This window comes from Vibrio sp. R11-SG3-ISO9 (assembly GCF_059834255.1).
Genome location: NZ_JCBDGU010000038.1, coordinates 1 through 57,671, shown reverse-complemented (window position 1 = coordinate 57,671; position 57,671 = coordinate 1). Strand labels below are relative to the sequence as shown.

Annotated in this window: 43 protein-coding genes and 1 riboswitch (1 of these 44 running past the window's edge); of the genes, 25 read left to right on the top strand and 18 right to left on the bottom strand. The window is 44.5% G+C overall.

All coding sequences use genetic code 11. From position 1 onward, the window contains the following. The 4 genes from cmoB to AC6R05_RS11870 all read left to right on the top strand — a co-directional run. Positions 1-956, top strand: the 3' portion of a protein-coding gene (gene cmoB, locus AC6R05_RS11885) for a tRNA 5-methoxyuridine(34)/uridine 5-oxyacetic acid(34) synthase CmoB (protein ID WP_032549422.1). 16 nt of this gene lie to the left of the window's left edge; the window shows 956 of its 972 coding nt (coding positions 17-972); its start codon lies off the left edge, out of view; its stop codon occupies positions 954-956. Positions 957-1,187: 231 nt separating this feature from the next. Beyond that, positions 1,188-1,925 (top strand): ATP-dependent zinc protease family protein, encoded by a 738-nt coding sequence (locus AC6R05_RS11880; protein WP_150871840.1) that lies wholly within the window; start codon positions 1,188-1,190, stop codon positions 1,923-1,925. Positions 1,926-1,942: 17 nt separating this feature from the next. Continuing rightward, the gene (locus tag AC6R05_RS11875) at positions 1,943-3,448 is read left to right on the top strand and encodes an inactive transglutaminase family protein (RefSeq protein WP_032549424.1); all 1,506 of its coding nucleotides are present in this window, start codon (positions 1,943-1,945) and stop codon (positions 3,446-3,448) included. Between the two features lie 3 nt (positions 3,449-3,451). Further along, positions 3,452-4,417: an alpha-L-glutamate ligase-like protein gene (locus tag AC6R05_RS11870; RefSeq protein WP_500647468.1), complete on the top strand. Its 966-nt coding sequence runs from the start codon at positions 3,452-3,454 to the stop codon at positions 4,415-4,417. A 110-nt stretch (positions 4,418-4,527) separates the two neighbouring features. Here AC6R05_RS11870 and fdhF read toward each other — a convergent pair whose 3' ends face one another. The 5 genes from fdhF to cmoM all read right to left on the bottom strand — a co-directional run bounded on the left by fdhF (position 4,528) and on the right by cmoM (position 16,445). Beyond that, positions 4,528-8,754, bottom strand: a complete 4,227-nt coding sequence (fdhF, locus tag AC6R05_RS11865) for a formate dehydrogenase subunit alpha (RefSeq protein ID WP_500647467.1) — start codon at positions 8,752-8,754, stop codon at positions 4,528-4,530. A 238-nt stretch (positions 8,755-8,992) separates the two neighbouring features. Then, positions 8,993-13,447: a chromosome partition protein MukB gene (gene mukB, locus AC6R05_RS11860; RefSeq protein WP_500647466.1), complete on the bottom strand. Its 4,455-nt coding sequence runs from the start codon at positions 13,445-13,447 to the stop codon at positions 8,993-8,995. Continuing rightward, complete coding sequence (mukE, locus tag AC6R05_RS11855) at positions 13,444-14,208, bottom strand: chromosome partition protein MukE (protein WP_032549429.1); 765 nt, start codon at positions 14,206-14,208, stop codon at positions 13,444-13,446. Before mukE ends, mukB begins: the two co-directional genes overlap by 4 nt. Next, positions 14,189-15,526 (bottom strand): chromosome partition protein MukF, encoded by a 1,338-nt coding sequence (gene mukF, locus AC6R05_RS11850; protein ID WP_500647465.1) that lies wholly within the window; start codon positions 15,524-15,526, stop codon positions 14,189-14,191. Before mukF ends, mukE begins: the two co-directional genes overlap by 20 nt. A 136-nt stretch (positions 15,527-15,662) precedes the next feature. Beyond that, positions 15,663-16,445 (bottom strand): tRNA uridine 5-oxyacetic acid(34) methyltransferase CmoM, encoded by a 783-nt coding sequence (gene cmoM / locus AC6R05_RS11845; protein WP_500647523.1) that lies wholly within the window; start codon positions 16,443-16,445, stop codon positions 15,663-15,665. A 115-nt stretch (positions 16,446-16,560) separates the two neighbouring features. Between cmoM and elyC the strand changes: the two genes are divergently transcribed. Beyond that, positions 16,561-17,439, top strand: coding sequence for an envelope biogenesis factor ElyC (gene elyC, locus AC6R05_RS11840; RefSeq protein WP_500647464.1), 879 nt, complete (start codon positions 16,561-16,563; stop codon positions 17,437-17,439). Between the two features lie 130 nt (positions 17,440-17,569). Here the strand turns inward: elyC and torR are convergent, their stop codons facing one another. Next, positions 17,570-18,283 carry a two-component system response regulator TorR gene (gene torR, locus AC6R05_RS11835; protein ID WP_500647463.1) on the bottom strand — a complete coding sequence of 238 codons (714 nt, stop codon included), beginning with the start codon at positions 18,281-18,283 and terminating at the stop codon, positions 17,570-17,572. 256 nt (positions 18,284-18,539) lie between these two features. Between torR and torD the strand changes: the two genes are divergently transcribed. From torD to AC6R05_RS11810, 5 genes are all read left to right on the top strand, one after another. Continuing rightward, a complete protein-coding gene (gene torD / locus AC6R05_RS11830) occupies positions 18,540-19,187 on the top strand; it encodes a molecular chaperone TorD (RefSeq protein WP_500647462.1) in 648 nt (215 codons plus the stop codon). Between the two features lie 321 nt (positions 19,188-19,508). Next, entirely contained in the window at positions 19,509-20,513 is a 1,005-nt protein-coding gene (purR, locus tag AC6R05_RS11825) for an HTH-type transcriptional repressor PurR (RefSeq protein ID WP_032549435.1), read from the top strand. Positions 20,514-20,684: 171 nt separating this feature from the next. Next, positions 20,685-20,769: riboswitch (cyclic di-GMP riboswitch) on the top strand. 128 nt (positions 20,770-20,897) lie between these two features. Next, a complete protein-coding gene (locus AC6R05_RS11820; RefSeq protein ID WP_032549436.1) occupies positions 20,898-21,488 on the top strand; it encodes a TfoX/Sxy family DNA transformation protein in 591 nt (196 codons plus the stop codon). A 124-nt stretch (positions 21,489-21,612) separates the two neighbouring features. Continuing rightward, positions 21,613-22,293 carry a TVP38/TMEM64 family protein gene (locus AC6R05_RS11815; protein ID WP_150871818.1) on the top strand — a complete coding sequence of 227 codons (681 nt, stop codon included), beginning with the start codon at positions 21,613-21,615 and terminating at the stop codon, positions 22,291-22,293. A 13-nt stretch (positions 22,294-22,306) separates the two neighbouring features. Beyond that, positions 22,307-22,627, top strand: coding sequence for a putative signal transducing protein (locus AC6R05_RS11810; RefSeq protein WP_032549439.1), 321 nt, complete (start codon positions 22,307-22,309; stop codon positions 22,625-22,627). A 100-nt stretch (positions 22,628-22,727) separates the two neighbouring features. On the opposite strand, the gene AC6R05_RS11805 is transcribed toward AC6R05_RS11810, so the two are convergent. From AC6R05_RS11805 to topA, 4 genes are all read right to left on the bottom strand, one after another. Then, positions 22,728-23,525, bottom strand: a complete 798-nt coding sequence (locus AC6R05_RS11805; RefSeq protein WP_032549440.1) for an alpha/beta fold hydrolase — start codon at positions 23,523-23,525, stop codon at positions 22,728-22,730. A gap of 256 nt (positions 23,526-23,781) precedes the next feature. Further along, a complete protein-coding gene (gene glgA, locus AC6R05_RS11800; protein ID WP_500647461.1) occupies positions 23,782-25,236 on the bottom strand; it encodes a glycogen synthase GlgA in 1,455 nt (484 codons plus the stop codon). Beyond that, positions 25,226-26,455 carry a glucose-1-phosphate adenylyltransferase gene (gene glgC / locus AC6R05_RS11795; RefSeq protein WP_084181813.1) on the bottom strand — a complete coding sequence of 410 codons (1,230 nt, stop codon included), beginning with the start codon at positions 26,453-26,455 and terminating at the stop codon, positions 25,226-25,228. Before glgC ends, glgA begins: the two co-directional genes overlap by 11 nt. Before the next feature lie 516 nt (positions 26,456-26,971). Beyond that, on the bottom strand, positions 26,972-29,602 hold the full coding sequence (topA, locus tag AC6R05_RS11790) for a type I DNA topoisomerase (RefSeq protein ID WP_152468460.1): 2,631 nt from the start codon (positions 29,600-29,602) through the stop codon (positions 26,972-26,974). Between the two features lie 437 nt (positions 29,603-30,039). Here topA and AC6R05_RS11785 point away from each other — a divergent pair, with 437 nt between their 5' ends. After that, a complete protein-coding gene (locus AC6R05_RS11785) occupies positions 30,040-30,285 on the top strand; it encodes a YciN family protein (protein ID WP_150871813.1) in 246 nt (81 codons plus the stop codon). Between the two features lie 156 nt (positions 30,286-30,441). Here the strand turns inward: AC6R05_RS11785 and aroA are convergent, their stop codons facing one another. Both aroA and AC6R05_RS11775 read right to left on the bottom strand, forming a co-directional pair. Then, the gene (aroA, locus tag AC6R05_RS11780) at positions 30,442-31,722 is read right to left on the bottom strand and encodes a 3-phosphoshikimate 1-carboxyvinyltransferase (protein ID WP_500647460.1); all 1,281 of its coding nucleotides are present in this window, start codon (positions 31,720-31,722) and stop codon (positions 30,442-30,444) included. Between the two features lie 163 nt (positions 31,723-31,885). Further along, the gene (locus AC6R05_RS11775; protein ID WP_500647459.1) at positions 31,886-32,341 is read right to left on the bottom strand and encodes an outer membrane lipoprotein; all 456 of its coding nucleotides are present in this window, start codon (positions 32,339-32,341) and stop codon (positions 31,886-31,888) included. Between the two features lie 50 nt (positions 32,342-32,391). Here AC6R05_RS11775 and aat point away from each other — a divergent pair, with 50 nt between their 5' ends. The 3 genes from aat (at position 32,392) to infA (ending at position 34,101) form a co-directional block, all read left to right on the top strand. Continuing rightward, positions 32,392-33,105, top strand: coding sequence for a leucyl/phenylalanyl-tRNA--protein transferase (aat, locus tag AC6R05_RS11770; RefSeq protein WP_285464166.1), 714 nt, complete (start codon positions 32,392-32,394; stop codon positions 33,103-33,105). Continuing rightward, positions 33,102-33,800, top strand: a complete 699-nt coding sequence (locus AC6R05_RS11765) for an arginyltransferase (RefSeq protein WP_500647458.1) — start codon at positions 33,102-33,104, stop codon at positions 33,798-33,800. Before aat ends, AC6R05_RS11765 begins: the two co-directional genes overlap by 4 nt. Before the next feature lie 82 nt (positions 33,801-33,882). After that, positions 33,883-34,101 carry a translation initiation factor IF-1 gene (gene infA, locus AC6R05_RS11760; RefSeq protein WP_001040192.1) on the top strand — a complete coding sequence of 73 codons (219 nt, stop codon included), beginning with the start codon at positions 33,883-33,885 and terminating at the stop codon, positions 34,099-34,101. 216 nt (positions 34,102-34,317) lie between these two features. On the opposite strand, the gene clpA is transcribed toward infA, so the two are convergent. Beyond that, positions 34,318-36,588 carry an ATP-dependent Clp protease ATP-binding subunit ClpA gene (gene clpA, locus AC6R05_RS11755; protein WP_032549454.1) on the bottom strand — a complete coding sequence of 757 codons (2,271 nt, stop codon included), beginning with the start codon at positions 36,586-36,588 and terminating at the stop codon, positions 34,318-34,320. A 42-nt stretch (positions 36,589-36,630) separates the two neighbouring features. Further along, positions 36,631-36,951 carry an ATP-dependent Clp protease adapter ClpS gene (gene clpS / locus AC6R05_RS11750; protein WP_032549455.1) on the bottom strand — a complete coding sequence of 107 codons (321 nt, stop codon included), beginning with the start codon at positions 36,949-36,951 and terminating at the stop codon, positions 36,631-36,633. Between the two features lie 545 nt (positions 36,952-37,496). Between clpS and cspD the strand changes: the two genes are divergently transcribed. Then, positions 37,497-37,718: a cold shock domain-containing protein CspD gene (gene cspD, locus AC6R05_RS11745; protein ID WP_032549456.1), complete on the top strand. Its 222-nt coding sequence runs from the start codon at positions 37,497-37,499 to the stop codon at positions 37,716-37,718. Between the two features lie 124 nt (positions 37,719-37,842). Here the strand turns inward: cspD and AC6R05_RS11740 are convergent, their stop codons facing one another. After that, positions 37,843-40,068 (bottom strand): NADP-dependent isocitrate dehydrogenase, encoded by a 2,226-nt coding sequence (locus AC6R05_RS11740; protein WP_500647457.1) that lies wholly within the window; start codon positions 40,066-40,068, stop codon positions 37,843-37,845. Between the two features lie 317 nt (positions 40,069-40,385). Between AC6R05_RS11740 and AC6R05_RS11735 the strand changes: the two genes are divergently transcribed. Then, positions 40,386-41,123, top strand: coding sequence for a pseudouridine synthase (locus AC6R05_RS11735; RefSeq protein WP_500647456.1), 738 nt, complete (start codon positions 40,386-40,388; stop codon positions 41,121-41,123). 70 nt (positions 41,124-41,193) lie between these two features. Here the strand turns inward: AC6R05_RS11735 and AC6R05_RS11730 are convergent, their stop codons facing one another. Both AC6R05_RS11730 and AC6R05_RS11725 read right to left on the bottom strand, forming a co-directional pair. Further along, on the bottom strand, positions 41,194-41,826 hold the full coding sequence (locus AC6R05_RS11730) for a DUF2057 family protein (protein WP_500647455.1): 633 nt from the start codon (positions 41,824-41,826) through the stop codon (positions 41,194-41,196). A gap of 192 nt (positions 41,827-42,018) precedes the next feature. Next, positions 42,019-43,014 carry a porin gene (locus tag AC6R05_RS11725; RefSeq protein ID WP_500647454.1) on the bottom strand — a complete coding sequence of 332 codons (996 nt, stop codon included), beginning with the start codon at positions 43,012-43,014 and terminating at the stop codon, positions 42,019-42,021. A gap of 514 nt (positions 43,015-43,528) precedes the next feature. Here AC6R05_RS11725 and dinG point away from each other — a divergent pair. The 5 genes from dinG (at position 43,529) to AC6R05_RS11700 (ending at position 48,370) form a co-directional block, all read left to right on the top strand. Then, positions 43,529-45,604, top strand: a complete 2,076-nt coding sequence (dinG, locus tag AC6R05_RS11720) for an ATP-dependent DNA helicase DinG (RefSeq protein WP_500647453.1) — start codon at positions 43,529-43,531, stop codon at positions 45,602-45,604. Between the two features lie 106 nt (positions 45,605-45,710). Further along, complete coding sequence (locus AC6R05_RS11715) at positions 45,711-46,490, top strand: sulfite exporter TauE/SafE family protein (protein ID WP_032549462.1); 780 nt, start codon at positions 45,711-45,713, stop codon at positions 46,488-46,490. A gap of 16 nt (positions 46,491-46,506) precedes the next feature. Next, entirely contained in the window at positions 46,507-47,055 is a 549-nt protein-coding gene (locus tag AC6R05_RS11710; RefSeq protein WP_500647452.1) for a primosomal replication protein, read from the top strand. Further along, positions 47,045-47,215 (top strand): pleiotropic regulatory protein RsmS, encoded by a 171-nt coding sequence (gene rsmS / locus AC6R05_RS11705; RefSeq protein ID WP_032549465.1) that lies wholly within the window; start codon positions 47,045-47,047, stop codon positions 47,213-47,215. The genes AC6R05_RS11710 and rsmS overlap by 11 nt, the downstream gene beginning before the upstream one ends. 21 nt (positions 47,216-47,236) lie before the next feature. After that, positions 47,237-48,370 (top strand): ribosomal protein uL16 3-hydroxylase, encoded by a 1,134-nt coding sequence (locus tag AC6R05_RS11700; protein ID WP_500647451.1) that lies wholly within the window; start codon positions 47,237-47,239, stop codon positions 48,368-48,370. A gap of 73 nt (positions 48,371-48,443) precedes the next feature. Here the strand turns inward: AC6R05_RS11700 and AC6R05_RS11695 are convergent, their stop codons facing one another. Then, complete coding sequence (locus tag AC6R05_RS11695; RefSeq protein ID WP_500647450.1) at positions 48,444-50,561, bottom strand: methyl-accepting chemotaxis protein; 2,118 nt, start codon at positions 50,559-50,561, stop codon at positions 48,444-48,446. Positions 50,562-51,114: 553 nt separating this feature from the next. On the opposite strand from AC6R05_RS11695, the gene emrD reads away from it, so the two are divergent. The 4 genes from emrD to AC6R05_RS11675 all read left to right on the top strand — a co-directional run bounded on the left by emrD (position 51,115) and on the right by AC6R05_RS11675 (position 57,561). After that, complete coding sequence (gene emrD / locus AC6R05_RS11690; protein WP_500647449.1) at positions 51,115-52,320, top strand: multidrug efflux MFS transporter EmrD; 1,206 nt, start codon at positions 51,115-51,117, stop codon at positions 52,318-52,320. Positions 52,321-52,669: 349 nt separating this feature from the next. After that, positions 52,670-54,760, top strand: coding sequence for a S9 family peptidase (locus AC6R05_RS11685; protein ID WP_500647522.1), 2,091 nt, complete (start codon positions 52,670-52,672; stop codon positions 54,758-54,760). Between the two features lie 161 nt (positions 54,761-54,921). Continuing rightward, on the top strand, positions 54,922-55,728 hold the full coding sequence (gene xthA, locus AC6R05_RS11680) for an exodeoxyribonuclease III (RefSeq protein WP_152468446.1): 807 nt from the start codon (positions 54,922-54,924) through the stop codon (positions 55,726-55,728). A 147-nt stretch (positions 55,729-55,875) separates the two neighbouring features. Continuing rightward, the gene (locus tag AC6R05_RS11675) at positions 55,876-57,561 is read left to right on the top strand and encodes a type I secretion system permease/ATPase (RefSeq protein ID WP_500647448.1); all 1,686 of its coding nucleotides are present in this window, start codon (positions 55,876-55,878) and stop codon (positions 57,559-57,561) included. The last annotated feature ends 110 nt before the right edge of the window (positions 57,562-57,671 follow it).

The following is a 57,671-nucleotide window of genomic DNA, read 5'->3' as shown; positions in this document are numbered from 1 at the left end:
ATTTTTACCAACTCATTGCTCAAGATACGCGTCTGCAACCTTGGCTAAATATTCTTCCTCAACAGTTAACGGATTGGCAAAATGCAGAGCACGGAGACTTCGACCGCTGGCTGCGTGCTTTAAACAAGATCCCACAAGGTGCACCGGATCAAGTTGACCTAAAGAACTCTGTTACGCTGACTAACGACACACCATTTCACGACGGTGAGTTGAAGAAACTAGAAAACCTGCTGAAAACGTTCCACCCATGGCGCAAAGGTCCGTACACGGTTCACGGTATTCATATTGATACTGAGTGGCGCAGCGACTGGAAATGGGACCGTGTTCTTCCACACATCACACCATTGAAAAACCGCAGCGTACTTGATGTTGGTTGCGGCAACGGCTACCACATGTGGCGTATGTTGGGTGAAGGTGCTCGACTGACTGTCGGTATCGACCCTTCTCACCTGTTCTTAATTCAGTTCGAAGCAATTCGTAAACTTATGGGCGGCGACCAGCGTGCCCACCTATTACCACTCGGCATCGAGCAACTACCAAAACTGGAAGCGTTCGACACGGTATTTAGCATGGGTGTGCTCTACCACCGCCGCTCTCCACTTGATCATCTAATCCAACTTAAAGATCAGTTGGTTTCTGGTGGTGAGCTAGTGCTAGAAACTTTGGTTATCGAAGGTGATGAAAACGCGGTACTTGTGCCAGTAGACCGCTATGCACAAATGCGTAACGTGTACTTCTTCCCATCGGCTCGCGCTCTAAAACGCTGGCTAGAGCAAGTGGGTTTTAAAGACGTACGTATTGTCGATGAAAACGTAACAACAGTTGGTGAGCAACGCACTACCGAGTGGATGACGCACAACTCACTACCTGATTACTTGGATCCAAATGACCCAAGTAAAACAGTTGAAGGGCATCCAGCACCACGCCGTGCCGTTTTAGTTGCAACTAAGCCTTAAGCGTTGAAAAACCAAAGACGCTGACAAGCATTTGACGAAAGAAGACTCGAAATTGGATAAAATCCGCAGAGTGCTCAATGAATGAGCTATTTCGTCGAATGATAATTGGCTGTAGGCAAACATAGCCTGTCAATATGACCAGACGCTAACATTAGGATGCTTCACGCATCCTTTTTTGTGGGCTAAACTATTCAATAGTCTGAACTATTTTCTAATTTCAAAGGTTTTTATATGTTTAAGCGATTATCGCCTATTCTGGCGGTTGGTTTGCTCTCTGGCTGTACTCTCACTAACGGTGCGGCTTATCATCAAGAAACTCTGGATGCTATCGCTAAATCAGAGACAAACATCGCAAATAAAGTTCAAAACTTAGAGCTTCAACTGAGCAATCAAAGTGACTACATCGAGAGTCTAGAAGAAGAAATCATTGCGTTATCCAATGAAGTTGAAGTTCACCTAACTACTCTAGAAAAACAACAGGTCGAAGAGATCGAAGAGGAAGAAGTGATTGTCACTCGAGTCCCAGTTGTTTCAAACGAGCAACCAACCATTCTCGGTGCCATTGAAAAAGTTACGATTGAGTCAATCAAGCAGAAGTTTGATGCTCGCGTAGATACAGGTGCTACAACTTCGTCGTTGAATGCAGTAGATATCAAAGAATTTGAGCGCAATGGCAAGAACTGGGTGAAGTTTCACCTAGCTGATAAATCGCAACCAGCAGAAGATCAAAAGTGGATTGAAGCACCCGTTGTACGCTACGTGAAGATTCGCCAATCGACCAGCGACGAGACAGAACGTAGAGCTGTGATCGAATTATGGGTGAAAGTTGGAAAAATCCATGAAAAAGCGCAATTTACATTGGCGGATCGCTCTCAAATGAGTCACCCTGTATTACTAGGGCGTGAATTTATCAAAGACATCGCTCTAGTGGATGTAAGTAAAAAGTACGTACAAACGGAAGATAAATAACAATAGTAGGGTAAGCTATGACGTCAAGAATCCCATTTTATATTTCGATCGTGCTACTCATCGTAGCCGGCATTGCATTGAGTGTGTTCAGACACACGACCTACGGCGTGCCATGGACGCCAGGGGAAACCCGACAAGTGTGGGACGTTGAGGCTCGAATCGAGTTCAACGCCATGGACCAAGAAGCGAAAGTATCGCTAGCGGCTCCACACACGCAATCAAACTACACACTCATCGGTGAATCCGCTTCCTCACCAGGCTATGGTATCTCTTACGTGACGACCGACACTGGTCGTCGAGCTGAGTGGTCTATCCGTCACGCTAGCGGCGCACAGACAATTTACTACAAAACTCAATTCTTAGTTGACCCTCAAGCGCAAGTTAATGCCGTACCACCAGAAGGTGAAGTGGCAACGCCAAGCTTTGACGGCCCTGAAGAAGCAGCAGCGAAAGCCCTTATCGACCGCGCAACTCAGCGCTCTGCAGACAACCTCACTTTCACTCGTGAGCTTGTTAAAACACTTAACGATCCAGACAGCCAAAACTCAGCGCTTATCCTCAACAACATGGATAAAGTGGAAGCAGCACACAAGTTACTTTCTTTTGCTGGAATCCACTCAAAGGTTGTTGGTGTTATCGAGTTAGAAGATGGCCGTCGTCGCCAATCTATCCAACATATGATTCAGATTTGGGACAAAAACCAATGGGTGCTTTTCTCTCCAGAATCTAGCCAACAACAAGTTCAGCCAAACCTACTGATCTGGGATGAATCAAACGTTTCACTACTAGACGTTGTCGGCGGTCAAAACAGTAAAGTTCACTTCTCAATGATTGCTCAAGAGGTGACTCCAACTGAAGCGACAAACAGCAAGATTTCAGCTGACCAACTACTGAACCTTTCGATCCACAGCTTGCCACTTGAAGAACAAGCGATGTTTAAGACCATCATGCTGATTCCAATTGGTGCGCTTATTGTTGTGTTCTTGCGTGTTATCGTCGGCTTGAAGACATCAGGTACCTTCATGCCTGTTCTGATTGCTGTAGCGTTCGTACAGACACAGCTGGTGACAGGTATTGTCGGTTTCCTACTTATCGTTGGTACGGGTCTAGTAATTCGTAGCTATCTATCTAAACTTAACTTACTGCTGGTCGCACGGATATCCGCGGTAATTATCACCGTAATCATGATTATTTCTATCTTTACGGTTGTGGCGTTCAAGGTTGGCTTAACTGAAGGTCTATCGATTACGTTCTTCCCAATGATCATCCTTTCTTGGACTATCGAACGTATGTCTATCCTTTGGGAAGAAGAAGGTGCAAAAGAGGTTGTGCTACAAGGTGGTGGCTCGCTACTGACTGCTGTTCTTGTTTACTTGGCAATGACCAACCCATTCATTCAGCACTTAACGTTTAACTTTATTGGTCTACAACTTATTGTCCTAGGCGGCATCTTACTACTAGGTACTTACACAGGTTACCGCTTAACTGAGCTACGTCGCTTTAAACCGCTAGCGGAGGATTAAGTTATGTTTGAACAGTTTACATCGCCGTTTAAGTTGAAAGACAAAGGCATCATGGGGATGAACAAGCGTAACCATAGTTATATTGGTCGCTATAATGATCGCTCCAAATACCCTTTGGTAGATGACAAGCTAAAAACCAAAATCATCGCTGAACAAGCGGGTGCTACCGTACCTAAACTGATTGGTGTGATTGGTCACCAAGCGGAAGTGAAGACTATCCACAAGATGGTTCAAGACTGGCCAGGTTTTGTAATCAAACCAGCACAAGGCAGTGGTGGTAAAGGTATCTTAGTTATCACCTCTCACAAAGACGGCGTTTATACCAAACCATCCGGTTCGACGATTGGTAAAGAGGACGTTGAACGCCACATCAGTAACGCACTTGCGGGTCTATTCTCGTTGGGTGGTAAAAACGATGTGGCGGTGGTTGAGAACTTAATTAAGTTCGACAGCTGCTTTGACGGCTTCAGTTACGAAGGGGTGCCTGACGTACGTATCATCGTATTCAAAGGCTACCCTGTAATGGCAATGATGCGTCTATCAACATCGGCTTCCGATGGTAAAGCTAACCTTCACCAAGGTGCGGTAGGCGTGGGTATTGATATTGCCACTGGTAAAGCTGTACGAGCCGTGCAATTTGACCAACCCGTCACCCATCACCCAGATACAGGTAAAGAGCTTGCCCTACTACAGGTACCTCACTGGGAAAAGTTGCTGACTCTGGCATCGAGTGCTTGGGAAATGACAGGCCTTGGTTACATGGGTACTGACATGGTACTTGATGAGGAAGAAGGCCCAATGGTGCTTGAGTTGAACGCTCGTCCAGGGCTGGCGATTCAGATTGCTAACGGGGCTGGGTTGCTGCCACGTCTTCATCACATCGAAAACTTGGGCACACCAGGTGAGTACCCGAAACCTGCTGAGCGTGTTGCGTATGCTGCTAAGCAGTTTGGTGTACACGTCGAATAAGAGCAGCAGTCAAAAGCAACAACAACATTAGTGCTATCAAATAAAACGAAAGCCGCATAGTCTAACTATGCGGCTTTTTTGTGTTCTGTACTTTTAGGTACTTTCAAACATCACACGTGAACACTCTGCTCGGTGAATACGGGTTCGACCTTAACAGCTGCGACTTTAAATTCAGGGATCTTCGCATGTGGGTCTGTTGCTGTTGTCGTTAGACGATTCACCGGAGACTCCACAAAGTGGAACGGAATAAACACTACACCTTTCTGCATACGCTTAGTAACAAATGCAGCGATCTCAATTTCGCCACGACGTGTTGATACTTTCAGCATTTGACCATTGTTAATATTAAGCACCTCAGCATCATACACACTGATCATAGCTCTAGGCCCCGCCAAATTGTCCAACCCTTTCGTTTTACGAGTCATAGTCCCAGTATGGAATTGCTCAAGGATACGTCCTGTAGTCAGTACTAAAGGATACTCTTCGTCCGGCAGCTCTGCAGCGTATCTAAATGGAATCGCCTCCATCTGCCCTCTCCCCCGCGTAAACTGAGTTTGGTGCATAATACGAGTACCGTCAGGGTTGTTTTTGTTACTTGGCCACTGAATGCCGTTTATCGTAATGTTCTCCCAACGCAACCCGCCATATTGTGGCGTTACACGAGCAATCTCATTGGTAATATCAGCTACTGACTGATAATTCCAATCGCTTCCCATAGCATTAGCCAGCATTTGAATGATTGCCCAATCCTCTTTCGCTTCACCCGGCGGTTTTACCGCAGGATTGATACGCTGCACACGACGCTCCGTGTTGGTGAAATGCCCAGACTTTTCAGCAAATGAGCATGATGGCAGGACAACATCCGCGTATTGAGCTGTTTCAGTCAGGAAGATATCTTGCACCACCAGAAAATCGAGCGCCTCAAGCCCCTCAATCACATGGGCTTGGTTTGGATCACTCAGCACTGGGTTTTCCCCCATCACGTACAGTCCACGGACTTCACGATTACACGCGCCATCAATGATTTCAGTGAGTGTTAAACCGCTCTCAGCAGGCAATTCAGCAATATCCCATTCCATCTCAAATTTCTTACGAACGAGTGGATTATAGACCTTTTGATAACCCGGAAGATTGTTTGGTAATGCGCCCATGTCGCACGCACCCTGAACATTCGATTGACCACGTAGTGGGTTAATGCCACCACCTTCAATGCCGATGTTCCCGCACAACAGTTGCAGGTTAGCGATAGAGCGTACGTTATCGTGTCCAGTGGTGTGCTGAGTGATACCCATTGAGTAATAGACGGCTGTGCGCTCAGCTGTGCCTATCAATCGCGCCATGGCGAAGATGTCTTCTGCTTTGACACCCGTGACCAGTTCCACTTTGTCGAGCGAATAACTCGGTGACATAACCTCTTGCAGCAAGGTATCAAAACCATCGACGCGTTCGTCAATATACTCTTGATCGTACCAACCATGCTTTATGATCTGCTGCATCACACCGTTAAGCAGCATCACGTCAGTCCCTGGTCGATGAGCTAGATAAAGTTCGGCATGGTCGGCGATATCGATGCGCTTAGGATCAGCAACAATCAATCGTGCACCGCCATGTCGCACGGCCTGCTTAATGTGAGAACCAATGATCGGGTGTGCCGATGTGGTATCCGAGCCGATAATAAAGATAACATCGGAGTGTTTGATACTCGGAATATCATTAGTCATCGCACCGCTGCCCAGTGACGCCTCAAGCCCGGTGACTGTGGAGGCGTGGCAAAGGCGTGCACAATGATCGACGTTGTTTGTCCCCAGCTCTCGACGGATGAATTTTTGAAAAGCGTAATTGTCCTCATTAGTGGTTTTTGCTGAAGAGAAGCCCGCTAGCGCCTGACTGCCAACACCTTTCTTAATAGCGGAAAACTTATCGGCAACCAAACGAATAGCTTCCTCCCAGCTAGCAGGTTGTAGCCAACCATCTCTACGAATCAAAGGTGTTGTAAGTCGCTCGTCACTACCGACGAAATCAAACCCGAAACGACCTTTAACACACAACATGCCTTCATTGACTGGCGAGCTAGCGCCTTCCACATAACAAATCTTATTCACCGATTCGTCAACATGCATAGTGAGCTTGCAACCCACACCACAATAGGTGCAGATAGTATCGACTTTCTTCAGGTTATCCGTCCTGCCTTGTTGCTTGTAGCGAGCATCCACCATTGCTCCCGTCGGGCACGCTTGGACACAAGCGCCACACTGAACGCAATTAGAGTCGCCCATTAGCGTCTGATTCGGACCAAAATTCGGTCTAAGTTCAGGCCTAGAGCTTGGCTTCCCATTTTGTGCACACATGAAGCTTAAGACACCATGAACATTCTGCTCTCTACACGCTTGAATGCACTGACCACAGCTGATACATCGATTGGCATCAAAGACGATGAACTCTGAACTCGCATCCACTTCAAACTTATGTCGTGGTTGCTGGCTACTATTCCCTTGCTTAGCTTTTACTGCTTGCCAGACCGCATCATCCGTAACATCGACCTTATAATCATTGAATATTTGCACAGCTTGGTATTCTGTCGCGTAGTCTCGCAGGTCACACTGAGTGTTCGCTTGGCAACCACACTCTAGACAACGTTGCGCTTCTTCAATCGCATCAGCGTTGGTGAAACCGAGTTCAACTTCATCGAAGCTTTGTTCACGCTGCTCTGCGCTTAGCTCAGGCATAATCTTTCGGGCGACACTTTGAATCGCTTGATATTGTTGCCGTTCAACTGCTTTTAATTGCTTCTCTTTGCGTGAATTGAAAGGCTTCACTGGTAACTGTGTCATAGTGCCGCTAAAGAAACGGTCTATCGCCTGAGCAACAATACGACCATCTCCAACAGCCTCAACCGCTGTTGCTGGTCCACGTCTAAAATCGCCGATACTGAAGATATTGCCTACCCCTGTGTGCATGGTATCTGGGTTGGCATCAGCAGTATTCCAACGAGTGAGTGGAATTTCTAAAGACTCATCGGTCATGAAGCTCAAGTCTGGCTTTTGGGATACCGCTGCAATCACAGTGTCGAATACTTCTGTGAAAAACTCTCCAGTTGCTTTCGGGCTTCGTCGTCCTGAAGCATCTGGTGCCCCCAGTTCCATTCGCTCTAAACGAATCGCTTTAACGCGACCATTGTCGTCTGCAATATTTTCCGCAGGGTTGGTCAGAAAGTGGAATTTAACGCCCTCGTGTTCAGCTTCTTCGATTTCGTAATCTTCGGCTGGCATCTCGTCTCGAGTCCGACGATAAATCAGTGTTGTCTCAGCCCCTGCTCTGACCGCCGTTCTAGCACAGTCTATCGCGGTGTTACCGCCACCGATGACCGCTACTTTTTTGCCTGTTGTATATTGTTGATCAGTGACGTAATCCTTCAGATAGTCGACACCGAGGTAACAACCCTCTAAATCGCTACCCGCATAATTCATCTCTACTGCACTGGAAGCCCCAACGGCTAAACAAACCGCATCAAAGTCTTGCGATAGACTCGACAGCGAAAAGTCTTCACCAAGCTTCTTATCGCATTCAATCACCATTCCGTTACGGCACATCAACTCAATTTCTTTGTCTAGAATTGACTTTGGTAGACGATACTCAGGAATACCATAACGCAACCAGCCACCAGCTTTAGGCATCGACTCATAGACAACAACTTGATAGCCTTCATTCGCCAAATAGTAGCCAGCCGTCAACCCACCCGGCCCACCTCCCACAATCGCGACCCGCTTTCCATTGTCCGGTTTCTTAGGTGGCGTGTAGCTTTCTTGCGCTTCTAAATCGATATCCGCAGCGTGGCGCTTTAACTGACGTATCGCAATTGAGTCGTCAACTAAGTTGCGGCGACATTCAGTTTCACAGAAAGCTGGGCATACGCGGCCAATCGACAATGGCATAGGTAAGGTTTGTTTGATGACCTCTATCGCCTTCAATGAGTCGTTTTGTGCGATGTGATGCAGGTAGGATTGGATGTCAACGCCAGCGGGACAAGCCGTCTGACAAGGTGCTTCACAATCGGCATAATGATCAGACATGATTCGATTTAGTGCGCGATGGCGATGTTGACTGATTTGCTCAGATTGCGTGTTAACGGTTAAACCTTGGTAGACGTCCAGTTCACAGGCTCGTTGCATTCCTCCACTTTCAACCTCAACAACGCATAGGTCACAAGGTATCTTTTCTCCAGAGCGGTTCAATCCACACAGCGATGGAATATCAACACCACATGTATTCGCAGCCTCGAGCACAGTTTGCCCCTGCTCGACAATGCGGTGTTTACCGTCAATCACAATCTGAATCATAGTGAACCTTCCTTACACAGCATCTAAATGAACAATTAAGTAATACAATATTATTAATATTCCATCGTGGTTACTATTACCATACATTATTTGTGGTTTTGTGCGTGTGACCGCAAACTCGTTCCATTGACATTAACCATAAAGTATGAAGGGATTTAATGAGGACTGTTTCGGACACAAAAAAAGCCCCTTCGAAAAGGGGCTTAGTTATCTATTGTTTGCTATTCACTCGCGCTTGTTACGCTTCTTCAATCAGTTCTTGAACTGGTGACTCTGTTCTGTTTTGAGCAAAGCCGCGCAATCCTACAACGTGTACGTGTTCGTGATCTTTAAATACCTTACGAACCAGTTTGTAGGTTGTGCCCTTTTCTGGACTGATATTCTCCGGCGCTGCAATTAGAAGTTGCATGCCAAGACGGTCACACAGCTCAAACAGAGTAGAGATAGACTTCGCATCCAGACGCGCTGCCTCATCCAAGAACAGCAGGCGACATGGAACGATGTCTTTGCTGCGCAGGCGACGTGACTCTTCTTCCCAGCTTTGAACAACCATCAATAGGATAGATTGACCAGTACCAATCGCCTCACCTGTTGATAGCGCACCTGACTCAGCTTGTAGCCAACCATCTGAACCACGGTTTACCTCAACGCTTAGCTCTAGGTAGTTACGATAGTCAAGCAGCTCTTCACCTAGTACCTGTGGTGAGCGTTGGCCCATATCGATATGTGGGTTCACGCGCTGGAACAGCTTCGCCATTGCTTCAGAGAAGGTAAAGCGAGAGCTTTCAAACAGATCTTTGTGCTGCTCCTGTTGAGAAGCAAGACCAGTCAGCAAGATCTCATGACTCTCACGGATCTTCACATTCAAGCGCACGCCCTTAACCTGACCAAAGTAGATGTTCGATAGACCTTGGTTAAGCATTCGAATTCGGTTCTGCTCACGCTGAATCGTCTTCTTAATGATGCTTGCTACCGACTCAGAGCTGATCGCTAGGCGGTTTTCACGTTGTGTTAGCTCTTCCGTCAGTCGCGCAAGCTCCACTTCCATCTCTTCGATCGCTTCTACTGGATCATCAGTATGGATAATGTCTTGACGGATACGCTCACGTAGGTGTTGGTACACAGCGATGTAGAATAGAACCTTACGCTCTGGGTGCGCATTGTCTTCCGACAGACGCAGTGCATCACGCAGATCATCGTTATCGGCAACAGCTAAACGCAGTGCACCCAAAGATTTATCCGACATAGAACGCAGTTCACCAGCCGATAGGTAAGCCAGTTCACGCTTGTGTAGACGACGCTCAACGTCGTTTTCACGAGCCAAACGAAGTACTGAACACCAACCCGCTTTTGCTGCAACCACAAAAGTACGCAGCTCAACGTACTCTTTCTGTACCTTCTTCAGACGCTTAGCCAGAGACTTCATCTCAAGCTCAGTTGAAGTGATGGTACGCTCGTATTCGCTCTTACGGCTACGTGACGTATGCAAACGCTCTTGCAGTTCATCACGACGACGAACAGCGCGCTCTTGAGCACCTTCGTCGGCATTCACACCGTACTCTTGAAGTTCTTGTTTGAACTCTTGAACCGTTTCTAGTTTCGCTTGGTGTGAGCTCTTCAGAGCCGCCAATACTTGGTTGTATTGGTTCATTTGCTCACGAGCTTGCTTCAAGCCATCACGACCTTTAGCACGTGCTTGTTCAGCTTGAACCAGTTTCGCTTTTAGCTGCTCGCTCAATTCGCTGCTCTTGTTCAGCAAATCTACTGAGTCTGAGTAAGCAAAATAGTGACGACGTTCAATGAGATCAGACAGTGCAAACACCTTCGCCTTCAAGGCTTGCAGTGCTTGGTCTGCTTGCTTGTATTCCGCTTCCAGTACATCAAACTGCTCTGGGTCTGCATCTAGGGCAGTCACGATTTGCTCTAGGTTTTGCAGCGCTTTACCGTGATTGCTCAGGTAAGATTTCGCTTCACCTAAACGCTCCAGTTGCGCTTCTAGCTCAGCCAAGCGCTCTGCTAAGGTTTCGTCTTCTAAAATACGAACCATAGGTGCTAGCTTGTCTAAAGCAGCTAATGCTTGTTTGCTCTGTGCAAGCTGACTACGTTGCTGCTGCTCTTTCGCATCCAACTCAGCTAGGGCACGAACAATTTGGTTACGCTTATCACGTACCGATGCCAACGCCAGCTCAGGATCAGCATTGAATGCGACATGCAAGTGTTTCGCAACAAACGTATTAAACGCTTGGTATAGACGATTTAGCTTCTGAGAGTCAAAGGCAGCTTTCGCATGGTTTTCAACGACTACATCACGCTCTTCGCGCAGCTTCTCTAGACGCTGTTCACGTGCCGCACGACCAAACAACGGGATATCTGGGAAACGTGAGTAACGCATTTGGCGATCATTTAACTGAACGCACACTGCACCTTCGAGTTCATCGGCATTAAATGAACTGTCGTCAAATGCGTCAACGTCACCCTCAAGGATGTACAGATCTTCTGGACAGTCTTCAAGATCCACCAGCTTTTCTTTAATACCGTCAAGATCCGATACCACGATCGCGTGACGAGCAGGACCGTACATTGCGCTGAAGTATGGTGCGTCGTCGATCGTAATATCATCGTAGATCTCTGACAGAAGTACGCCGCCTAGAGTATCTGCTAGGCCTTTCAAACGAGGATCGTTTGAACCACCAGGTGAAGCCAGACGCTCAATCTCAAGTTCGAGTTCGCTGCGACGTTTTGCCAATTGATCTTTCGCGACAGACTGTGCTTTTTCATCTTCAAGCACTTGCTGCATTTGAGTCATCACAGCTTGGCTATCTTCAAGTTCAGCGTCCGTTTGCTCACGAAGACTATCTAGTGCGTCGTTTGCTGTAATCCACGCAGGTGCAATCGCTTCAAGCTTTTGAATCTCTTGATCGTGGTTATGCTGTACACGACGCTTTTCACTCTTCGCTTCACGCAACTCTTCTTGAGCATACTCAAGCGTTTCGATCTGCATTGCATGACGTTCACGTTCTTCTTCAAAGACCGCTTCATCATTCAGCTGAGTGTTGTGTTGCTTCTGGTACTCTTCAGCCAGCTCTTTTGCTTGACGCTGTTGCGCCACATCACGAGCCATATCACGATGCTGAGCTCGCCATTGCTGTTCGTTTTCAACAATGTGTTTTGCGTTACGACCTTTATCAAGCGCTTGTTTAGCCGCTTGTGATGCTTCACTACGCTCTACCGTACGTACAATGCTCTTAACCAGTGACAATGCTTTTTCAAACTGCGCTGAAGCCGCTGAAGACATGTCTAGCTTGTGCTTGGTCGCCAGTAGAGTTTGTGTGCTTTGCTCTTCTTGAGCCTTAAGCTCAGACACCAGCGTCAACGCACCTTCCGCAGTAATAGACTCATCATCCAATAACTGTTTGGTTTTCTCCAACGCTTGTACCGCTTGTTGGTACTGCAAGGCACGAGTCTGCTGAACGTCTAATGCTTGTTGGTAGTCAGCAAGCTGCGTTTTCAGGCTATCCACTTCTTCTTCAGTAATGGTCGCCTGCTCTTCCGCAAGAAGAACGCGCTCTTGCGCCTCTTCAACGACCATCATCTGCTCTTCTAGACGCTCGCTAAGCTCTTCAAGATCTTCGCTGTAGCGCTCAATCTTCTCTTGTTGGCGCAACGCTGTTTGTACAAGTTGTAGATGGTCTGAAGCCGCTTGGTAATCTTGTTCAAGCGAAGATTCTTGTTCAACTAGCAGCTCAAGCTCTTCTTGCACGCGATTAAGCAAGTTATTCTGTTCAAGCAAGGTTTCACGAGAGCCGAACAGCTCACCACGTAGCTTCATCGTCTGATCAAGCTTATTGCGACGATCGTTCGCATGGCGCATGTAGTCTGCTGCCACGTAATTAGTTGACTCTGTGATCAAGTGTTTGAACAAATCACGATCCGACTGTGTTGTCTTGATCGCTTCTAGTGTCATTCGGTTTTCGCGTAGAGCCGATTCCATATCTTGGAAGGCTTTCTTTACGCCACCGTTTTGTGGCAATAGGTAATCACGTAATGAACGCGTAATTGCACTTGAGATACCACCGTACAGAGATGCTTCAATCAGACGGTAGAACTTAGAACGGTCGCCACTGTTACGCAGCTTCTTAGGCACAACACCAAACTCGAACATTTGAGCATGGTAATCAACGATAGAAGAGAACGCTTTAAAGTGAGCACCTTCGTACTGAGTAACCGCTGCTTTTACATCATTAAGCTGACATACGCGCGCATGGCTGTCCGATACGTTTTCAATCAGTACATCCGTTGGCTTCACATGGCTTGGAAGGCCTTGAATTAAGAACGGCTTGATGTCTACTTTTTTGTCACGACCAGCTACTTGTTGAAGCTTAACTGCAAACAATAGGCGCTGATTTCGCGAGTTAACCACATCAAGAGCGGCATAACACGCACCCGGTTGTAGCTTACCGTATAAGCCTTTATCACGAGATGACTGTGAGCTACCCGCTTCCGTTGTGTTTCGGAAATGAAGCAGGGTTTGGTCAGGGATCAATGCCGTAATAAACGCGGCCATCGTAGTCGATTTACCCGCACCGTTACCGCCAGAAAGGGTTGTCACCAAACCATCGATGTCAAAAGTACGTGCGAAGAAGCCGTTCCAGTTAACCATGGTTAGCGATTGATACTTACCTCTTTCAATCATGCTTCACCTTCTTCTTTTTTCTGTTCGTTGCTCATGATTTCGTCACCGAAAATGTCTTGTTGAGCATCTTGTTCTGCCTCTTCTTGCTCTTCGTTAAGCAAGCTACCTTGGTTTGGTTCTTGAGTATGAACCACGGCTTCACCGTCACGGATTAGGCGCAGTTGTGCTTCGCGCATATCGTCACCCACGCGTACGTCTGCGCCAAAGCGGAATACCGCTTCACTAATACGGAATTTGCCCGTTTCACCGATTGAGATAAGCATGCCGATACGGCGTAGACGACGCAGAGAGGTTCTCACTTTTTCGAACAGTTTCTCTTTGTCTAAATCAGAACCAGAAGCACGGTTGGTTGCCAACTTCATCAGTTTTTTTTCATCAGCAAGAGCCATCAACTCTTCGAACAGCTCTTGGTTGGTGAAGATACCTTCATGAGCCAAGCGCTCAGGGCTTAGGTAAAGGAAACACAACACCTTACCCACCAGCATATCGAGCTCTGATAGTACGCTTCGGCCAATCAAAGAGGTTGAACGAGGACGTAGGTAGAAGAAGCCCTCTGGCGCTTTTACCAACTCGGTATTGTAGCGTTGGTAAAACTGTTGAAGCTCCAGTTCGAAATCTGACAACAGTGCGTGATTATCTAGGTCTTCTGTTGAAATATGCTTACCTGAACGCAGCATGCTATCAAGCGCTGGGAACAGTGGGTTCGCAATCGCTTTTACCAGTTTCTCTGGCATGTAATCATCAGTACTTGTTAATGACATTTGCTTGTACCTTTGCACCGAAATCGTTGATTGCCTGCCAATCAGGTTGGATCGCCTGATAGTCAGACTCTGAGTAACCTAAGCGCACCGCTTGGTCGACAACAATTCTGGCTAAATCAAAATGGTGTGTGCGAGGGTGTTCTGCAAGGTAGTCTCGCAGTACTAGGCCAAGGTCGATTGGCGTCCCTTGCTGTTTGTGAACCTTCAACATCTCAGCAATTCTATCTGAGAGGTAATCGTTCACTTGCTCAAATTCTTCGTACTCTACATCGAGTGGCGCTTGACCCATTACCTCGTCGTCACGAAGCACTAGCGCCTCATCACGTAGGTCTGTGAGCTTCTCGGCATCGGCATACGCCAATAGCCATGGCGCATCAAAGTAATCGGTTACCGATTGGCGCAGTCGTTGGCTGAACGCTCGGTTCTTATCCATATCGATGGCAGTACGAATAAACTTATGTACGTGGCGGTCGTAACCAATCCATAGATCGATGGCTTGCTGGCCCCAGCTTGTGATTCGGTCTAGCTTCATCTGCAGACCGAATAGGGTTTCACCAACGAACTCTAGCTCGTCATCACCATAAACAATCTCTTGGATATCAAGAATCTGTGTCTGTAGCTCATCACCAGCCGCTTGTAAGGTGTCTTGAAGCTCTTTTAACGTTGCAGAGGTTTCAGATAACAGAGCTTCACAGTTATTGATCGCTTCACGCCAATCTTTGTTAAGAAGGTCCGCAATCTGTTGTTTAACAGTCTGTTGCTGCTCATCCATTACGCGTTGGTTAAGATCGATTTGGTCAAAGATCTCACCAACTGAGTATTTTAGGACGCCATAAACGTTTTTACGCCAGTGACCCGGCGTTCCGCCTTTTTGTGCGGCTTCAATGGCCTTCGCCATCTCGTCAGCAACCATCGATAGCTGAATCGATAGTTTCAACTTCGAGAATTGGCGGTGGCGTAGGTAGTAATCTGAAATACCAATTGCGAGCGGCGATAGACGATAAATGCTCGCACCATCGGTAATCTCACTGGTAAAACGGCTAATCAATTTCTGCTTTACCAGTTCATTGATTGCGTTGTTTGCGCGAAACGCTGAGGCTTCGCCGGTATCTTCGAACAGACGAGTGACAATGGTAAACGCGTCGTGCAGTTCACCCTCACCTAACTCTTCATCGAACCTTTCGTTGCTTAGTACTGCGATAGCAATTAGAAATGCCAATCGCTCAGGCGGCAAATTTAATGAAAAATCATGCTGCTTGACCCAGCCCACCAACTCATCAATTGGCTGCTCTTCGGCAGTTTGAGTCATTTCACTCATTGTGGTTCCTGTAACTGTTCTTTGTAACACCGAGCAGATGTCGGTGCTACGCCTTTTCTTTATAACGCGGGCTATCAGATTGTCGACTGTAGCCTAGGAATGCGATGGCAACTCTTGTACCACATTCTCCGCTTTTTTATTCTGGTTTTTGCGCCCAAACGTGAATATAACGACCTAAAGAGAGGTAAGGCTCTTGGCGACATAGCTGCTTCTCAAGCTCAAGCACGTCTTCGAATTGATAGTCGCCCATGTACTCCATGTTACCTATGTAATCGCTAAACGAGCGAATGCCCGACTTTCCTTTAATCTCAAGACCCGCCTCTTCTATCCATTGATAGACTTCTTCAGGCTTCAAACCTTTTTGGGGTTGCAGCTTAAACCGTTTTCGATGTGGCATCCCATTTAATACATGAGGAATATTGCCACAAATCACATTTTTAAGGACTAATCCGTGATGGTTGTAAAACATAATTGATGCCACGCCACCCGGTTTAACTTGCTTAAGCAGGATATCCAAAGCCTCTTTTGGATCGGCTAACCACTCCATCACAGCATGAAACATCACCATGTCCACGGGCTCATCCATATGCTGTACAATGTTTTGAACCGGAGAGTGAATAAATCGATACTGTTCAAGCAAGCCGGCTTTATCAATATCTTGCTGTGCTAGTTTCAACATTTCAGAAGAAAGATCACACAGCGACACTTTGTGCCCCAAGCCAGCTATCTTTTGCGACATCTGAGCTAAACCACCTCCTGCATCCAGAATATGCAAAGGTGATTCATCGGTTTTGAATGTGCTTAACGCTTGCTCTAAATCTTCCCATACGATGATCTGACGGATCTCTCCTTTGTCAGAGCCGTAAATATTTTTTGCAAATTTGTGGGCAATATCGTCGAAATTACGGTCTTCAGTCACAGCTACTTGGGTTATCATGTCCTATCGTGCCTGCTATTCTGTCACAGGAATTTCAGGAATAAAGAGGCGATGTCTCTTTTTAGTACTAAGTGATGTTTTTTCGGACTATTCGGATATGTTTGAGCTGAAAAAAGTAGTGTCTTCACTGTTGATGCCACTGCCAGCAATGTTAATTCTCGCTTTTCTGGGCTTAGCCCTTGTTATGTTCACTACAAAACGTAAAACAGGGTGCCTTATCACGCTGTCTGCATTATGTGGCATTTTCCTTATCGCGTTCCAACCTGTTTCTAGCCAACTTCTTATGCCAATGGAACGCCAATACACCGCATTCTTACCGACTAATGAACCTGTCGATTACGTGATGGTGTTGGGTAGCGGCCATGTGGTGGATGACCAAATCCCACCAACGTCTGAACTTAGCCGAACGGGCCTAATGAGACTGAGTGAAGGTATTCGCATTCAACGAATCTACCCGGGTGCTAAGTTGATTCTATCTGGCTATGGTGGTGGTACTGAAGTTAGTAACGCACGTATGATGGCCAAGGTTGCCCTAGCATTAGGCGTAGCCAAGCCTGATATTATCTTGCTTGAGACAGCCAAAGATACATGGGAAGAAGCACGTCAGGCTGCAGCGTTTGTAAAAAACAAGCGAATGGTACTAGTGACTTCCGCTAGCCATATGCAGCGAGCTCTTAACGAGTTCCATGACGCTGGTATCAAGCCAATTCCTGCGCCAACCAATTTCTTAGCTCAAGAAGGCATAGAGCAGCCTTGGAACAAGTACATGCCAAAAGCAATTTACTTGGAGCAAACCGAGCGCTACTGGCACGAAACGATGGGCTTAGTTTGGCAATCACTGCGCGACTGGCTAGATAACCAAAGTTCTGAAATGGGCGAGCCAGTCGTAATCTCCGAGCCATCGATGCTTGATGAAGAAGAGAATGCTACAACCTCTGGTGCAATACCAACGAGCGGCGCACAGCCAGCACACTAATGCTGTATAACATGAATGACCATTACTAATGGCCTATGTTGTTTTCAAGCTGATTCCATAAACAAAAAGCCGAGATACTGAATATCTCGGCTTTTTCAATTTCGCTTGTTGAGCATTTTAATTCTAAGCGTTAATCGCCAGCAAACATGTAGCCTTCACCATGAACCGTCACAAAGATTTGAGGGTTCTTCGGATCAAACTCCATCTTGGCACGCATACGACGAATCAACACGTCAATGGTACGGTCGTTTGGCGCATCAACGCGGTGGCTAATCATATTTAAGATTCGCTCACGGCTTAATACTTGATTCGGGTATGAAGACAGCGCAACCAATAGCTCATATTCTGCTTTGGTTAATTTCACCGGCTCACCGTTTTTGCTCAGAGCGCGGCGAGGAATATCAAATGTCCACTCACCAAAGCGAACGATAGATTCGTCATCCGCCTGCTCAGCGGCACCTGCTGGTGACTTGCGAGCTGCAGAAATTCGCCAAAGTAGGTTTTTCACTCGAACCAGTAACTCGCGAAGTTCGAATGGTTTAGTAACATAATCATCTGCGCCCATCTCTAGGCCTACAATTTTGTCGATGCTATCCGTGCGTCCAGTAACTAAAATAATCCCAATGTCTGATTGACTGCGTAATTCGCGAGTTAGCATCAATCCATCTTCGCCTGGTAAGTTGATGTCCAGCATAATGAGGTCAACGTTATTCTCTTCTAAAACGTTTCTCATTTGAGCGCCGCTTTCTGCTTCGCTTACTGTGTAACCCTCATTCTGGAAATATCCAACCAGCTTACTACGGGTTACCACATCATCTTCAACGACTAATACGTGATAGCTCATCTACACCACTTTTCTTATTTAATAGTTTCAGTGACCATTCTATTCATAACTAGTAACAATTCTAGTAGTACGCAAGATAAAAGCCAGAAACCTGAATTTTTTTTGATACAAGACAATCTTAAACCTTGCTATTTAACCTCCATCGCAATTCAATATAGGCATTACTACTAACGAGTGACTTTGCAATTAGCAAATACAACCGTTAGCAAGCCTTCGTACCGCAGATATTACGAAAGACGATATTAGGATTATTGAGATGAAAGAAACGAAAGCGTTCAATGAACAACGAGCTGAAATCTACTGGTGGCTATCGAGCCTGTTCGCAAAAGAGCTGACTCAAGAAGAACTGGATAACTACCACTCGGTTGAGATTCGTTCGTTTTTAACTGGTCTTGGCGACAATGAGACGCTTAAGCCAGCAATCAATAACCTAGTAGATGCACTTAACCGATTGCAGAATCGTGAAGACGCTCAACTGGAGCTTTCGTCAGATTTTTGCGAGTTGTTCCTTAAGTCAGACAAATACGGTGCTCTACCGTACGCTTCTATTTACTTAGACAAGAGCGGCCTGCTGAACGCCAAGCCAGCTCAAGACATGGAAGCCATCATGGCGTCTTACGGAATCGCCGTAAACCAAGACCTAAAAGAGCCTGCTGATCACCTAGCCATCGAGTTGGACTTCCTAGGCAACATTATCATTCGTTCAAACGACCTCGAGAGCGAGCAAGAATTAGAAGCAGCTTTCACTACACAGCATGAATTTGTTGAACAACAACTTCTCAGCTGGGTTCCACAATTTGCAACGAAATGCCGTGAATTTGATGAGTTTGGTTTTTACGCTTGTGTTGCAGAATTGCTAGCCGCTTTCTGTAAACTTGATGCGCAATATTTGGCTGGTGAATAAATTCACTAATGACTAAAGGCACAATTTAGGTAGAATGTGACAATTCACCCAGATTTCTGGGTGAATTTTATTGCGAGTATTTTCTAGTCAGTCTAAAATTGTGACCGCAAACGATAAAATATGAAACATTCTCGAAATGCTATGCTTTAAATTAGCTAAGAGCATTTCGGTGTTAAGACAAGCCGCTCTCATTAGCGGTTTTTTGTTTTTTAGCACTTTAGTACCGAGAGAGCCCTACACATTCTAAGCTCTTGTTCTGGTAGCTTAAAACGGCTACTTGCTCCGTACTGCTGAGGAAGTAGCTATCAATAGGATAAAGCCATGGCAACTATAAAAGATGTCGCTCGCTTAGCCGGCGTATCAACAACCACCGTTTCTCACGTGATCAACAAGACACGTTTCGTAGCAGAAGCGACTCAAGAAAAAGTAAACAAAGCCGTAGACGAATTAAATTATGCACCAAGTGCCGTTGCCCGTAGTTTGAAATGTAACTCTACGCGCACAATCGGTATGTTAGTAACTCAATCAACTAACCTATTCTTCTCTGAAGTGATCGATGGTGTGGAAAGTTACTGTTACCGTCAAGGCTATACGCTGATTCTATGTAACACAGGTGGTATCTACGAAAAGCAACGTGACTACATCCGAATGCTTGCTGAAAAGCGTGTAGATGGCATCTTAGTAATGTGTTCTGACCTAACGGAAGAACTTCGTGAAATGCTTGACCGTCATGCAGACATTCCAAAAGTTGTTATGGATTGGGGTCCTGAAAGTTCACAAGCAGATAAGATCATCGACAACTCTGAAGAAGGTGGCTACCTAGCGACTAAATACCTAGTTGAACGCGGGCATGAACGTATTGCATGTCTAAGTGGTCACTTAGATAAAGCGGCATGTGTCGAACGTATCGCTGGTTACCGTCGTGCACTTGCAGAGGCAGACATTCAAGCTGATGACAACCTAATCCTTGAAGGTAACTTCGAGTGTGATACGGCTGTTATCGCTGCAGATAAAATCGCTGCAATGGAAAATCGCCCTACCGCGGTATTCTGTTTTAACGATACGATGGCGCTTGGTCTTATGAGCCGCCTACAACAGCAAGGTATTAAGATCCCTGAAGATATTTCAGTGATTGGTTACGACAATATTGAGTTGGCAGAGTACTTCTCACCGCCGTTGACGACTGTTCACCAACCAAAACGTCGTGTCGGTAAGAACGCGTTCGAAATCCTGCTAGAACGTATCAAAGACAAAGACCACGAAAAACGTGTGTTCGAGATGCATCCAGAGATCATTGAGCGTGCGACAGTAAAAACGTTAAAATAACGTAAACTTTAGAAAAATCTAATAAAACGCACCGTTTGGTGCGTTTTTTTTATTTGTCAAAAATAAAAACCCAGTTGCATATCAAGACAACAATTAACTGAATTAAGATCACATTTTAGAATAACAAGTGTGAACCTCATTCAACAAAAAACTTTATTCTTGATTATACAGTCACGCACAGGGCAAATCACTTGAAAGGGTGAGACGCAAAGCCTCCGGCCTAACCCATTATTGGTATGGTAGCGGGGTTACCGATGGCAAAATGCAGTATTTCCTACCTTTAGTAGTAATTTACGGCTTATTGACAATTTTATTGCGACATTTTGCTAATCTCTCGGACCTGCTTATTTGGTGGCGTAATTCAAATACACCGAGATAAACAATATGGATAAACCGATACTCAAGGACTCAATGAAGTTATTTGAGCCACTTGGAAAGATAAAGTCACGCTCAATGTTTGGCGGTTTCGGCCTTTTTGCCGATGACACCATGTTTGCATTGGTCGTAAACAATCAGTTGCACATTCGAGCTGATAAGAATACTACTTCACAATTTGAACAACAGGGCTTCGAACCTTACGTTTACAAAAAGCGTGGATTCCCAGTCGTTACTAAGTATTTTGCCCTCCCAGAAGACCTCTGGCAGACTCAAGAACGTATTATCGAGCTGGCAAAAGCTTCCCTTAACTGTGCTAAAGAAGAGAAACAAATCCAATCATCGGCGAAACCGACTCGATTGAAAGATTTGCCAAACCTTCGACTTGCCACAGAGCGAATGTTGAAAAAAGCAGGGATCGATACCGTTGAAAGCTTGTATGAGTCAGGTTCTGTTAATGCATACAAAGCCATTAAAGAGTCTCATTCATCAAGTGTGAGCTTAGAGCTACTTTGGGCGCTTGAAGGTGCAATCAACGGCACTCATTGGTCAGTGATACCTCAGCAGCGACGTGACGAACTCATCAGCTCTATTAATTAGGTCCAAATCACTTAATTGTAAAAAGCCACATTAATGTGGCTTTTTTTATTTTCTTTTGAAAGTTAATCTTTCCTTCTCCTGTCTAACTATACTAACTATAAGCAAAAGATTAAGGGACGCTCCCATGAGTAAGAAAATGATTTTAGGCATAATTTTAGTTGCCACGATAGTGTTACTAGCCGTTAACTTTGGTCAATACTTAACGCTTGAAAATGCCAAGGCTCAGCAGGCACTTCTTAACGACTACATAGAGAGTAACTTTGTTGTTGCAGCTGCAACCTACTTCATCCTCTATATCATGATTACCGCTTTCTCTATTCCAGGCGCTGCTGTAGTTACGCTGCTCGGGGCGGCGCTATTCGGCTTTTGGACTAGTTTATTACTCGTGTCGTTTGCAAGTACCATAGGTGCAACACTAGCGTTTTTGAGTAGCCGTTTTCTACTGCGTGACTGGGTGCAAGGTAAGTTTGGCGATAAGCTGTCGACCATTAACCAAGGCGTAGAAAAAGATGGTGCATTCTACCTATTCTCTTTACGTTTGATTCCGGTATTCCCATTTTTCTTAATTAACTTACTAATGGGCTTAACACCTATCTCTGTAGGACGCTACTATTTGACTAGCCAATTAGGAATGCTTCCTGGCACTGCAGTTTACTTAAACGCAGGTACTCAGTTGGCAGAGATCGATTCGCTATCAGGCATCGTATCCCCTTCTGTACTGCTTTCTTTCGCACTGCTTGGCGTTTTCCCAATTGCTGCAAAATGGATTATGGGTAAGTTTCGTTCGGCGCCAGTCGCGGAATAGATAAGGAAAATTGATGAAGATATTCAGTGCTGCAAACCCAACAGAGGCTCACATAATATGTGGGCTTCTAGAGAGTGAAAAAATTGCCTGTGAAGTGCGTGGTGAAGGATTGTTTGGTTTAAAGGGAGAAATCCCTTTCTCTGAAGAAACAGACCCATATGTGTGGCTCTACGAGCCTTCTGATGCAACAGCAGCACTAAACCTCATCAATGCTTATAAGAAGCAACAAGATTCCATCATCTATGAAGAGTGGCGCTGTAGTCAGTGTCACGAGGTCAATGAAGCCCAGTTTGGTTCTTGTTGGCAGTGTGGTTCACCTTGCCCTGAAACATAAGTTTTGTAAAAACGAGTCCCTAAAAAAACAGGAAGCGTAATAGCTTCCTGTTTTTTTGTATCTCGTTATGTCAAGTGAACAATGCTTCACCAAACTCACGTTATTTGATTTGCTTTTGAATAAACTCAATAGAGCGCTGGTTGAACTCTTCGGGTTGCTCCACGTTACAAACGTGACCACAGTTAGCAATTTCCACCAGCTCACTCGATTTATGTGCCGCCACCATCTCTTTAACGGGCTTGATGAACATGTAGTCACGCTCTCCCATCAGATACAAGGTTGGAATAGGTAGCTCTCGCTCTTTGAAGTAACGCATCAACGGGTTAACGTCAGCAGTAAGAATAAACCAGCGCTTGAACTCTTTTTGGCACAGCTTTTTCGCTTCGCGAATGAAAAGGTGTCTAGACTCTCGCTGACTCTTTTGTGGCATAACAATGTAAGCAAACAGGCTGTAAAGCCACATATAAGGAATAATATGTTTACTTAAGTTACCTAATTTAACCAAGACTTGAGAGCGCGTATTCAAACGCGTTACAGCACCGCCGAGTACCATTGAACGAACACGCTCTGCAGCCAACTCAGCCACATTTCGAACGATAATAGTTCCTAAGGACATTCCAACAAAATGCGCTGAACGAATTTTTAGGTGATCGAGCACTTTAAGAATATCGAGCGTTACCGCTTTGAATGTGTAACGGTTACTGATCAGCTCTTTTAATAAATTGTCGGATTTACCGTGACCTCTCAAGTCAATCAGCAGCAAATTAAAGTGCTGTTTGTAAGCTTTGATCTGCTTAAACCAAATGGACGAACTCCCACCAGCACCGTGGACGAAAACGACCCACTCATCACTGGTCGGGTGATTGAATGTTTTATGGAATAATAAACTCTCAGACATACCTTTCGCTTTAATTCTACTTATTTGCTTGAGCACCATTGCTAGATGCTTGGTAATGATAGCACGCTATTAAACCGATTAAGTGATAGTAGTGTCAATCATCTTATCAGCGTTCTGAATAGCTCAACCACAATTACTCCCAAAGCGTTATATGAAACTAACGGTAGCTCAACAGTTAACTTAGACACTAACAGTGACACTTTAAAAACAAAAAAAGGTGTTCACAATGGAACACCTTACTTTTCAAATACACAAGTTACAACGCGGTGTGATACATCTCTAAATAGGATTTAGCAGCATCTTCCCAGCTAAAATTCTGTTGCATTGCATAGAGCTGAACGCGACGAACTTCTGCAGGTTTTTGTGCATAAAGCAACAAAGAGCGATGCAATACCGAGAGTAAAGCCTGAGGGGTTGGCTCGCAAAAAGCAAAGCCTGTGGCCAGTTCAGTGTTGTCATCGTAATGATTAACGCTGTCTTTTAAGCCGCCTACTGAGCGAACGATAGGTAGAGTGCCATAAGCCATGCTATAAATCTGATTCAAGCCACAAGGCTCAAATTCAGATGGCATTAAAAAGAAGTCTGAACCGGCTTCAACCAAGTGAGCCAACTCGTTGTTGTAAGCTTCAACAAACGAAAACTTCTCTGAATGCAGCGCGGAAAGCTCTTTAAGCTGGCTTGCTAATACGGGATCACCTGTACCCACAATCACGATTTGCAGTTCATTCTTGAGGAACTCTTCAATGATCGGAATTAAGTAGTGAACACCCTTCTGGTTAGTCAGGCGACATACCATGCCATACACGGCGCAATCAGATTCAGGTAAACCAACTTCTTGCTGCAGCTTTTGCTTACAAGCGGATTTGCCTCGAGCCATACTGTGCTTCGTTGCTTTGTATTTGCGCGGTAGATAAGCATCCGTTTCTGGGTTCCATGAACCGTAATCGCAGCCGTTTAAAATACCAAACAAGTCATCAGAACGTTGTTGGAACTCTCGCGCCATACCGTGGCTTCCAAGCTCTGTTTTTAGCTCTTCAGCGTACGTCGGGCTAACGGCATTGATCTTATCTGCGCACATCACACCAGCCTTTAGCATAGTGACATGGGTGTCACTTACCGCGGCTTCAGGCACATATCGACCGTGCATTTCTGGTAAGTTCTGCAGTTCATCATAAGAGAACACGCCCTTAAAGACGGCATTGTGTATCGAAATAACACTGCGTATCTCTTTGAAAAAATCGTGCTCTTGATAGCGAGACTTCAACAGGTATGGAACAAAGCCAGTGTGCCAATCGTTAGCATGCACAATATCTGGCTGGAAACCAAGCTTTGGCAACATGTCTAAACAAGCAGCGCTAAAAAACGCGAACCTTTCACCATTGTCAGCGTAAGCTTGGTTGTTCTCAGCGTACATCTCTGGGCGATCAAAGTATTGTGGACATTCAATACCAAAGACTTGAACGCCTTCAACGCTTAACTTTTTAACTTGATAAGCCGTATGAGGCCAGTGATCGAGCTCAGTCGATAGGATAACTTCAGCTGATTCGATATTCGGGATTTTGCTATATGCGGGGATGGTCACTCGAACGTCCTGTTCGAGTGTTTGTAACGCTTTAGGCAGTGCCTTGGCTACATCAGCCAAGCCACCACTTTTAATTAAACCTTCAACTTCAGACGCTACAAAAAGTACCGAGAGAGTCTTAGTAACCAACTCGTGCTCCTTTAGGGATTACTACAACACCATCTTCTGAAACATGGTAGTGCTTTTTATCTTCTTTCAGATTCACGCCGATTTGAGTGCCCGGTGCGATATCTGCATCTTTATCGACGATAACACGGCGAAGAACACAGCCCTCACCCACTTTAACGTCACCAAGTAAGATACTTTCGCTGATATCACAAGCAGATGCAATATTACTGCGGAAACCAAGTACACACTTCTCGATTCGAGAGCCGCGTACGTAACTACCGTTACATACTAAGCTATCGATGATCTGTACTCGCCCGTTTGCAGAATCTGTAAAGGTTGCCGGCGGTAGTGGCGGGTAGTAAGTGTGAAGAGGCCATTTACGGTTGTATAGAGAGAATGGCGCATCTTTTTCTAGCAAGTCCATGTGTGCCTGCCAGTAAGCGTCAATCGTACCCACATCGCGCCAGTAAACTTCCTCTTTCTCGCCAGTAATACGGTTTGTGCTGAAGTCATAAACAAACACGTCACCACGTGGGAACATGTTTGGAATAATGTCTTTGCCAAAGTCATGAGATGAGCCTTCGCGATCTGCATCTTCTACCAGTTCAGCAAACAGTTCGTTCGCTTCAAATACATAGTTACCCATTGAAACGAGTGCCGAATCAGGGTCGCCAGGGATTGACTTAGGATTTGCAGGCTTCTCTTCAAAGCCGATCATACGCCCTTCCGCATCAACTTCGATAACACCGAACTCTGATGCTTCAGCCAAAGGCATACGTAGAGCAGAAACCGTCAGCGCCGCTTTCTTCTCTTTATGGAAATCAAGCATTTGCTTAATGTCCATTTTGTAGATGTGGTCAGAACCAAAGATACAAACTTGATCTGGTTCTTCTAGTTGCATGAAGCGAAGGTTTTGATAAATCGCATCCGCCGTACCTTCATACCAACGCTTACCCGTACGCATCTGCGCAGGAATTGGGTCGATGAATCTATCTGTTATCCCACTGATATTCCAGCCTTTTTTCATGTGATGGAATAGTGACTGCGACTTAAACTGTGTCAAAACGTAGATCTTCATAAGATCCGCATTTACGAAATTGTTTAAAGCAAAATCAATTAAGCGGTAGCTTCCGCCAAATGGAACCGAGGGTTTGCTGCGAGATTCAGTTAAAGGTCTTAAACGAGAGCCTTCACCGCCAGCAAGAATCATTCCCAATACACCAGCCATTTTATTCTCCATATATTTATAGCTTGTCGATGTTGGTACTTAGTTTAGGGGTAAGCCTATGGGGGTAAGCACCAACTCTTATTTTAGGCACTTAGTACATATCCATTCATATTCAGTGACAAAATACTAAGCCAAACGTTGTTATATGTGCACTATGCTTTGCACTTGGTTTTATATACGTTATCGACTTTTCAGTCGATTTCAATTTTTAATATGCCATTCTGTGGTATGTGAAACGATTGCTTTTCTAAGTCTCAAAGCAGCTCACATTACACAGACTTTCAGAAACATTACATTAACAATGAAAACACATGCCTTCTACATCAAAATACTGATCTGCTAATTACAATATTTTAATTTAGTTACATTAATGTTAACGCTCGCAAAGAAATCATACTTTCTTTTCTAAATTATTTCATACCTCAAAAGAATTATTTTTTCAGCCTTGAGACAATTATTGCACTGTGTTGCATAAAAACTCATATTCAACACAAAAAAAAGCAGCCAAACTAGGCTGCTTTTTACTCACTATTTTTCTTTTGGCTTTTTGCGCTTATCTGTGACTTCCCATTTTCCGTCAATAAACAGCGCTGTCCAACCAGAAGGTTTGCCGTCGACCTCGGTTCGTACGTAGTTCTCTTTGGTCTTACGACTAAAGCGAACCACTGTCGGCTTACCGTCTGGGTCAGCAACAGGAGCTGTCGTCAGGTATTGGAATTTCGGCGAAATGCGGTCTTTAAAGCGAACCAACTCTTCCACTAATGGTGCACGCGTTTCACGTGATTTAGGGAAATTACTTGCCGCCATAAATAGACCAGAAGCACCGTCACGCAGTACAAAGTACGCATCTGAGTTTTCACATGGAAGCTCAGGGAAGTGAACAGGGTCTTCTTTCGGTGGCGCAACCTCACCGTTTTTCAGAATCTTACGTGTGTTCTTACAATCGTCGTTGGTACAGTCCATGTATTTACCGAAGCGACCGTTTTTCAGAACCATATCTGAACCACACTTGTCACATTCAACAACAGGACCATCGTAGCCTTTAACTTTGAACTCGCCGTGCTCTACAACGTAACCATCACAGTTCGGGTTGTTACCACAAACGTGCATCTTACGCTTGTCATCGATCAGGTAAGCGTCCATCGCTGTTTCACAGATAGGACAACGCTTCTTAGCTCGCAGTGCAGCAGTTTCAACGTCTTCCTCAAGAACATTGATAATGCCTTCTTCATCGCCAAGGTTAATCGTTGTCTTACAACGCTCTTTTGGTGGCAATGCATAACCTGAACAGCCAAGGAATACACCAGTAGAAGCAGTACGGATACCCATGTTGCGACCACACGTCGGACACTCAATATCAGTTTCTACGATGTGGTTTGGCTTCATGCCGCCAGCCGCTTCATCAAGGTCCGCTTTTTCGAGATCACCGGTGAAATCTGTAAAGAAGTTGTCTAGAACGCCTTTCCAGTTCGCTTCACCTTCCGCAATTTGGTCTAACTTCTGCTCCATACGAGCAGTAAAGTCATAGTTCATCAGATCGTTAAAGCTCTGGTCGAGACGGTCAGTAACAATCTCACCCATCTTTTCAGCGTAAAAGCGACGCTGCTCAACCTTCACGTAACCACGATCTTGGATCGTTGAGATGATTGATGCGTAAGTCGATGGACGACCGATACCACGTTTTTCAAGCTCTTTAACCAAAGCTGCTTCAGTGTAACGTGCAGGTGGCTTAGTAAAGTGCTGCTTAGGATCAAGCGTCACAAGTTTAAGCTTATCGCCTAGCTCAACCGATGGCAGGATAGTGTCATCGTTCTTACCCATAGGGCGTTGTACACGAGTCCAACCATCAAACTTAAGGATACGCCCTTTAGCTTTCAGAGTGTACTCGTCTGCTTTTACACTGATTGTTGTTGAATCGTATTGTGCAGGCGTCATTTGACACGCGACAAATTGATTCCAGATCAATGAGTACAGTTTGTGAGCATCAGCATCAACGCCTTTTAGGTCTTCAGACTTAACGTCAACACTTGATGGGCGGATCGCTTCGTGCGCCTCTTGTGCGCCCTCTTTGCTGCCGTAAACAAGTGGTTTAGCTGGTAAATACTTATCACCAAACTCAGAGTTAATGTACTCACGCGCCATATCTACAGCTTCTGAGCTCAAGTTCGTCGAGTCAGTACGCATATACGTGATGTAACCCGCTTCATAGAGTCGCTGAGCCAACATCATCGTCTTCTTAACGCCATAACCCAAGCGAGTACTCGCGGCTTGTTGTAGCGTCGACGTAATATAAGGTGCTGAAGGTTTACTCTTAGTTGGGCGGTCTTCACGCTTGCACACTTCGTATTCTGCTTTTTCTAGAATACTCAGTGCTGCTTTTGTCTGTTCTTCGTTTTCAGGCTTGAAAGCAACACCTGCTTTCTGAGCGACCTGAAGACGGAAATCGGTTTTATCGCCTGTTTGCGTATCAGCGTGGATATCCCAGAACTCTTCTGGAATGAACGCATTGATCTCACGCTCACGCTCTACCAGCAGCTTAACGGCTACCGACTGTACACGACCTGCAGAAAGACCACGTGCTACTTTTTTCCAAAGTAGTGGCGAAACCATGAAACCTACAACACGGTCCATGAATCGACGCGCTTGTTGAGCGTTCACGCCATCAATATTGAGCTCACCCGGAGTTTCGAACGCTTGCTGAATCGCGTTCTTGGTGATCTCGTTAAATACTACTCGTTTATATCTCGCTTCATCGCCACCGATGATCTCACGAAGGTGCCATGCGATAGCTTCTCCCTCGCGGTCCAAATCGGTTGCGAGATATACATGGTCTGCATTCTCAGCTAGCTTTTGGAGTTCAGCCACGACTTTTTCTTTGCCTGGCAGAACCTGATAGTTCGCTTCCCAATCTTTATATGGGTTGATACCCATCTTTTTGATGAGTGCTTTGCGATCTTTTTCTTTCTTGATACGAGCTTTCTCTTCTGGGCTCATACCCTTTGTTGAAACAGCAGCCGCCTTCTTGCCTGTGCTTTGTCCCGCCGTTGGTAAGTCACGTACGTGACCTACACTCGACTTAACGACAAAGTCTTTGCCAAGATATTTATTGATAGTTTTTGCCTTGGCTGGCGACTCCACTATAACGAGCGATTTACCCATATTGACACTAACGTCCTTAATCACGATGCTTCAGCACCAACAAATCAACTGTGGGCTTTTACGCATGATATTCTAAATTCATTGCTTCTTTTTTTACTATTGTGCGAGATTAAAAGAAGATCAACCGCTTTTTTCAAAATTGGATCTGATCGCTCGACAATTCAGCGACTCAGTTGAGAAAAGGGGCACAATAGGATTTGAGACTAAAGTACAATCAAACCGTACTTCAAAACGCCTGTTTTTCAAGCTTCTTATATAAACGGGGTCATACTAATCTTGTCTATGTTTCAATGGCGAGCCCTGTTCAATTATTTTTGTCATAAATCACAAAATATCGAACATAAAATCGAAAACTCCTATTCGACTTGGGGTCAGGTCATTGAATTTCTACTCTGTCGCTCTAAACTCCATCTATCCATCGTTATTAGAGAATCTCAATGAGTAAACAAGTAATCACAGAGTTCGACCTTCTGCTTATCGCAAACCAAGTCATTCAATCTCACGCTGACTATATAGAGGGAATGCGCGCAGATAGCGTTACAGAGAAAGATGATGTATTGGTATTCAAAGGCGAATACTTCTTGGACAGCAATGGTCTACCGACCGAAAATACCACCGCAGTATTCAACATGTTCAAGTACCTAGCGCACCACCTGTCTAAAGAATTCACGCTACAACAGTAACGCTCGAATAGAAAATTTTGCTTGAGCTGAAACTGCTTCAAGAGCGATAGATCGACAAGCGGTCACCATAACGGCTTCAGTTAAGTCGACATAGACAAAGCCAAACTACCAAATAAAAAGCTTGCCCTTAAGCAAGCTTTTTTAATTTCCAATGTACTATCGGCTAAGCATTTTCAGCTTGTCAAAGTAGTCAGGGAAAGTCTTCGACGTACAACCAGGATCGTTAATCGTCACAGGAGTATCGCTCAGCGCCACCAAAGAGAAACACATTGCCATGCGGTGATCGTCGTACGTATCGATTGCCGCATGTTTAAGCTCAGAAACAGGCTGAACAATGATGTAGTCCTCACCCTCTTCCACTTCCGCACCCACTTTACGTAATTCTGTCGCCATCGCAGCAAGACGATCGGTCTCTTTTACGCGCCAGTTGTATACATTGCGAATCGCCGTTGTGCCTTCAGCAAACAGAGCTGTCGTTGCAATCGTCATCGCGGCATCAGGGATATGGTTGTAATCCATATCAATACCTTTTAACTGACCAACACGAGAGATAACGTAATCGTCGCCCCACTCAATCTCAGCACCCATTTTTTCGAGTGCGTCTGCAAACTGAATATCACCTTGGATACTGTTTTTACCAATACCCGTTACCTTGATCTCACCACCTTTAATCGCAGCAGCTGCTAGGAAGTAAGATGCTGATGAGGCATCACCTTCTACAAGGAAATCGCCCGGCGCAACGTATTGCTGGCCAGTTGGGATAACGAACTCTTGATAGTCGTTGTTAATCACATCAACACCGAACTGTTTCATAATATGTAGAGTAATGTCGATGTAAGGCTTAGATACCAGCTCACCTTCGATCTTGATGGTGATTTCGCCCTCAGCTAAAGGTGCAGCCATTAGAAAAGCTGTTAGGAATTGGCTAGAGATCGAACCGTCAATTGATACGGTACCGCTCTTCAAGCCCGTGCCTTTGATTTTTAATGGCGGGTAGTTTTCATTTTCTAAATATTCAACGTCAGCGCCACCTTCTCGTAGAGCAGTCACTAAGTGGCCAATCGGGCGCTCTTTCATGCGCGGCTCACCCGTCAATACGTATTCACCAGAACCTAAACATAGTGCTGCGGCAAGTGGACGCATCGCCGTGCCCGCGTTACCAAGAAACAGTTCTAACGCCTCTTGGCTTGCAAATGCACCACCAAGACCTTCAACTTCACAAACCGTTTTGTCATCTGACAGTTGGTAGTTGACACCTAGCTTAGTTAAAGCATTCAGCATATGACGAATATCGTCACTGTCTAGAAGGTTAGTTAGGCGTGTTTTGCCACTCGAAAGTGCTGCAAGTAGCAACGCTCGGTTAGAAACACTTTTAGAGCCAGGTAGGTTAACTTCCCCACTCACTTTTTGTATTGGTTGTAACGTAAGGCTTTCCATTAAATCTATTTAATCCTTGTATCACCTGACTGACCGTCTTCGATTTATTTTCAGGCGATGAATAATTCTTCGTAATTGCAGACTAACGAACTTTTTCGATGAACTCCAGAGCAAATCGACCAGAAAAACCTCAATCAGTCACCAAACGAAGTGTAATTTTAAACTAGTACACTAGGTCAACACGTACACCGTCTGAAAAGTACAGAATTCTTACGTCATCACCGCGAGAGAAAAGCATCGAGCTGTCGACATCTTGAATAATATTGATCAGCTTATTGTCGTCGGTTTTTACCAATAACTCGACAAGCTTGTACTCAACTCGATATGGACTATTGGCTCTGTTTCTTGCGATACTTGCACCCGCCACAGCACCGACGGCTGTCGCCACTTCTTTACCGGTACCGCCACCAAACTGATTACCAATCAAACCACCAATAGCCGCGCCAAGTAGCGTTTCCCAACCATTGGCTTTTGACTCTACAATCTCCTGTTGAGTGATATAACGCACGGTATCAATCTCACCATACACAACATCATTGACCGGTCGAGCTTGATTCCTGTTATAGGCTGCATTTGCTATAAGAGGCAAAAACAGTAAAATCCAAAGCAATTTCTTCATGACAACACTCCTAACGACCTTTGGTCTATGTAAATCTATAAGCGATAGCAATGACTATATACTTAACAGAGTTGGATACTACTAGTATAGAATTCCCTTCACCATTTGAAGCACTTGATGATCCAAACGGATTACTGGCTTTTGGTGGCGATCTTTCTCCTGCGCGTATTCTCAATGCATATAGTCATGGCATTTTTCCATGGTACGGGCCTGGCGAACCTATCCTTTGGTGGAGCCCAGCTCCGCGAGCCGTATTTAATCCTAAGACATTTCAACCAGCTAAAAGTCTCAAAAAATTTCAGCGTAAACACAACTACCGTGTAAGCATCAACCTAGCGACCGACAGAGTGATTGGCCTTTGCTCATCATTACGCCCCGCTGAAGAGACATGGTTAAACCAAGATATGCAGCGCTCTTACATCGAACTAGCGAAAATGGGACATTGTCACTCCGTTGAAGTATGGAACGAAGACGAGTTGGTCGGAGGTTTGTATGGCATCCTTCGTGGTGAGCTTTTTTGTGGTGAGTCGATGTTTAGTACCCAGACCAACGCCTCGAAGATCGCCCTATGGTATTTTTGCCGTCATTTCTCACAATATGGCGGGCAACTGATTGATTGCCAAGTAATGAACCCTCATTTGGAGTCGCTCGGTGCAATGGAGATCGAAAGAGAGACTTTTCTAGAATCTCTGTCATTATTAAAAGAGCGTTCTATTGCAGCAGAGTGCTTTCAACCACAATGGCTCGAGGATTGTTCGGAATGAGTTCAGGCTTACATCAGATCAGAATCGGATTAACCGATAATCATAGTTGTAGCTACCTACCAGAGAGGCAAGAGCGTGTGGCTGTTACTCTCGACGAACACATGCACACACCTGATAACTATGAAGTTCTATTGGCCAACGGTTTCCGTCGCAGTGGCGCGACCATATACAAACCTCATTGCGATAATTGCTCTTCTTGTCACGCATTAAGGTTAGCCATCCCAGAGATACAGCTTTCAAAAAGCCAGAAGCGCCTTCTTAACAAAGCCAAGTCATTTAAATGGGTCATGAAACCACAAATGGATGAGATGTGGTTTGAACTGTATAGCCGTTATATTACGGCTCGTCATCGCTCTGGAACTATGTATCCACCGAAGAAAGATGAATTTTTGCAGTTTTCTAAAAACGATTGGCTAAATACTCAATATTTACACATCTACCAAGATGAAAAATTGGTGGCGATTGCCGTTACTGATGTGATGAGTCAAAGCACCAGTGCGTTTTATACCTTTTTCGACCCTGAGATCGATTTATCGCTAGGCACACTGGGAGTTTTGTTTCAAATTCAACATGCTCAACAACTCCAAAAACAGTGGCTGTATTTGGGTTATCAAATCGACGAATGCCCCGCTATGAACTATAAAGTGCGATTTCAACGTCATCAAAGGCTAGTAAATCAAGTGTGGCAAGGGTAGAATACGCCACAACTTTACATAATTTGATTTTGACGGCACAATCATCGCCGTTGAAAACCGCCAAATGTCGAAAGAGGATTAGATGGCTAAAGAAGACGTAATCGAGATGCAAGGCACTGTCCTTGATACTCTACCAAACACAATGTTCCGTGTTGAGCTTGAAAACGGTCACGTAGTGACAGCACACATCTCTGGTAAAATGCGTAAGAACTACATCCGTATTCTTACTGGTGACAAAGTAACTGTTGAGATGACTCCATACGACCTTTCTAAAGGCCGCATCGTCTTCCGTGCTCGTTAATGTCTCATTAGTGAATACGATAAGAAGCGGAGCCTAGTGCTCCGTTTTTTATTGCCTGACATTTGGCGCTTTGCCTTAACCGCTTTTCTTTATCTTTCTCCGCTCTCTTCGTATCTCGTATCTCGCATCTCGCATCTCGCATCTCGCATCTTCAAAGCATAAAAAAACGCACGACCGAAGCCGTACGTTTTAATTGATGTTTATAAAAGAGAATGATTAGTGCATCACTTCTTCTTTCGCACCAACATAGCTAAATTGAAGCTCATCTTTCTTCAGCGTTACTTTCACAGTACCACCGTCAACTAAACTACCAAACAGCAATTCATTTGCCAGAGGCTTCTTAAGCTGCTCTTGAATCACACGCCCCATTGGACGAGCACCCATCGCTTTGTCGTAGCCTTTTTCAGCTAACCAATGACGAGCATCTTCTGATACTTCCAGAGATACGCCACGAGCATCTAGCTGAACTTGTAGCTCAACAATAAACTTATCAACCACTTGACTAATGACAGTCGGATCTAAGCTGTTAAACCAGATGATATTATCAAGACGGTTACGGAACTCTGGAGTGAACACTTTCTTGATAGCACCCATCGCATCTGGCGCGTGATCTTGCTGGATCAAGCCGATCGATTTCTTCTCTGTTTCAGCCACACCTGCGTTAGTTGTCATCACTAGGATCACGTTACGGAAATCCGCTTTACGTCCGTTGTTATCCGTTAGAGTACCGTTATCCATTACTTGCAGTAGTAGGTTGAAGATATCAGGATGCGCTTTCTCAATCTCGTCTAGCAGTACAACAGAGTGAGGGTTTTTGATAACCGCATCTGTCAATAGACCGCCTTGATCGTAACCAACATAACCAGGAGGCGCACCAATCAAACGGCTCACCGAGTGACGCTCACCGTACTCAGACATATCAAAACGCAGCAGCTCAATACCCATCAGTTTCGATAGTTGTACTGTCACTTCCGTTTTACCTACGCCTGTTGGGCCAGCGAACAAGAATGAACCTACTGGTTTGTTATCTGCACCTAGACCCGCACGTGTAAGCTTAATCGCCTCACTCAATGCATCGATTGCCGTATCTTGGCCAAACACCAACATTTTCATACGGTCATCTAGGTTTTGCAGAATGTCTTTATCCGAAGAAGAGACTGACTTTTCAGGGATACGAGCCATCTTAGCAACCATAGATTCAATATCAGCAACGCTAACCGTTTTCTTACGGCGGCTTGCTGGAGCTAAGCGACTACGAGCACCCGCTTCATCAATCACGTCAATCGCCTTATCAGGAAGGTGACGTTCATTAATGTACTTAGCCGATAACTCTACTGCAGCACGAAGGGCTTTATTGGTGTAGCGAACCTCGTGATGCGCTTCGTACTTAGGCTTAAGACCGATAAGGATCTTGGTTGTGTCATCAAGTGATGGCTCAACAATATCAATTTTCTGGAATCGGCGAGACAATGCACGCTCTTTCTCAAAAATACTACTGTACTCTTGATAAGTCGTTGAACCAATGCAACGTAACTTACCGCTACTCAGTAGAGGTTTAATTAAGTTTGCAGCATCTACTTGGCCGCCCGATGCTGCACCTGCACCGATAATGGTGTGGATCTCATCGATGAATAGGATTGCGTCTTCTTCTTTCTCTAACTGTTTCAGAATCGCTTTAAAACGCTTCTCAAAGTCACCACGGTATTTAGTACCCGCAAGTAGAGAACCAATATCCAAAGAGTAGATAACGCTGCTTTGAATCACTTCCGGCACCTGGCCTTCTACAATTCTCCACGCAAGGCCTTCCGCAATCGCGGTTTTACCCACGCCCGCTTCACCAACAAGTAGAGGGTTATTTTTACGACGACGGCATAGTACTTGGATTGTGCGTTCTAGCTCTTTATCACGCCCAATCAGTGGATCGATGTTGCCTTTCTTCGCTACTTCGTTAAGGTTGGTCGCAAAGTTTTCAAGTCTGTCTTCTGAACTCGCCTCTTCTGCGTTTTCAGCACCAAACGAGTCAGACGATGAAGCACTGTCGCCTTCATTACTTGCTTTAGTGATACCGTGAGAAATAAAGTTAACAATATCTAAGCGACTGATATCGTTCTTCTTCAACAGGTAGGCTGCGTGAGATTCTTGCTCACTAAAGATGGCAACAAGGACATTAGCACCGGTTACTTCGCTGCGGCCCGATGATTGAACATGGAAAACAGCACGCTGCAGTACACGCTGGAAACTAAGTGTTGGTTGAGTTTCTCGCGTTTCGTCGCTTTCTGGGATAAGAGGAGTGGTTTGATCAATAAAAATATCGAGTTCGTTACGCAAGGCGTCAAGATCGGCTTGGCATGCCAATAACGCTTCCTTAGCCGCATCATTTTCTAATAATGCAAGTAGGAGGTGCTCGACAGTCATAAACTCATGTCGCTTTTCTCGCGCTCGAGCAAAAGCGCCGTTCAAGCTTGATTCTAATTCTTTATTCAGCATAAGTACCTCCTAAGGGAACAACAGTGTTGTCCGAACAAGTCTTTAAGCTTGCTCCATTGTACATAGTAGCGGATGCTCATTTTCCTTTGAATACATCGTCACTTGCGCTACTTTTGTTTCCGCTATCTCTGCGCTGTAAGTCCCACAGATAGCTTTACCTTCATAATGAACCTTGAGCATAATTTCCGTTGCTTTCTCGATATCTAGTGAGAAGAATCGCTCTAGGATCTCGATTACAAAGTCCATTGGCGTGTAGTCATCGTTATTAAGTACGACGTTATACATTGCCGGTGGCTTAACTTTCGTTTTTTCTTTCTCCAGTAAATCAGAGCCTGGAGCCGCCCATTCAAAGTTTCTACTCATGTTAGCTTTGCTAAGGTTATTTTTGGAAATCGGACATGTGCGATACTTAAATCTACCACATTCACCGTTTAGGGTGTACTAAGAAACGGTGTTAGAAAACGAGACCAAAAATCAAACCCATACATTGAGCCTAATCCACCATTTACCTTGCTGCAAATAAAAGATGCCTATTGCGTCGATTAACATATGTGATTGATTAAAAAGGCAGCATAAACATACGCAAAACAAATATTTGCGCCCTTAAGTTACAAATAAGTTAATAAATAGTTCAGATTCTCGGGTGTGATTTGTTATTAAAAATGATCAATTTTCTACCAATTTGCTATTGACTGTGCTCAATCATTAGCTACATTGGAGCTAAAAGGTTTTTTTACATTAAAATTTAACAACACGGAATAATTACGCAAGGCAGCGATATTTCATGTCAGCAATGTAGAAGTTCAGAACAATGACGATAATTTTCGTCGTTTCAGAATCGTATCAATGACACTTTTTAAAGTTGATATAAACAACATCAGTAACAAAATGCATGAGGGATGTATAGCATGGCTACAGGTACAGTAAAATGGTTTAACAATGCCAAAGGGTTTGGTTTCATTTGTCCAGAAGGTGAAGAAGGTGACATTTTCGCTCACTATTCAACGATACAGATGGAGGGTTACCGTACACTCAAGGCGGGGCAACAAGTCGATTACGAAGTTGAAAGCGGCCCGAAAGGCTCACACGCAAGCTCCGTAGTACCGGTAGAAACTAGCCAGACGAAGTAGTCGCTATTCATTTACTGCTCTTATCTAAAACGCCCTGTTTAAAACAGGGCGTTTTTGTATGTACAATAAAAAACGCTCCTGACGGAGCGTTTTAAAACAAGATTTAGATTACTCTAAATAATAACTATGCATTAATCACTGCATTTAGTGTTGCGCTTGGACGCATTAGAGCTGAAGTCAGCACATCATCAAATAGGTAGTAACCACCTAGTTCGCCTTTAACACCTTGTGCACTATTTAATTCACCAACGATCGCTTCTTCACTTTCAGATAGCTTAGCCGCTACACTTGCAAACTCTTGTGCTAGTTCAGCATCAGTCGTTTGCTCTGCTAGAGCTTTTGCCCAGTATGCTGCAAGGTAGTAGTGGCTACCACGGTTATCTAGCTCACCGACTTTACGAGATGGTGACTTGTTCATGTCTAGGAACTCACCTGTCGCTTTATCTAGTGCATCCGCCAAAACTTGAGCTTTAGCATTACCTGTTGCTGTGCTTAGGTGCTCAAGTGAAGCCGCAAGTGCGAGGAATTCACCTAGAGAGTCCCAACGTAGGTGGTTCTCTTTTTCTACCTGTTGAACATGCTTAGGAGCAGAACCGCCAGCGCCAGTTTCAAACAGACCACCACCGTTCATTAGTGGAACGATAGACAGCATTTTCGCCGATGTACCAAGCTCTAGAATTGGGAATAAATCCGTTAGGTAGTCACGTAGAACGTTACCCGTTACTGAGATTGTATCTAGACCTTCTTTGATACGAACTAGAGAGAACTTAGTCGCTTCAAGTGGAGAAAGAATCTTTAGTTCCAGACCATCTGTATCATGCTCAGGTAGGTAAGCATTTACTTTCTTAATCAGCTCTGCATCGTGTGCACGAGATTCGTCTAGCCAGAATACTGCTGGAGTCGCTGATGCTCGAGCACGTGTTACTGCAAGCTTAACCCAATCTTGAATTGGTGCGTCTTTAACTTGACACATGCGGAAGATGTCGCCTTCTTCAACAGCTTGCTCAAGAAGTACTGCACCATTTGCATCAACAACTTGAACTGTACCAGCAGCATCTAGGATGAACGTCTTATCATGAGAACCGTACTCTTCTGCTTTTTGAGCCATTAGGCCAACGTTTGGCACGCTACCCATTGTTGTTGGATCAAATGCACCATTCTCTTTACAGAAATCGATAACAGCTTGGTAGATGCTTGCGTAGCTACGATCTGGGATCATCGCTTTAGTATCTTTCTGCTTACCATCTGGCCCCCACATTTGACCAGAAGAACGTAGCATCGCTGGCATTGACGCATCAACAATGATGTCACTTGGTACGTGTAGGTTTGTGATACCACGATCTGAATCAACCATAGCCAGAGGTGGTTGAGTCTCGTATACCGCTTGTAGGTCAGCTTCGATAGCTTCTTTCTGCTCTTGTGGCAGTGATGCGATCTTAGCGTATACGTCACCAATACCGTTGTTCACGTCAACGCCCAACTCTTCAAATAGTTGACCGTATTTCGCGAATACATCTTTGTAGTAAACCTTAACCGCATGGCCAAAGATCACTGGATCAGAAACCTTCATCATTGTTGCTTTCATGTGCAGAGAAAGCAGTACACCCTGCTCTTTTGCTGAAGCAATCTCTTTTTCAAAGAACGCAACAAGCGCAGCCTTGTTCATCACTGAAGTATCGATGATCTCTTTGTCTTGCAAAGCAAAAGCTGGCTTCAGTGTCTTCTTAGCGCCATCTTGACCAACAAACTCGATGCTTACTTCTGTTGCGCCGTCGATAGTGGTCGATTTTTCGCTACCGAAGAAGTCTTTGCCGTCCATACTCGCGACATGAGACTTAGAGTCTGCTGCCCATGCACCCATTGAGTGTGGGTTTTTCTTCGCGTAATTTTTTACAGAAAGCGGTGCACGACGGTCAGAGTTACCTTCACGTAATACAGGGTTTACAGCACTACCTTTAATCTTATCGTAAGTTGCTTTGATCGCTTTCTCTTCGTCTGTGCTTGCTTCTTCTGGGTAGTTAGGAAGTGCGTAGCCTTTTGCTTGAAGCTCTTTGATAGTTGCTTGAAGTTGCGGGATAGACGCTGAAATGTTTGGAAGCTTAATGATGTTTGCTTCCGGTGTTTTTGCCAACTCGCCAAGTTCAGCAAGTGCATCACCAATACGTTGCTCTTCAGTTAAGTAGTCAGGGAAGTTAGCAATAATACGCCCTGCAAGTGAGATATCACGAGTATCAACGTTGATACCAGAAGAAGCAGTGAATGACTGAATGATAGGCAGTAGAGAGTATGTCGCTAGTGCTGGTGCTTCGTCTGTAATGGTATAGATGATGGTTGGTTTTTCAGTAGGCATGAAATTTCCCTATAGTTCTGACAAGCTCACTCATTGTGAGAATGTTTAAATTGACCAGTAGACAGTGCTTGAGAGCAACGAAGGTCTACTCGATAGTCGTACTCTATCTTATTTTTCATACCGTTTTATGACGGCATGAACCAAATCCGTGAGTGCGTTGTTATAATAAAACACGTTGGTATAATTAAACAAATTGGGCTTTATAGTCCATTAACTTGTTCTATTTTGTGTCTTTTAGGCGCGCAAATGATAGCTCAATTCCGTTTCAGTGAAAACTTTTCAGCACACTTCGTTTACATTTTTGCAAGGTAGTTAACATGTCTACTCGCTCTCGTAGCACTTCGCGCTCTACTGGCTCCTCTCGAAAAGGCGGTCAATTTAAACAAGGCAGCAAAACCACATCGCGTTCGAATAACAAAGGGAATGAGCGCCGCTCTTCCGCTACAAGCAAGAGTAATTCATCTAGTAAGCAGCGCTATAAACGTAAACCAAACACGGATAAACCAAAAGTAGCTCTTGAAGACCGAAAAGTGATTCTATTCAATAAACCATTCGATACGCTGAGTCAGTTTACGGATGGTGAAGGGCGTAAAACCTTAGCAGACTTCATACCTGTAAAAGATGTGTATGCGGCAGGTCGTTTGGATCGCGATAGTGAAGGATTAATGGTGCTAACTAATGATGGTATCTACCAAGCTAAACTAACTCAGCCCAATTCAAAGTCACCAAAGACCTATTGGGTACAAGTTGAAGGTGCCCCAACAGAGAACGATTTAGATAAATTGAGAAAGGGTGTAGAACTCAAAGATGGTATGACGTTACCGGCCAAAGTTGAAATTATGCCAGAACCGAGCGTTTGGGAGCGTAATCCGCCAGTGAGATTTCGTGCAGCGATTCCGACTACATGGCTTGCCATTACAATCATCGAAGGTCGCAATCGCCAAGTACGCCGTATGACAGCTAACATTGGCTTCCCTACTCTTCGCCTTATTCGTTACTCGATGGGTGGAATGACCTTAGGTGATTTGCAGCCTGGTGAGTGGAAGGAAGTTTAACTTTTGTATCAACAAGCCAATAGCTTACGTTACTGGCTTGCTCTCAAAACTCTACTAAAATTGCACGAGTTTATTGCTGATCTAGTAACCATTTCAATAGTTCTTTACGTTCAACGGGCGACAATTTCAAATATGACATTTTCGCCTTTTGTAGCTCTAAACTATCAGCTGTAATTGAGGCTTTTTCAGAATCTTGAATAGTTGTAAGCGAACCGTAAGTCACTCCGTTGGCTGCGTTGTAAATAGCGATTTGCTCATCAAGATCTGAATAAGGAAACATACCTTTTTTACCAGCCATTTTGACCTGTTCATAAATTAACTCGCCATCATCCAAGCTAACATTCCAATCAATCTTATCCTTGTCAAACACCTTTTTTGCTTGATCAACACCGCTTAGATGTGGTCCATCTATTTCTACTTTACCACTTGTTGCTTTCAGAGTCAGAATATAAGGTGCTGAAGTGAAATTTCCACGTTGTCCGCCTCGTCCTAACATAGTATTTACGCGTAACACTACTTGGTTAGTTCCTGCTACCAGTGCAAATGGTTCTCCCTTATCTTTGGTATCTTCGCCATTAACAAATAGCACTTCTACTTCCGTTGCTACATCCAACTCTGGATGCGCATGTTCAATAGCATTAGCTTTAGAAACACTTAACACAGAACATACCGTTAAAATTGAAGCACCAACTATAAATTTCATCGTTCGACCCTTTTAATCATTTAGATTTATCGTTAACTAACTTTAAGCCTTGTTTCACTGTAAACATCAAAGTTGGTTAACTTGAACCATACTGGAGATCAATTTACCATTGATCATTCTTTGTTAGACTTTATTAACAAAAAAGGTCGCATAAATGCGACCTTTTTTTACATTCAACTTGATATCAAGTTATTAGAATGTGTAGTACATACCAGCAACAAAACCGTTACCTTCAACTTTGTTCGCGCTGTCAGCTACTTCTTCAGCATCAGTGTATTCAACGAATGCTAAGATGTTGCTAGAAACTGAGTAGTCAGCGCCCACTGTGAAGTAGTTGATTTCTTCATCTGCATCACCATCAGTAGCACCGATAGAAGTGTAAGCACGTACTTTCTCGATTTGGTAATCTAGAGCAATAGAAACTGTATCACGATCAGACGCACCAGTGATGTCTTCTGTAACGTAGTTTGCTGCCGCACCAAAATCGCCAAGGCTCAAGCGCGCTGCAACACCCATGATGCTGTGGTCAGTACCAAGGCCACGGTTACCTTGATCTTGGTAAGATGCGCCAAAAGTGAACATTTCGTTCAATGCGTACTCCGCAGACACACCGTATGCTGCATCTTCGTTTTCGTCTGAAGATAGGTAAGTATCAGCAATTAGCTTTAGACCACCAGTTGTGTACTTCATTGAAACAGCGTGACCAGCACTTTCAAGAGAGCTAACGAAGTCATCCATGTAACCTAGACCTTCGTTTGTTTTGTCAATCGTGATTGCATCTAGAGAATCACCAAAATCACCGATTTCGCCTGCAGCAACACCGAAGTTTTCACCAATGTTGAAACCGAAGTAAAGGTCATCAGTTTGCATTGAGTTATCGTCGTTTACAATACCTTTCCAGCCATCAAAACCGTTACCGTTTTGGATTTCGAAAGAGCCGAATGCAGATACGCTATCGTTCAGTTTGTGCGTTGCATCAATCTGGATTTTTGCCCATAGATCTACGTCTAGGTCAGTTTCAGTTTTTGTAGCTACACCAGCAGCTGTTGATGTTGATTCAGCAGTACTTAGGTAAGTATCGATTTCACCCTTAATGTTGAAAGCTGTTGTACCATCATCGTAAATGCTTGCTGCTAGGGTAGAAGTTGAGATACCTGCTAGTGCTAGCGCTAATAGAGTCTTTTTCATAATAAATCCACTGCCTTTTCTAAGAATGGGAGATCCTTGCCCGGTTCCCTTTTTTTGTTTTGTGTTGATGGTTACCACTCTTTGTTGGTTAACCACCGCCACTAAATTTCGAGGTCTAGATTGCAAAAGATTATCCTGCGTGTCAAATAAACTAAAAACAAACCTAAAAAAAAGACAAATCAAATAAATTCAATCACTTACAAGTTTTTTCATCATTTTACGAGACACTTCTCGGCCTATTTGGCTAAAAATATAATAGACCTAAAAACAACCATCGCAGTCAAAAACACTAATAACCAAACGTTATTACAGCCAAAATTAGAATTAAACACTTAAAGTGGTGTTTTTTTTGATATTTATATTTCGCACAATAAATAAAATAGCTAACTTCATGAAGGTTCAGTTTTTTTTTGTGAACAAGATCTACCTTTGATTCAAAAGCAACCTATTTCGTCGAAAATGAACAGGCTAGTGAAATGTGCTACTATCGCGGCTTCGTTACTTGGGTCACAGTATGCTAACCACTAAAATACAAAACTCTATTCGCACCAGTTATCAAAACCTCCAATCACAGTTGGAAAACTTTGTACCTAGACGTGCACAAAACTACCTTGTTGCTGAAATAGCAAAGACACTTTGTGGCCAATACCATAAAAGTAATCGCATGATTGTGGCTGAAGCGGGTACCGGAATCGGAAAGTCCCTCTCTTATTTAATGGCAACCATACCTGTGGCTGTTTTAAACAATCGAAAAATTGTGATCTCTACTGCTACCGTTGCTCTACAAGAACAACTGGTCAATAAAGACCTCCCTCTATATAGACGACTTACTGATAGAGAGTTTTCCTTTATATTGGCTAAAGGACGACAAAGGTATTGCTGTGCCGAAAAACTGGCTGTGGCATGTGGTGCTGACGGCGGTCAGATGGCGATGTTTGAATCAAAGCCAAAGAAGAAAGACATTGAGCAGCTGGAAACCATGTATCGAAGTCTAGCTCAGGGTAAATGGGATGGAGACCGCGACTCATGGCCTAAGCCGATTGACGACATGATTTGGCAGATGATCGTCAGTGACAAGCACAGCTGTAATAATAGTATGCCTGCACACCGAGATTGCCCTTTCCAGAAAGCGCGCTCTGAACTTGATAAAGCCGATGTCATTATTGCCAACCACAGCTTAGTGATGGCAGACGCAGACCTAGGTGGTGGCGTGATCCTACCTGAGCCAGAAAACAGCATTTATGTGTTCGACGAAGCACATCATCTACCGCATGTCGCACGAGACCACTCTTCCGCAGCTGCAAGCTTAAAAGGGGCTGCTTCATGGTTAGAGCGCTTAAATCAATCAATCAGCAAGCTTTCAGGCCTGGCTGAAGAGAAACGAGTCTATCGGTTCAGAAATGAGCTGCAAGACTCTGTTCAACAACTTATTCCAACCCTTTCTCAACTCAGTAAGCGCTTCGATGCTACCCAATTTGAAGACGGCTTATATCGCTTTGAACACGGTGACCTTCCAGAGTGGCTTGAAAGTGAATCGAAAGATCTCAAGCAGTTAAGTCAGAAAGCCAGCCAAGCCGTGGCAAAGATTGCCGACCTTATCGCAGAAAGAGTAAAAGATGGTGAGCTCTCAGCCAAACTTGCAGAACCCGCACTTGCAGAGATTGGTTTCTATATACAGAGAACTGAAAACCTCGCACAAGTCTGGCGCTTAATGGCAGAGCCGAAACGTGATAAAGGTGCGCCATTGGCGCGTTGGTTAGAACTTAATAAAGAGAATGAAGGTGATTTCATTGTTAACGTTTCGCCTTTAGAGGTAGGTTGGCAGCTCGACCAACAGATCTGGAGCCGCTGTGTCGGTGCAGTATTAGTTTCAGCTACCATGCGGGCACTGAATTCTTTCAGTTTTTTCTGTCATCAAGCAGGTATCAGTCAAAAGCCTGAGGATGGAGTGCAATTTCTAGCGTTAGCCTCGCCGTTTGATTATCAAAATCAAGCAGAGCTAGTCGTACCCGCAATGAAGTACGAACCTCAGGCTCCGCAGTTTACAGAATATCTTATCGAAATTTTGCCTAACGTAATTGAAGACAACAAAGCTAACCTCGTTTTATTCTCTTCGTACTGGCAAATGAATCAGGTTGCTGAAGGTTTATCTACAGATTTCGTTAAAAAAGGCTGGGCGTTACAAGTACAAGGTGATACTTCCCGCTCAGAAATTCTAAAAAAACATAAAGCCCTGGTAGAAAAAGGAAAAACCAGTGTGCTTTTCGGTACAGGTAGCTTTTCTGAAGGCCTTGATTTGCCCGGTGAACTGTTAGAAAACCTAATCATCACCAAAATTCCATTTGGTGTTCCAACCTCACCGGTAGAGCAAGCTCACTCAGAATACATTGAGTCCAAAGGCGGTAATCCTTTTATGCAAATTACCGTACCTGAGGCGAGTAAAAAACTGATCCAATCTGTCGGCCGACTGCTGCGTAAAGAACGAGATTCTGGTAAAGTCACGATCCTTGATCGACGCATAGTCACAAAGCGCTATGGCAAGTCCTTATTAGACTCCCTACCGCCTTTTAAACGTACTATAAAATACTAACGAGTAGGGTTGTTGCGCGCTCCTGCTAAATTTTGCTTTAGTTTGCTCCCAGCAAATTGAAAAGCAACGCTGCTGATACAGCATATAACGAGAATAATAGCTATCTATGGAAATGATTGAACCAACCATGTTGGTCATACTTGCACTGGTTGCCTTTGCTGCCGGTTTTATCGATGCTGTTGCCGGCGGCGGCGGTATGCTCACTGTGCCTGCTCTGCTGTCTTTGGGTTTACCACCGCACATTGCGCTAGGGACCAATAAGCTCGCTGCAACCTTTGCATCGTCAACAGCGGCTTTTACTTACTACAAGAAGAAACTGTTCAAGCCCCAATGTTGGATCAACGCATTTATTGCAACTTTAATTGGCGCAACTGTAGGTACATTAGTGGTCGACGCCATCAGTACCCAGTGGTTAGAAAAAGTCTTGCCGCTAGTAATATTAGCAGCCGCGATTTATACGATTTTCCATAAAACGCCGAATGCCAATCAGAATGTATCTCCCAAGCCCTGCCCTGTTCTCAAGAAGAAACAGATTGCTCAAGGTTTTACTCTAGGTTTCTATGATGGTGTAGCCGGCCCAGGAACAGGCGCATTTTGGACAGTGAGTTCAATGGCGCTATATCGCTTGAACATTTTGCTCGCGTCTGGTTTATCGAAAGCAATGAATTTCACCAGTAACTTCACCTCCCTGGTTACTTTTGCAATTCTAGGTCATATCGATTGGGTTCTCGGATTGACGATGGGCGTTTGTTTGATGGTTGGCGCGTTTGTTGGTGCTCACTCTGCTATACGCTTTGGCGCCAAGTTTATTCGCCCGGTATTTGTTACCGTGGTGAGTGTACTCGCAATCAAACTGGCTTATGAAGCTTGGTTTGTAAACCTGTAAAAAGTTTAGATGTAGAATGTCTCACTTTAAGCAACTCGGCAAAATTCTCGACACGTTAATCGGGCATTGTAAACAAGTAGATAGCGCTCGTGGCACATACCATCAACCGCTATTCGATAGTACCCTCTTTAAATCTAGAGCCAAGGTACTGATGCCTTACGCACTGGAAACACAGTCCAACTATCAACGGATTCTGTCAGAGCTGGGCAAAAACCAATTAACGGCAGCAAGAGCGGCTCACCTAACTGAAAAGTTAACTAACCAAGTTGCCGCTCTCCAAAGGGAACTCGCAAACTACGACCTACGTGACGATCGTAACCTACATAAACCACATTCCACCAATCAACTCTATAATGACCTTGCTCAACACCAAGATTGGCAGCGACGTTTAACCGCTCTTGTTCAGCAAAAAAAGGCGGTACTTGATACCTGCCCTGCCTATCAAAAAGAGCAGGCAGAAAAAGCCTGGCAACTAGCAAGTGAACGGCTAGAGCGTTGCGAAGAGTCAATGAAGAAAATACACAGGCAAATAGATTTAGAGGTTCCAAATAGAGATGAGCACTGAACAAGCCCCATCACCACTTGATAGCGCACCGGATGAGATCAAACTTGCTGTTGATCTTATCTACCTTTTTGAAAGCAACGAGATCGATCCTAAGGTTGCTTTAGAGGCGATCAAGATCGTCGAAAAAGACCTTCAAGCTAAATTAGAACCTAGCACTTAGAACGAATATTACAGGATACACATGTACCAACTTAACTTCTCTATGGCCGAGTTTGTTGAACAATACTGGCATAAACGACCAACCATCATCAAAGGCGGTTTCAAAGATTTCGTTGACCCAATCAGCCCAGAAGAGCTGGCAGGGTTATCAATGGAAGAAGAAGTCGACTCACGCTTTGTTTCTAACCACGAGAATAAGTGGTCAGCGGAACACGGTCCATTTAGCGAAGATAAGTTTGGTCAACTCCCACAAAGCCACTGGCAGCTTATCGTTCAAGCAGCAAACCATTGGCATCAAGGTGCCGCTCAACTGGCGGAGTCATTTAAACAGCTGCCAAACTGGTTGTTTGACGATCTAATGATCTGCTACTCGGCTGAGCATGGTGGCGTTGGTCCTCACATTGATCAATATGATGTTTTTATTGTTCAAGGTCACGGTAAACGTCAGTGGAAAGTGGGCGCTAAAGATGAAGGGCAATACAAAGAGAGCATTCAAGCATCTGCACTTCGCCAAATTGAAGGCTTTGATCCTATCATCGACCAAGTATTAGAGCCGGGTGACATTCTCTACATCCCACCGGGCTTCCCTCACGAAGGTACCACTTTAGAGCCTTCAATGAGTTACTCAATTGGTTACCGCTCACCTAAAGAGCAAGAGCTGATCAGTAATTTTGCCGACTTCGTGCTTGCGCATGACATGGGTGATACGCATCTTCATGATCCGGAGTTCAAGACGCAAAACAACTTCGGTCAGATACGCCAATCAGACCTTGTAAGCCTGACAGAAATGCTACATTCAGCGCTAGAGCAACCGAATACAGTAAGTGACTTTATGGGATGCCTACTGAGCCAATCTCGCCACCAGCTTGATATTATTGCTCCAGAGCCATTGTGGAATGCGGAAGAGGTATCTAATCATCTTGCAGCACAAGGTGAGATATACAAAGTTTCAGGACTTAAAGCGCTTTACCATGAGACAGAGACCAATGTGGCGTATATCAATGGTGAAATAATTAAAGTTGAAGAAGGTGACAGTGCACTATTAACGTCATTGTGTAATGAATCCATCATCTCTCCAGAACAAACATTCAGCCCATCTGCTATTGCTCTTATTACAGACCTAGTAAATAAAGGCTATTGGTTTATCGAAGAGTAATTTGAAGAACTCATAACAAAAGAAAAGGGACACGCAAATACGTGTCCCTTTGTTGTTCTAAAGCGATAAAAGCTTAAACCTTAAATTGATTCACTAGTGCTTGTTGTTGCTGAGATAAAGTATCAATCTGATTCCCTTGCTCTTCAGATTTCGAAGCCTGTTCAAGAATTTGTGCGCTTAGATCACGAATGTTCACCACACTCTGATTAACTTCACCCGACACCGACTGCTGCTCTTCTGCTGCTCTTACAATCTGGTTATTCATATCGCTAATGGCCTCAATCGAAGTAAAGATTGAGCCTAAGTCTTCAACCGCATTCTGAACGTGTAGAGCCGTATCATTCGCTAGGATGTTACCCTCTTGAATCGCCTCAACGACATCCTGCGTTCCAGCTTGAACCTTATCAATAACTTGGCGAATTTCTCCTACAGACGCTTGAGTACGACTTGCAAGATTACGAACTTCATCAGCCACCACGGCAAAGCCTCTACCCTGTTCACCTGCACGAGCCGCTTCAATCGCTGCGTTTAGAGCCAACAAGTTTGTTTGTTCTGAGATACCTTCAATCACTCCCAAAATATCAGTGATGTTAGCGTTGTTCTTGGCAAGCTCTTCAACAATAGGTACTGCGCTCGACATACGCTCCACCAGCTTCCTCATTTCTCCAGCTGACAGCTCGATCACCTGCTGCCCTTGCTTAGCAGAAGAGTTAGCCTCACTTGCAGCGCCTACCGCGACTTCCGCATTCTGAACAACTAGACTTGCAGTCTGCGTCATCTCTTCTGCTGCTGTTGCCACTAAATCGACTTCTTTAAACTGCGATTCACTGCTTTGGCGGGTGCTAGAAGCCGAAGCCTTCGCAGCACTTGTGGTATTCGCGACTTGCTCTGACGTCGCAATCACTTCTTTGATCGTTGGCTGTAGCTTATCGAGGAATCGGTTAAAGCCTTGTGCTAACTGCCCAACTTCGTCTTGTGATTTAACATCAAGCCTTTGGGTTAAATCACCTTCACCCGACGCGATATCGTCTAACCTTTCAACCACTTGACGAATCGGCTTTACAATAGAGAGTGAAGCAAACGCAATAATAGCTAAGCCAATAACAATGAACAGACCACCCGCAATGAGTTCAGTTTTAATGCCTTCACTAAGCTTGTCACTAATAATCTCATCAAGCAGATTTGCATCCGCCACGACACTGTCTCGAGGGATCTCTAACAACACACCCCATGTTTGATTCGCTGCAACGACTGGCGCAAAAGCAAGTAACCACTCACCGTTTTCGCTCCACTGTGTCATCGTCTCGCCACCAAACATAAAATCAGTGAGTTGGTCATTGCTTGTATGCTTACTTGCGAACTGAGAGCCAGTAGGGATTGATGTATCATCTGCGGCAATCACAGAGCCATCTAAGCTCACGACATAGATAGCACCATTACCATCAAACAACTCTGCATCTGACTCAGCAACAATATGAGTTAGAGCGTCAAGTCGAAGATCAATACCTAAAAAGCCAATTGGCGTATCATCAATCAGAATTGGTACAGAAATCGACGAAGTTAACAACGACTGGCCACCGCTAGTCACAACCTTAGGTGTACTGATACATGTTTGACCACTCGATAGCGGACAATAGAAGCGTTCGCTGTTTGAGTTGTCGTTGAGAATCTGCTCAGAAAGAACATTTGACAGCACGTTCTCTCCATTGTCTGCCACTTTCCAATAGGGTGCAAAACGCCCAACTTCGTTAGAACCTACGTAATCTGCATCTACATAGTTTCCGTCTTCACCATCAAGCATTTCAGGGCGAAATACCAAGTAAGCACCAAGGATTGAGTCAAAGTCTAAGACTGAGCGACGAATCATCTCATCTAATGCAGTGCGTAGCTCTTCGCTTGGCGTGAAGTTCTCTTCAGCATTAGTCTTTAGGAACTTAGCACTCGCGGCTAGCATTTCAGCTCGATAGATGGCTTCATCTACATAGCGTTGGGTTTCCTGTGCATTTAACTGCGAAACCGATGCCAATAATTGCTCAGTTTTGTTAATAACAGAATCTGAGCTTTGAGACTTGATCACCTGCTGATTGCTTGAAGCGTTGTAGATCGAGAAACCAATAAGAGAGAGTGAAGTGATAAGTAAACAACACCCTGCCAAGAGGGTGATTTTCCACTGTACTGAAAGTGAGCGCATTGAATATCCTTATTTAAGCCAAAAGACTTCCGTGGACCTAAAAACATACCGATAGCAAAAATGCAATTCTACTTATGTCTGTTAGACGAATAGCTTAGCCGACAATTACAGCACAAATCGGTCACATATAAAACGAAAGTTTATACAAATGTTAATAAATCGTATCTTTCTATTTTTAAATACTGATTTCCAATCACTTTTGTCTTGTCATGCTGAATCAATTGATTGAATTTAGAGCACTCAAGTAACGATGTTCATCACTTAGATAGATGTTTGAACTCACACTATTAATAAGAGTTTTGCTCTGTCAAAGAGACACTTTAATGAAGTCCGCCTCCATATTCCATATCCTCAAACCCAGCAGTTTTGGATTATTTTTTCTAATCCATATTATAGATTTTTATCTTGATCAAGTGCACACTTTTTCATTGCTAATTCGGCAATCAAACTCTAATATCTCGCGCCTAGATTCCCTAATCGCTTTATTCAATTTGGTTCTCCTTTATGGAGCGCTAAGGCTTTTTACATCTTTAATTTTTGGAGAGATACGCAAATGTCCGCCTCGTTTCCATTAGCGAAACTTACCTTTTTAATCGCTATTCTGACAGCCGTAGGTCAAATGACTCAAACGATGTACGTGCCTTCTATCGGTCATATGGCAGGTGAGTTCTTGGTTACTGCGTCTTCACTTCAAGCAGTGATGGCGTGTTACCTGATCCCTTATGGTTTGTCGCAATTTGTTTACGGTCCACTTTCAGATCGCCTTGGTCGTAAGCCTATCATCGTTGCTGGCTTAGTCATCTACATCCTAGGTACCTTGGTAGCCTTATTCGCTCATGAATACGAATGGTTCTTGGCGGGTAGCTTTATTCAAGGAGTGGGCATTGGTTGTGGAGGTGCGATGTCTCGTACATTGACTCGCGACTGTTTTGAGGGCGCTGAGTTGCACCGTGCGAACAGCTTAATCAGCATGTGTGTAATTTTCTCCCCATTGATGGCACCTGTACTCGGTGGTTACCTAACGGAAGCTTTCGGCTGGCGTTCTAGCTACTTGTTTTTAGCGCTGTTTGGTATCGCTGTGGTGATCACGATGATGACGAGCATGATGGAGACATTGCCAAAAGAACGACGCAAAAATGAATCAGTAGTCAACAGCTACAAATTCGTTCTGTCTGACAAACGCTTCCAAGGTTTCTTACTGGTACTGGTGGCAACATTTGCGGGCGTAGCAGTGTTTGAGGCAGCAGCTGGTGTATTACTTGGCGGTGTACTTGGTTTGCCTGCAACCACCGTGAGTTTGCTATTTGTATTGCCGATTCCAGGTTACCTAGTGGGTGCAGGCCTATCAAGTTACATCGCGCAACGTCGTTCTGAACGCCGCGCACTGAATGTTGGCTTAGTATCGATTTTAGTCGGCTCAGCCGTGGTGCTTATCCCAGGTCTATTTGGTCAAACAACAGCGTTAACATTGATTGGCGGCGCAACCATTTACTTCTTGGGCGCGGGTATCTTATTCCCAGCCGCAACAACGGGAGCACTTTCGCCACTCCCATACCACGCAGGTACGGGTGGCGCGATCTTAGGTGGTATGCAAAACTTAGGTGCTGGCATCGCAACACTGTTGGCATCGTTCTTCCCAGCTCAAGATCAGCTGCCACTGGGTTGCTTGATGATTACCATGTCACTTATCGCTATGCTTGGTTTACGTTGGGTTAATCGTAAGCCTGACCACTCAAACGAAATGCCATTAGCTATCTAGAGCAAATCGAACCTTGCCCAAACAAAGAACAGGGACAGACTGAAAAGTGTGTCCCTTTTTATTGCCCATTTTCTCCTAACCTGATGTCTATCATCAATATCGTTAAACATTATTTTGATTTTTTGGAAACAATAACAGACACTTACGTTCAAAGTGTATATCAAGAATCCAATTGCAAAATATTATTATCGAAAGAACAACATCTTACCGATAACCCCGATTAGAAATGGATACTGGCATTAAAACGAGTCAGGTGCACAAAAAGGATATACAGATGCGTTTCGCTTTAACCACATTAGCCGTATCGGCGGTGCTTGTCGCCGGATGCAGCAATCAAGGAATAACAACCATGAACCACCACTCTCCGTCGCAACTCGTCGCTCAACAAACCCAAGCTCCCGTTGCTAAGAAAGTCCCTCATTCAATGACGACTCATGGTGACATACGAATTGATGATTACTATTGGATGCGTGATGACGAACGCCAAGACCCAGAGATCTTGCAGCACCTCGAGCAAGAGAACCAGTATGCCGAGACTGTGCTGAAACACACAGAAGCATCTCAAGAACAATTATTTGAAGAGATCAAAAGCCGAATCGCGAAAGACGACAATTCGGTACCAGTTCGTAAAGGTAACTATTACTACTCGAATGAAGTGACAGGTGATAATGAATACCCAGTTCACTTGCGTGCCAAAGACTTTGCAGGCACAAATAAGCAAGTCATCCTAGACGTTAACGAACTCGCCAAAGAACATGAGTTTTTCAGTATTGGTAGCCTTTCAATCAGCCCAAATGAAAACATGCTGGCCTATGGCGAAGATACACTGAGCCGTCGTATTTACACGATTAAGATTAAAGACCTCACAACGGGTAAATACTTACACGATGAGATTGATGGTGCTTCAAGCGCTATCGCATGGCAAAACGACAACCAAGCCTTCTACTACATCAAAAAAGATCCCCAAACATTACTAGGCTATCAAGTTTTCCGCCATGTATTAGGCACATCTCAAACAAGCGATGAGCTGATCTACGAAGAAACTGACAACGCTTACTACACTAGCATCAGTAAGAGTAAAGATGGCCAACAGGTATACATTTGGCACTCGAGTACAGAAACCAGCGGCGTTTCGATTGTTGATGCCAACAACCCAAATGCAAAAGCCGAAGCCTTCTACCCAAGAGAAACAGGCATCGAGTACAGCATAGCTAAGCTCAATGATTGGTATTACATCTACACCAACTACCAAGCAGTCAATTTTCGCTTAATGAAAACCACGGCCGAAGGCATACATGACCGTTCAAAATGGGTCGATGTTATTCCAGCTGACGATAACACTCAGCTTGTCGATTTTGAGTTGTTTGATGATCATCTGGTTTACGAGCAGCGTTCAAATGGATTGTCTACAGTGAAGATTCGTCAACTCTCTACAGGCAAAGAATTCCCACTTGAGTTCAACGACACCGCTTTTGCTGCATACCTAACAAGTAACTATGAGTTAGATAACTCAAAAGTTCGAATCTATTACAGCAGCCTAACGACTCCTGGCACTTACTATGATTTTGACCTTAATACAGGTGAGGCCGAAATCATGAAGCAAACGCCGGTATTAGGTGATTTCGACGCAGATAATTACCAATCAGAGCGAATCATGATTACGGCTCGCGACGGTAAGCAAGTACCAGTTTCTTTGGTTTATCGCAAAGATCAATTCAAAAAAGACGGCACTAACCCAATTTACCAATACGGCTATGGTTCTTATGGTTCAACCATAGAACCGACTTTCAGCTCAGTTCGCCTTAGCCTGCTTGATCGAGGCTTCGTTTATGCTATCGCACATATTCGTGGTTCAGAGATGCTAGGACGCCCTTGGTATGAAGATGGCAAAAAACTGACTAAACAAAACACGTTCAATGACTTCATCGACGTCACCAAAGGCCTAGTTGAAGAAGGTTATGGCGCTAAGGATAAAGTGTTTGCCGTAGGCGGATCAGCTGGCGGTCTGTTGATGGGGGCTATCATCAACCAAGCACCTGAGTTATATCGAGGCATTGGCGCTCATGTTCCATTTGTTGATGTAGTAACAACCATGCTTGATGAGTCGATTCCTCTTACAACTAACGAGTACGACGAATGGGGCAACCCGAACAACAAAACCTACTACGATTACATGTTGAGTTACTCGCCATACGACAATGTGAAAGCCCAGAACTACCCGAACATGTTGGTGACAACAGGCTTACATGACTCACAAGTACAGTACTTTGAACCTATGAAATGGGTAGCGAAACTGCGTGAGATGAAAACAGACAACAACGTACTTGTGTTCAAAACCGACATGGAAGCAGGTCATGGTGGTGCATCAGGTCGATTTAAGCGACTAAAAGAAGACGCACTAGAATACGCGTTCTTCTTAGATTTGCTCAAGACTCAATAGATTCAATACAAGTATTCACGTCGTTTTATGTCGCCATTTTGTCTCTACAAATGGCGACATACATTATTAAGCATGGTTAAATACGATTAACTATGAAACTCACCAAATCAAATAGTCTTTGCTGCACTGTAGGCAAAGGTTTACGAGAGGTATAAAAATCAATGAAAGTAATTAGCTTCAACATCAATGGCCTAAGAGCCCGCCTTCATCAACTACAAGCGGTGATCGATAAACACCAACCAGATGTTATTGGCCTACAAGAGATCAAAGTTCATGACGAAGCATTTCCTCTCGCTGACGTTGAAGCTATGGGCTATAAAGTTTACTTCCACGGCCAAAAAGCACACTACGGTGTTGCGATGCTGTGTAAGCAAGAGCCTATCTCTGTACAGAAGGGTTTCCCAACAGACAATGAAGAACATCAAAAACGTATGATCATGGCTACGTTTGAAGATGAGAATGGCGAAAAGACAACCGTGCTCAATGGTTACTTCCCACAAGGCGACAACATCAATCACGAAACCAAGTTCCCGTACAAACGCCAGTTCTACAAAGACCTAATGACTTATCTAAACGACCACCACAGCAATGACGAACAGATCGTTGTTATGGGTGATATCAACATCAGCCCAATTGATGCAGACATTGGTATCGGCGAACCAAACGCTAAACGTTGGCTAAAAACAGGTAAATGTTCATTCCAACCAGAAGAGCGTCAATGGCTGAAAACCTTATTGGATTGGGGATTTGTGGATACTTTCCGCCAGCTTCACCCTGATGTAACCGATCAATATTCGTGGTTTGACTACCGTTCAAAAGGTTTTGTAGACAACCGCGGCCTGCGAATTGATGTGGTTCTAGCAACCCCGAAACTTGCTGAGAAGTGTACTGAAGCAGGCATCGACTACGAACTACGTGGTATCGAAAAGCCATCAGACCACGCACCTATTTGGTCAACATTTAAGTAAGATAATCCTATAAATCCGCATAAGTTTTATTTGGCTTATGCGGATTTTTGTACTTTACTTGGGTGATAATTAAAAACATCTAAATCAACCTCGTTTATTGGCACAACCGTTGTAATCGCGACTAACCATAAACAAGGAGCGTTGAAAATGGATGTGAAGCCTTGGAGTAGCATCAACCCTATAAGTTTAAAAAACTTGTTACCGATGACGATTGTCAGCGGCGCGATTAGCGTGCTGATGCTCGTCGTTCCTCTCTTCAGTTTACAGGTCTTTGACCGAGTGCTATCCAGCCAAAGTTTAGATACATTGTTACTTCTTGCTGGTATTGCAGTTTTCCTTCTTACAACACAAGCCTTGCTCGACGCCTCGAGAGCCAAATACGCTCAAAAGAAGGCAGTGCAATTTGAGTTCTTCGCCTCAAAACAATTATTTGAACAGTGCACTCTATCCCCTACCATGAAAGAGAAGAACCTGTTCAACGACATTAACGAAGTAAAGAGCTTGCTAGCTTCACCCTCGTACTTTGTTATGTTCGATCTCCCCTTCACGCCGATCTTCCTCATCATAATGTTTGCGATTCACCCGAGTATCGGCTTTGTCGGTATGGCCGCTGTTGTATTCATCTTGCTCACGACTCTAGTCTCACATTGGATTAAGTCGAAACATTTCAATGCCACCTATTTAAGTCAGCTTGCAACTCAAAGAAAGAATGACGAGTGTTTTCAAAAGCACGACACTATTTTCAGTCAACACCAACAACAAGGCTTAGCTAGCGCCTATCAGGACGTGGTTGCAGAAAAAACTTGGGCTCGACATAACTTAGACCAATCAACTTGTTCGCTCAGCGCTTTTTCCCGTTACTTAAGAATGGTATTGCAGCTCGTGATTATGGCCGTGGGTGCGAGTTTAGTGATCCAGAATGCGATGTCCGCAGGGGGTATGATTGCCGGATCAATTCTTATGGCTAGAGCACTCCAACCCATTGAAATGCTATCAGGAGGGATTCAAGCTTGGCGAACAGGGTTGAATGCAAACCAAAGGCTCAAAAAGGAGTTCGTTTCCCATAAGAAGCAGCAAGAACGCACTGAGCTCGAAGAGATAAAAGGCGACCTTAAAATTAATAACGTCACTTGGTTTGCCACTGAACAAAGTACATCCCCAACCTTGCAAAACATTAAGTTCACACTAGAACAAGGCAATAGAGTCGCTCTTATCGGCCCAAGCGGTTCTGGCAAATCAACCTTGTGTAAAATGATAACTAAAATGGTTTTGCCAACCAAAGGGGGCGTTGCCATCGATGGGCTAAACGTAGAACACTGGAATTCCACTCAATTTAAACATACTGTCGGTTACCTACCGCAGCACATTCAATTCTTAAACGGGACAGTAAAACAGAACATCGCCCGATTTGACGACCATGTAACAGACAGTCAAATTGTTCGAGCGGCGATTAGAGCTGGGATTCATGATGCCATTACCGCCCTCCCCAATGGTTACGAAACACCGATCGGCAGCTTTGGTTACCAACTCTCAGGTGGTCAGGCACAGAAACTGGCATTAGCAAGAGCCATTGTGCTATCACCCAAACTGCTCGTACTGGACGAACCCGACTCCTACCTAGATCAAGAGGGAGAAGAGTACCTCATCTCATTGTTAGAGTTAGCAAAAAAACAAACAATATCAGTTGTCATGGTGACTCATAATCCAAGCCTATTACGTCATGTGGATTGGGTAGTTGAAATCAAAAACGGACAGATTACACGAGCAGGTCAGGCAGATAAGGTTATTCGCTCGCTATTTAATGTCGCCTCTAAGGAGGTTTCTAATGGCTAATCTCAATTATGATGATAAGGGCCTTCGTTTTGATGACGGAAGAAAAGTCATATTCTCCACACTAAAAACGCAGCTCTTCATTTGGACAGTTCTCATCGTCAGTTTAGGCG

Coding starts and splice junctions, on each gene's coding strand:
- glgC (WP_084181813.1), bottom strand. CDS start 26,455: ATGGAGAATAAAATGGCTGGTGTATTGGGAATGATTCTTGCTGGCGGT.
- dinG (WP_500647453.1), top strand. CDS start 43,529: ATGCTAACCACTAAAATACAAAACTCTATTCGCACCAGTTATCAAAAC.
- AC6R05_RS11700 (WP_500647451.1), top strand. CDS start 47,237: ATGTACCAACTTAACTTCTCTATGGCCGAGTTTGTTGAACAATACTGG.
- AC6R05_RS11730 (WP_500647455.1), bottom strand. CDS start 41,826: ATGAAATTTATAGTTGGTGCTTCAATTTTAACGGTATGTTCTGTGTTA.
- fdhF (WP_500647467.1), bottom strand. CDS start 8,754: ATGATTCAGATTGTGATTGACGGTAAACACCGCATTGTCGAGCAGGGG.
- AC6R05_RS11805 (WP_032549440.1), bottom strand. CDS start 23,525: ATGTCTGAGAGTTTATTATTCCATAAAACATTCAATCACCCGACCAGT.
- mukF (WP_500647465.1), bottom strand. CDS start 15,526: ATGAGTGAAATGACTCAAACTGCCGAAGAGCAGCCAATTGATGAGTTG.
- AC6R05_RS11735 (WP_500647456.1), top strand. CDS start 40,386: ATGTCTACTCGCTCTCGTAGCACTTCGCGCTCTACTGGCTCCTCTCGA.
- AC6R05_RS11765 (WP_500647458.1), top strand. CDS start 33,102: ATGAGTTCAGGCTTACATCAGATCAGAATCGGATTAACCGATAATCAT.
- AC6R05_RS11710 (WP_500647452.1), top strand. CDS start 46,507: ATGTCTCACTTTAAGCAACTCGGCAAAATTCTCGACACGTTAATCGGG.
- clpA (WP_032549454.1), bottom strand. CDS start 36,588: ATGCTGAATAAAGAATTAGAATCAAGCTTGAACGGCGCTTTTGCTCGA.
- AC6R05_RS11740 (WP_500647457.1), bottom strand. CDS start 40,068: ATGCCTACTGAAAAACCAACCATCATCTATACCATTACAGACGAAGCA.
- AC6R05_RS11875 (WP_032549424.1), top strand. CDS start 1,943: ATGACGTCAAGAATCCCATTTTATATTTCGATCGTGCTACTCATCGTA.
- mukE (WP_032549429.1), bottom strand. CDS start 14,208: ATGTCATTAACAAGTACTGATGATTACATGCCAGAGAAACTGGTAAAA.
- xthA (WP_152468446.1), top strand. CDS start 54,922: ATGAAAGTAATTAGCTTCAACATCAATGGCCTAAGAGCCCGCCTTCAT.
- topA (WP_152468460.1), bottom strand. CDS start 29,602: ATGGGTAAATCGCTCGTTATAGTGGAGTCGCCAGCCAAGGCAAAAACT.
- infA (WP_001040192.1), top strand. CDS start 33,883: ATGGCTAAAGAAGACGTAATCGAGATGCAAGGCACTGTCCTTGATACT.
- aat (WP_285464166.1), top strand. CDS start 32,392: ATGACTATATACTTAACAGAGTTGGATACTACTAGTATAGAATTCCCT.
- AC6R05_RS11785 (WP_150871813.1), top strand. CDS start 30,040: ATGAGTAAACAAGTAATCACAGAGTTCGACCTTCTGCTTATCGCAAAC.
- AC6R05_RS11880 (WP_150871840.1), top strand. CDS start 1,188: ATGTTTAAGCGATTATCGCCTATTCTGGCGGTTGGTTTGCTCTCTGGC.
- AC6R05_RS11775 (WP_500647459.1), bottom strand. CDS start 32,341: ATGAAGAAATTGCTTTGGATTTTACTGTTTTTGCCTCTTATAGCAAAT.
- elyC (WP_500647464.1), top strand. CDS start 16,561: ATGTTTGAGCTGAAAAAAGTAGTGTCTTCACTGTTGATGCCACTGCCA.
- clpS (WP_032549455.1), bottom strand. CDS start 36,951: ATGAGTAGAAACTTTGAATGGGCGGCTCCAGGCTCTGATTTACTGGAG.
- rsmS (WP_032549465.1), top strand. CDS start 47,045: ATGAGCACTGAACAAGCCCCATCACCACTTGATAGCGCACCGGATGAG.
- AC6R05_RS11815 (WP_150871818.1), top strand. CDS start 21,613: ATGAGTAAGAAAATGATTTTAGGCATAATTTTAGTTGCCACGATAGTG.
- purR (WP_032549435.1), top strand. CDS start 19,509: ATGGCAACTATAAAAGATGTCGCTCGCTTAGCCGGCGTATCAACAACC.
- torR (WP_500647463.1), bottom strand. CDS start 18,283: ATGAGCTATCACGTATTAGTCGTTGAAGATGATGTGGTAACCCGTAGT.
- AC6R05_RS11715 (WP_032549462.1), top strand. CDS start 45,711: ATGGAAATGATTGAACCAACCATGTTGGTCATACTTGCACTGGTTGCC.
- AC6R05_RS11820 (WP_032549436.1), top strand. CDS start 20,898: ATGGATAAACCGATACTCAAGGACTCAATGAAGTTATTTGAGCCACTT.
- torD (WP_500647462.1), top strand. CDS start 18,540: ATGAAAGAAACGAAAGCGTTCAATGAACAACGAGCTGAAATCTACTGG.
- AC6R05_RS11725 (WP_500647454.1), bottom strand. CDS start 43,014: ATGAAAAAGACTCTATTAGCGCTAGCACTAGCAGGTATCTCAACTTCT.
- mukB (WP_500647466.1), bottom strand. CDS start 13,447: ATGATTGAAAGAGGTAAGTATCAATCGCTAACCATGGTTAACTGGAAC.
- AC6R05_RS11685 (WP_500647522.1), top strand. CDS start 52,670: ATGAACCACCACTCTCCGTCGCAACTCGTCGCTCAACAAACCCAAGCT.
- aroA (WP_500647460.1), bottom strand. CDS start 31,722: ATGGAAAGCCTTACGTTACAACCAATACAAAAAGTGAGTGGGGAAGTT.
- cspD (WP_032549456.1), top strand. CDS start 37,497: ATGGCTACAGGTACAGTAAAATGGTTTAACAATGCCAAAGGGTTTGGT.
- AC6R05_RS11695 (WP_500647450.1), bottom strand. CDS start 50,561: ATGCGCTCACTTTCAGTACAGTGGAAAATCACCCTCTTGGCAGGGTGT.
- emrD (WP_500647449.1), top strand. CDS start 51,115: ATGTCCGCCTCGTTTCCATTAGCGAAACTTACCTTTTTAATCGCTATT.
- AC6R05_RS11870 (WP_500647468.1), top strand. CDS start 3,452: ATGTTTGAACAGTTTACATCGCCGTTTAAGTTGAAAGACAAAGGCATC.
- AC6R05_RS11675 (WP_500647448.1), top strand. CDS start 55,876: ATGGATGTGAAGCCTTGGAGTAGCATCAACCCTATAAGTTTAAAAAAC.
- AC6R05_RS11810 (WP_032549439.1), top strand. CDS start 22,307: ATGAAGATATTCAGTGCTGCAAACCCAACAGAGGCTCACATAATATGT.